We start from the raw sequence: 54,918 nt of genomic DNA on the forward strand, positions 1-54,918 counted from the left end.
CTTGATCAGGCCCTCGTTCGAGATGAACGTGTCCGACCCGTCGGTCATGCAGCCGAGCATGAAGTTCCAGACGATGAACCCGACCGTCAGGTACGGCAGGAACGTGCCGATCGGCGTCTCGAACAGCTGCGAGTACAGCAGGCCGAGGCCCGCCGCGGTGACGGCCATGCTCAGGGTGATCCACAGCGGGCCGATGACCGAGCGGCGGTACCGCTGCTTGATGTCCTGCCAGCCCAGATAGGCCCACAGTTCGCGCTGGCCGAAGCCGCGGCGGATGTCGGAGATGGCCGCCGGGAAGTTGCGTCCGGCGTGGACGACGGTCACCGGCGGCTCCTCCACCACGCTGGTTGCTTGCACGGGATACGAGCGTACCGGCGGGAAGTCACCCGGTTGTGCGCGCGGTCCGTGTCACCCGTTCGTGATCTGACGGGGGGTAGTAACTTCCGCCGTGTGGTCCCCGTCACCGCCGAGTCCAGCCTGCTCAGGAACCTCATCGACGTCTACGCCGAGCACCCCGGCCCGCGCTCGGTCGCCGTGGTCGGCAACATGCCGATGCCCCCCGACGACGACCGCGCCAAGGCCATCGACGCCTGCGACCTGGTCGTCCGGGTCAACGGCTTCGTGCTGGACGACCCGGGCGACGCGCCGACCGTCGGCAGCGAGTGCCACGTGGTGGTGTTCAACCGCGCGGTGCGGGCGACCAAGTGGCTGTTCCGGGACTACCGCCGCAGGCTCTACCTCATGGTGGAGCCGGGCAGGCTGCACTGGGAGCCCGACGCCCTGCCCGACTGGTGGCCGCCGGACCTCGGCCTGGTCCCGGTCGCCAACCGGGAGGTGACGCTGCCGCTGTCGGACGCGGTGGGCATCCCCACCCGCACGGAGGCGGCATGGGCGACCACCGGCACCATGGCCGCCTGGATCGCCAGGACTTGCTACCCCGACGCCGACCTGCTGCTCACCGGCTTCTCGTTCATCGACGACCCGCACCAGACCGCGTGGGAGCACGCGGCGGGGGACTCCTGCGTCGTCGGGCCGGAACACCGGATCGCGGCCGAGGGCAGGCTGCTCGACTCGTGGACCAAGACCAGCCGGACCCGGCTGCTGCGCTGAGGGATGAGACCCATGCGGGAAACCGTCGCCGCCGTCCGCGGCCGCCTCGCCGAGCGTGTCGCCCGGCTGATCGACTTCCGGATCGACCTCGCCGTCGGCCACCGGCTCGCCGAGCACGAGCGGCGCTTCGCCGAGGAGCGCGCCCACCACGACCGCCGCATCGACGAGCACGAGCGCAGGCTGGCCGAGGTCGAGCGCGTGCACGGCTGGACGGCCAACGAGCTGGAGCGGGTCATCCCGCAGGTCGCGGCCCTGGAGGCCCGGCTGGCCGAGCTCGACGACCTGATCGCGGCGGGCCCGGCGTGGCGCGACACCGAGGCCGCGCCCGCCCGCTCGCTCATCGATGAGATCCGCCGCGAGCACGCCCGGATCCGGGTGCGGCTGACCGGCGTGGCCCAGTACGAGGAACGGCTCGGCAGGCTGGAGGAGCGGCTCGCGTGAGCGTGCGCATCGGCGGCCACCGGGTCGGGCCCGGCCACCGGCCGTTCGTCGTGGCCGAGATGTCGGGCAACCACAACGGCTCGCTGGAGCGCGCGCTGGCGATCGTCGACGCCGTGGCCGACTCCGGGGCCCAGGCGCTCAAGCTGCAGACCTACACCGCCGACACGATCACCATCGACGTCGACCGGCCGGAGTTCCGCGTCTCCGACGGGCACGCGCTCTGGGGCGGGGAGACGCTGTACTCGCTCTACCGCCGCGCGCACACCCCGTGGGAGTGGCACGGGCCGCTGTTCGCGCGGGCGCGGTCGCGCGGGCTGACGGTGTTCTCCAGCCCGTTCGACCCCACCGCCGTGGAACTGCTGGAGTCGCTGGACGCCCCGGCGTACAAGATCGCCTCGTCCGAGCTGGTGGACCTGCCGCTGATCGAGCTGTGCGCGCGCACGGGCAAGCCGCTGATCATCTCCACCGGCATGGGGACGCTCGCCGAGGTGTCCGCGGCCGTGGAGACGGCCAGGGCGGCGGGCAACGACCAGATCGTCGTCCTGGGATGCACGGCGGCCTACCCCGCCGACCCGAGCGAGACCGACCTGCGCGGGCTGCCGCTGCTGGCCGCGACCGGCGCGCTGGTGGGGCTGTCCGACCACACGCCCGGGATCGGCGTGCCGCTGGCGGCCGTGGCGCTGGGCGCGTGCCTGATCGAGAAGCACGTGACGCTCTCGCGCGCCGACGGCGGCGTGGACAGCGCGTTCTCGCTGGAGCCCGCCGAGCTGGCCGCGCTGGTCGTGGAGAGCGAGCGGGCGTGGTCGGCGCTGGGGGAGGGCCGCGTGGGGCCGCGGCCGAGCGAGCGGGAGGGGCTGCGGTTCCGCCGGTCGCTGTACGTCGTGGCCGACGTGCGGGCCGGGGAGGCGGTGTCCCGCGACAACGTGCGGTCCATCCGCCCGGCCGGGGGTCTGCCACCCGCCGCGCTGGAGACCGTGCTCGGCCGCGCGTTCCGCGCCGACGTCGCCCGGGGCACGCCGCTGAGCTGGGACCTGGTCTAGGCCCCGAAGAAGGCGCGGACGGCCGCGATGACGCGGTCCACGTCGGCGTCGGCGAGGTCGGGGAACAGCGGCAGGGACAGCTGCTCGGCGTAGAACCGCTCGGCGACCGGGCACAGGCCGCGCCGGTAGCCCAGGTCGGCGAAGACGGGGTGCCAGTACGCCGGGACGTAGTTCACCTGCACCCCGATGCCCGCGGCCCGCAGATGGTCGTACAGGGCCCTGCGGCGGCCCTCCAGGACGCGCACGGCGTACAGGTGCCACACGGGGTCGGCCTCCGGCCGCCGGGTCGGCAGGCGCAGCCCGGGCAGGTCGGCCAATCCGTCGCGGTAGCGCTCGGCGACGGCGGCGCGGCGGGCCTTGAAGGCGGGCAGGCGGCGGAGCTGGCTGCTGCCGAGCGCGCAGAGCACGTCCGGCAGGCGGTAGTTGAGGCCGAACTCGTGCACTTCCTGGTGCCAGCCGCCCTCGTCGGGGAAGCGCTGCTCGGCGCGGTCGCGGACCAGGCCGTGGTTGCGGAAGCGGCGGGCCCGCGCCAGCAGGGCGGGATCGGCCGACACCACCGCGCCACCCTCGCCGGTGGTGAGGTTCTTGGTGGGGAAGAAGGAGAACGTGGTCAGGTCGGCCAGCGAGCCGACCGGGCGGCCCCGCCACGTCCCGCCGACGGAGTGCGCGGCGTCGGCCAGCAGCAGGGCGTCGCCCTGCACGCGGCGCAGGGCGTCGTAGTCGGCGGGGTGGCCCGCGTAGTCCACGGCGGCGACGACCCGCGTGCGGGCGGTGGTGGCCACCGCGGCGGGGTCCAGGGTCAGCGTCTCGTCCTCGACGTCGGCGAACACCACTCGCGCGCCGCGCAGAGCGGCGCAGGCGGCGGTGGCCACGAACGTCATCGGCGAGCACACCACCTCGTCGCCCTGGCCGACGCCCGCCGCCGCGTAGGCGACGTGCAGCGCGGCCGTGCCGGAGGTGACGGCGACGGCGGGCGCGCCGGTCCACGCGGCCAGGTCGGCCTCGAACCGGTCGACCGCGGGGCCGGTGGTGAGCCAGTCGCCGCGCAGCACGGCGGCGACGGCGGCGACGTCGGACTCGTCGACGGACTGGCGGCCGTAGGGGAGCACCTCAGCCATGCGCGTCGACCAGCGTGCGCAGCGAGTCCTCGTCAAGCCAGAGGTCGTTGGTGTCGGAGCGGTAGGCGAACCCGTCGGGCACCGGCACGCCCGCGGCGGGCGGCTCGTAGCCCCAGCCCGCGATGTGCGGCACGACGATGTAGCGGTCGCCGTGCAGCAGGGTCCGGCGGGACTCGTCGGGCGCGATCATCTCCTCGTGCAGCTTCTCGCCCGGCCGCACGCCGATCTCGCGCGTCGGGCAGTGCGGGGCGATCGCGCGGGCGAGGTCGACCAGTCGCATGCTCGGGATGCGCGGCACGTACAGCTCGCCGCCGCGCATCAGCGCGAAGGTGTCCACGACGAACCGGACGGCCTGCGGCAGCGTGATCCAGAAGCGGGTCATCCGCTTGTCGGTGATCGGCAGCGTCTCCCCGCGCTCGGCCAGGCCCCGGAAGTACGGGATGACGCTGCCCCGCGAGCCCATCACGTTGCCGTAGCGCACGACCGCGAACCGGGTGGGGTGCCCGGCGGCGTAGTGGTTGGCGCTGATGAACATCCGGTCCGCGCACAGCTTGGTGGCGCCGTAGAGGTTGATCGGGCTCGACGCCTTGTCCGTCGACAGCGCCACGACCCGCTTCACGCCGCAGTCGATGGCGGCCTCGATGACGTTCTGGGAGCCGTGCACGTTGGTGCGCACGAACTCGAAGGCGTTGTACTCGCCGGTGTCGACCTGCTTGAGGGCGGCGGCGTGGACGACGTAGTCGACGCCGCGCATGGCCCGTTCGAGTCTGCGTCTGTCGCGGATGTCGCCGATGAACCAGCGCAGCCGGGGATCGTCGCCGAACTGCCTGCGCGCCTCGTACTGCTTGAGCTCGTCACGGCTGAGCACGATCACCTTCGCCGGGTCCAGCTCGGCGAGGGCGTGGGCGATGAACGCGCGGCCGAACGAGCCGGTGCCGCCCGTCAGCAGGATGCTGGCGCCGTCGAGCATGTTCACCCTCCGCGTCGGTTTGACTACCGGGTGCGCCATCATGGCATCCGTGCGCGTGAACGCGGTCATCCAGGCCCGCATGTCCTCCACCCGGCTGCCCGGCAAGGTCCTGCGCGACCTCGGCGGCCGCCCGGTGCTGGACTGGGTCGCCCGCGCGGCCCACCGCGCCGCCGTCGACCGCGTCATCGTCGCGACCTCGGACGACCCCTCGGACGACCCGATCGCCCTCGCCGCCGACGCCGAGGTGGTCCGCGGCCCGCTCGACGACGTCCTCGCCCGCTTCCTCATGGCCGCCGACCGGTTCCCGTGCGACGCCGTGCTGCGCCTGACCGCCGACTGCCCGCTGCTCGACCCCGGCGTGCTCGACCAGGTGGTGGGGCTCTGGCGGGCCGACCCGTCGGTGGACTACGTCAGCAACACCCTGGTCCGCACGATGCCCCGCGGCTACGACGCCGAGGTCGTCCGCACCGATGTCCTCTTCGCCCAGGCCGCCGTGCCCGACGGACCCCACCGCGAACACGTGACCAGCGGCGTCTACACCGATCCGCGGTACCGCTGCGCGGGCGTGGTCGCCAGCCCCGACGCGTCCGACCTGCGCGTCACCCTCGACACCCCGGAGGACGCGGCGGTCATCGAGACGGTGGTCGCGGCCCTGGGCGAACCCCGCATGCGGGACGTGGTGGCGTACCTGCGGGCCCACCCGTCGGTCGCGGCCAGGAACGCGCACGTCGAGCAGGCAAGCCCGTGAGACTCCTCCTCCGCGCCGACGCGAACCCCACCATCGGCGCAGGCCACCTGGCCAGGTGCGTGGCGATCGCGGAGGAGGCGGTGGCCCGAGGCTGGACGGTGACCCTCACCGGCACCCTCACCGGCGTCGACTGGCTCACCACCCACCTGGCCGCCCTAGGCGTGGAGATCCGCCCGGACTGGACCGACGCCGACATCGTCCTGATCGACCACTACGGCGCCATCACCCCGCCGGAAGCCCGCCTGGTCTCCCTCGAAGACGGCCCCCACGGCCGCCGCAAAGCCGACGTGGCCGTCGACTGCAACCTCGCCCCCACCCCCCGCCCGGCCGACGGCACCCCCTTGATCCTCCGCGGCCCCACCTACGCCCCCATCCGCACCGCCGTCCGCACCCGACGCGCCCACCCCACCCCGTCCTCCCACCTCCGCGTCGTGGTCTCAATGGGCGGCGGCACAACACCTCACGCGGTATCGGCAGCCGTGGCAGCACTCCACGCCACCAACCTCCCCCTACACATCACCGCCGTCTCCACCACACCCCTGAACCCCACCGCCACCAGATTCCCCCGCTTCCCCGCACCCACCACCGTGGAGCCTGGCGACCCACCCGACCGCCTTGCCCCCGCCGAGGCTGGCGGCCTGCCCGCTGATCGCCTCGCCCTCACCGAGGCTGGCGGCCTGCCCGCCGACCGCCTCGCCCCCGCCGACACCGGCGGCCTGCCCGCTGGCCGCCTTGCCCCCATCGAGACCGGCGGCCTGCCCGCCGACCGCCTCGCCTCCGCCGAGGGCGGCGGACTGCCCACTGACCGCCTTGCCCCCATCGAGACCGGCGGCCTACCCGCAGGGCACCGCCCTACCCCCGCCGCCGAGGCGATCGCCCCGCCCTCCGCGCGCTCGGCTCCCGTCGAGATCGAGGTCGTCCGCCCGCACCCCGACCTGCCCGCCCTGCTCGCCTCCGCCGACCTCGTCATCAGCGCCGCGGGCGTCACCCTGCTCGAGCTGTGCTGCCTAGGCGTCCCCACCGCGGTGGCCGTCATTGCCGACAACCAGATCCCCAACTACACCGCCGCCGTCGCCCAGGGCCTCGCCGCGGGGCTCGGCGACCTCACCAGCCCAGCCGCCGTCGACACCCTCCACCACCTGCTCACCACCCCCACCGCCCGCCACGACCTCGCGCGGGCCGCCAGCCGAGCGGTCGACGGGCACGGCGCCCGCCGCATCCTCGACGCCGCCGCTCAGCTCACCGTCCGCCGGGCCACCCCAGCCGACGCCGACCGGCTTCTCGCCTGGCGCAACGACCCCGGCACCCGGCGCTGGTCCGTCAACCCCGACCCGGTCTCGCCCGAGACCCACCGCCGCTGGCTCGCCCAGGACCGGCGCCTGCTCATCGCCGAGGAGGCGGGCGTCCCCGTCGGCGTGGTCCGGTTCGACCCCGTCCCGGGCGGTGTCGAGGTCAGCATCACGATCGCGCCGGAAGCGCGCGGTCGCGGCCTCGCGCGGCCGATCCTCCAAGCCGCCCAGGACACGGTCCCCGGCACCCGGCTGCTGGCCCGCGTGCACGCTGACAACACGGCGTCCCGGCGGCTGTTCGCCAGCGCGGGCTACCGCCTGGTGACCGAGGACCGGCCCTTCCTCACCTACAGGTACTGACCTGTTCCGCGGAGGTTCGGACCCTCCGGCGTCGCGCCCTGACCGGCGGGCAGGCCGCGGCGCATCTGCTCCAGCTGGACGCGCGCCGCCATCTGCTGGGCGAACAGCGCCGTCTGGATGCCGTGGAACAGCCCCTCGAGCCAGCCGACCAGCTGCGCCTGGGCGATCCGCAGCTCCGCGTCCGACGGCGTGCCGCCCTCGGTGAACGGCAGCGACAGCCGCTCCAGCTCCTCCACCAGCTCCGGCGCCAGCCCGTCCTCGAGCTCCTTGATGGAGCGCGTGTGGATCTCGCGGAGGCGGTTGCGGCTGGCCTCGTCCAGCGGCGCGGCGCGCACTTCCTCCAGCAGCTGCTTGATCATGGTGCCGATCCGCATGACCTTGGCGGGCTGCTCGACCATGTCGCCGACCGACTCGCCGGAGCCGTCCTCGTTGATGCGGGCGGCGCCGAGCGGGGAGCCGTCCGGGCCCACGACCATCACGTGGTGGGCCTGCTCGTTGGTCTCGTCGCGCTGTCCGGGCTCGCTCATGGGTGCGAGGGTAGCCGCCCCGCGGACCCGGGAAACGACCGATGGCGGACCTGCGTACGGTGTGGCGCATGGCCTTCGACGTCGCTCGAATTCGCGGGCTGTTCCCCGCGCTGGGTGACGGCTGGGTGCACCTGGACTCGCCCGCCGGAATGCAAGTGCCCGAACAGGTAGCGACCGCGGTGTCGACCGCGCTGCGCGCCCCGGTGTCCGGCCCGGGCGGGCTGTTCCCGGCCTCGCAGCGCGCCGAGGCCATCGAGGACGCCGCCCGCCGCGCCGTGGCCGACCTGGTCAACGGCGACGCCAACGGGGTCGTGCTCGGCCCCAACCCGGCCGTGCTGCTCGACCGGCTGGCCGAGGCGCTGGGCGAGCGCTGGCTGATCGGCGACGAGGTCGCCCTCTCCCGGCTGGACCACCAGGCCAACACCGTCCCGTGGCTGCGCGTGGCCCAGCGGGCGGGCGCGACCGTGCGCTGGGCCGAGATCGACATCGAGACCTGCGAGCTGCCCGCCTGGCAGTACGAGAACCTCATCTCGCACCGCACCAGGGTCGTCGCCGTGACCGCGGCGTCCGGGGCGGTCGGCACCCGGCCCGACCTGCCCAGGATCATCGCCCAGGCCAAGGAGCAGGGCGCCTTCGTCGTCGTCGACGCCTCGTCGGCCGCCCCCTTCGTCCCGATGGACATCGCCGCGCTCGGCGCCGACGTGATCGCGGTGTCGGCGAGCGCGTGGGGCGGACCGGCGGTGGCCGCGCTCGTCTTCGCCGACCCGGCCGCCATCGACCGGCTGCCCGCCAGCTCGCTCGACCCGCGCGCCACCGGCCCGCGCAGGCTCGAACTCGGCGGCCACGCCTACCCGATGCTGGCGGGCCTGGTCGCCTCCGTCGACTACCTCGCCGAGCTCGACGACGCCGCCACCGGCACCCGCCGCGAGCGCATCGCCACCTCGATCAGCTCGGCCAAGAGCTACCAGGCGGGCCTGCTGTCGCGGCTGATCGGCGACCTGCGCCAGCTGCGGCACGTCATGGTCATCGGCGACGCCATGCGCCGCATCCCCGCGCTGGCCTTCACCGTGGCCGACCGCAAGGCCGCCGAGGTGGTCGAGGACCTCGCCGAGCACGGGATCTGCGCCTTCGCCGACGACACCCCGACCGGCGTGTTCGCCACCCTCGGCGTCGGCGAGGTCGGCGGCGCGATCCGGGTGGGGCTGGCCCACTACACGACCGCGGTCGAGGTGGACCAGCTCGTCTCAGCCCTCAGCCGCTAGCACCAGCTTCCCGAACACGCCGCCCGCCTCCAGCATCCGGTGGGCGTCGGCGGCCCGGGGCAGGGGCAGCACCTCGTGGACCACCGGCCGCACCGCGCCCGACGCGATCAGCGGCCAGACGTGCTCCGCCACCGCCGCGCAGATGGCGCCCTTCTCCGCGATCGGCCGGTAGCGCAGGCTCGTCGCGGTCACCACGGCGTTCTTCGCCAGCACCGCGCCGATGTCGAACTCGGCCTTGGTGCCGCCCTGCATCCCGATCACGACCAGGCGCCCGCCCCGCTTCAGCGCGGCGATATTGCGGGAGAGGTATTTCGCGCCCATGTTGTCGAGGATGACATCGGCGGCGACTTCGTCCTCGAAAGCGGTGGACCGGTAATCCAGCGTTATGTCCGCCCCCAATTCGGCGCACCGGGTGAGCCGTTCGGCAGAACCGGCGGTCACCGCGACCGTCGCGCCGAGCGCTTTCCCGACCTGGATGGCGTGCGTGCCGATCCCGCCAGCGCCGCCGTGCACCAGCAGCGTCTCGCCGACGCCCAGCCGGGCGGTCTGGACCACGTTGGACCACACCGTGCACGCGACCTCCGGCAGCGCCGCCGCGCTCACCAGGTCCACACCGGACGGCACCGGCATGAGCTGCGCGGCGGGGACCGCGACCAGTTCGGCGTAGCCGCCGCCCGCGAGCAGCGCGCACACCTCGTCGCCGATGGACCAGCCGGTGACGTCGGGGGCCACTTCGACCACCGTTCCCGAGCATTCCAACCCGACAATCTCCGACGATCCCGGAGGGGGCGGGTAGAAACCCTTGCGCTGCAAGAGGTCGGCCCGGTTCACCGCCGTCGCCGCGACGCGCACCAGCACCTCGCCGGGGCCGGGTGTCGGATCCGGTGCCGCCGTCCAGACCAGCGCTTCCGGTCCGCCGGGGGCGGAAATCGTGATCGCCTGCATGCCGACAACGGTAATCGCACCCCGGTCGGGTCACAGTCGCAGATGAACTCTTGACCACGAGCGGATCACAGGTAAGAGTCACGCACGCCGGAAATGTCGGGGATCTTGGCCGGCACGTTCCACCCCCACGAAGGGAAGATCACCTATGTCCACTCGGACACCGGTCAAGGCGGGCGCGCTTCTGCTCGCGGCCTGCGCCGGCCTCGCGTTCACCTCGGTGCCCGCGAGCGCGCAGACGCAGTTGCCCGACGGCCCCGCGCTCGCCAGGAACCTGGTCAAGAAGGTCACCGTCAGCGGCATCAACCGCCACCTCATCGCCTTCCAGCGCCTCGCCGACCGCAACGGCGGCTCGCGCGCGGCGGGCACCCCCGGCTACGACGCGAGCGTCGACTACATCGCCGACAAGCTGCGCGACGCGGGCTACGACGTCACCACCCCGGAGTTCACCTACCCGGTGCAGGTCCTCGACGCGGCCTTCGCCCAGGTAGGCGACACTCGGGTCGAGGCGATCCCGATGGAGGAGTCGCCGCAGACCCCCGAGGGCGGTGTGACCGGCCCGCTGGTCGCCGTCCCGCAGGACGCCACCCCCGGCTGCGAGGCCTCGGACTTCGCGGGCCTGCCGATGACCGGCGCGGTCGCGCTGATCCGCCGCGGCGCCTGCACCTTCGAGTCCAAGGCGAAGAACGCCCACGCCGCGGGTGCGGTCGCGGTGCTGGTCGCCAACAACGTCGACGGTCCGCTGAGCGGCGTCACCGTCGTCGACGGCGTGGTCCCGACCGGCGGCGTGAGCAAGGCCGACGGCGACACCCTGTTCGGCCTCGGCGGCACCTCCGCCACGGTCGACATGCGCTTCCACATCGAGGAGCGCCCGTCGCGCAACGTCGTCGCCCAGACCAGGACCGGACGCACGGACAACGTGGTCATGGCGGGCGCGCACCTCGACAGCGTCGAGGTCGGCCCCGGCATCAACGACAACGGCACCGGCAGCGCCGCGCTGCTGGAGACCGCGATCCGCCTCGGCGGCTCGCCCAAGGTCAACAACGCGGTCCGCTTCGCCTGGTGGGGCGCGGAGGAGCTGGGCCTGATCGGCTCGACCAAGTACGTGCAGTCGCTGACCTTCGAGCAGCAGCTGGACATCGCGCTGTACCTGAACTTCGACATGATCGGCTCGCCGAACGCGGCGTACTTCGTCTACGACGGCGACGACTCCGACGCCGTCGGCGCGGGCGAGGGCCCGTACGGCTCGGCGCAGATCGAGGCGGCGTTCGTCGACTTCCTCGGCGCCACCGGCGTCGAGACCGAGGGCACCGACTTCTCCGGCCGCTCGGACTACGGCGAGTTCATCGCCCAGGGCATCCCGGCCGGTGGCCTGTTCACCGGGGCCGAGGGCGTCAAGACCGAGGCGCAGGCCGCCCGCTGGGGCGGCGAGGCGGGCGTTGCCTACGACCCGTGCTACCACCAGGCGTGCGACAACCTGGGCAACGTCGACCGCGTGGCGCTGGACCGCAACGCCGACGCCATGGCGTGGGTGACCGCGTCCTACGGCATCAGCACCGAGGACATCAACGGCGCCCCGCCGCGCATGGCCACCGCGGGCAAGACCACCACCATGGCCGCCGTGTCCGACCGCGACGCCCGGGCTGCCTACCGGCTCTCGGTGATCGAGAGCCAGGCGCACGAGCACCACGGCGGGCACTCGCACGCCGCGACCTCCTGAATCACCCAACCGGAAGAACTCCGTGCCGCCACCTGGCGGCACGGAGTTCTTTTTGTCTGAGGTGACAGGTGACGGAATATCGGCATGTGACGTTGGTAAGGGACACCCCTTGACCGGTAGCCGGGAGCACGTGAGGGTGGCTCTCGCCGGAGCACGGACCGCGTCGGGGCGGTCACCGGCTGGCACTCATCCGAGTAAGGGGACCTGCATGCCCAAACCTCACACGCTCCGCGTCAGCGCCGCCGTCATGGTGGCGGCGGGCGCGCTCGCGTTCTCCACGATCCCGTCGGTGGCCGCGCCGACCGCGTCCGCGCTGCCGGACGGCCCCGCGCTGGCCAGGAACCTCGTCACGAAGGTGACCGGGGCCGCCGTGAACCGGCACCTCATCGCCTTCCAGCGCCTCGCCGACCGCAACGGCGGCACCCGCGCCTCCGGCACGCCGGGCTACGACGCCTCGGTGGGCTACCTCCAGGAGAAGCTGACCGAGGCCGGGTTCGAGGTGACCAGGGAGGCCTTCCCGTTCACCTTCACCCAGACCCTGGCGCAGACGCTCAAGGCCGGTGACCGGACCATCCCGATCACGATCATGACCTACAGCCTGTCGACCCCGGTCGGCGGCGTGACCGCCCCGCTGGCCGTCGCCGCCGTCGACGACACCCCCGGCTGCGAGGCGAGCGACTACACCGACGCCGCTGGCAAGATCGCGCTGGTCCAGCGCGGCGCCTGCACCTTCGCCCAGAAGAACCAGGCCGCCTTCGACGCGGGCGCCGTGGCCGCGATCGTCTACAACAACGCCGACGGCCCGGTGAACGGCACCCTCGGCTCGGTCGAGGCCGCCAAGCTGCCCGTCGGCGGCATCACCAGGGCTGACGGCGAGGCGCTGGCCGCCGCGGGCGGCACCGTCACCTTGGAACTGCGCGCGCTGCGCGAGGAGCGCACGACCTACAACCTGCTCGCCGAGACCACGACCGGCCGCAAGGACAACGTCGTGATGGCGGGCGCCCACCTCGACAGCGTCGTCGCCGGTCCCGGCATCAACGACAACGGCACCGGCAGCGCCGCGCTGCTGGAGACCGCCCTGCGCCTGGGCGGCTCCCCTCGGGTCAACAACGCCGTGCGCTTCGCGTGGTGGGGCGCCGAGGAGCTGGGCCTGGTCGGGTCCACGCGCTACGTGCGGTCGCTGAGCTTCGAGGAACAGTTGGACATCGCGCTGTACCTCAACTTCGACATGATCGGCTCGCCGAACGCCGCGCACTTCGTCTATGACGGCGACAACTCCGATGCCGTCGGCGCGGGTCCCGGCCCGTACGGCTCGGCGCAGATCGAGGCGGCGTTCGTCGACTTCCTGGAGGCCACCGGCACGCCCACCGAGGGCTCGGACTTCACCGGCCGCTCGGACTACGGCGAGTTCATCGCCCAGGGCATCCCGGCGGGCGGGCTGTTCACCGGGGCCGAGGGGATCAAGACCGAGGCGCAGGCGGCGAAGTGGGGCGGCGAGGCCGGTGTCGCCTACGACCCGTGCTACCACCTGAAGTGCGACAACCTCGGCAACATCGACCGGGTCGCGCTGGACCGCAACGCCGACGCCATGGCGTGGGTCGTCGCCTCCTACGGCATCAGCACCGAGGACATCAACGGCGTCCCGCCGCGGGCCACGGCCAAGCAGGTCGCCGCGGCCAAGGCCGAGCGTGCCGACGTCCGGCTGGCGCAGAAGTCGGTGATGCGCACGCAGATGGCCCAGGACGACGCGCGGATGACGGCGGCGAGCGGCAACGCCGGTCCCGGCTGCATCCACGTCGACCAGGCCATCGCCTGACCGAGTGCGGCGAACGCCCCCGCCACCGAGGGCGGGGGCGTTCGCGCTATCCGAGGTCCCGGGCGCCGAAGGTGTCGCACTGGGTCGGCTGGCCGCCGTTGACCCCTGCCAGGAACCACTTCTCGCGCTGGGCCGACGTCCCGTGGCTGAACTGCGACTCGTCGACCTGGCCGCCGCCGAGGTTCTCCTGGATGAAGTCGTCGCCGATGCGCTCGGCCACGTCCACCGCCCGGTTGATGTCGTCCTGGGTGATGCTGGTGATCAGCGGCTTGCCGCTCGCGCTGGGCGTCGTGGTCGCGTGGTTGGCCCAGACGCCCGCGTAGCAGTCGGCCTGCAGCTCCAGCCGGACGCTGCCCGAGGTCGGGCCGGTTCCCCTGCCGACCCGGTCCGACGTGCCGAGCAGGTTCTGCACGTGGTGGCCGTACTCGTGGGCGAGCACGTAGGCCTCGGCGAACGTGCCGCCCTGGGCGCCGAAGCGGGTCTTGAGCTCGTCGAAGAACGTCAGGTCGACGTAGACGCCCTGGTCGGCGGGGCAGTAGAACGGGCCGACGTCGGCGGTCGCGCTCCCGCAGCCGGTGTTCACCGCGCCGCGGAAGAAGGTGGTGTCCGCCTCCCGGTAGGTGCTCCCGGCGCGGGCGAACTCGTCGGCCCAGTAGGCCTGGATCGAGTTGATGATCGCGACGCGCGCGCAGTCGGGCTTGGTGTTGGCGTCGCGGCCGGTCCGGCACTCCGAGGCCAGGTCGCTGCTGCTGACCGGCTGGCCAGGGGCCGCGTCCCCGGTGCTCAGCGGCACGCCCGCGGGCAGGCCGCCGAGCTGGTTGAGCACGAAGTAGATGAGGAACCCGACGATGCCGAGTCCACCGCCGCCCAGCGCGACCCGGCCGCCGATCCCACCGCCCCGCGCGTCCTGGACCTGCGAGGTGTCCAGCGCGACATCGTCATCGAACTGCACGGTTGTCTCCCGTCGGCTCTCGTGGGTCCGAGCCTAGGACACATGCCTGGGCGCGGCCCGCCGTCGGGGGCCGCGCCCAGGTTTCCCACGGTGACGTAGCGGCGGTGTTCCGGTCCGGCGCGGAGCCTGGCCGGAGGGCGCAGAGGCCGCATCCGAATGTCAGGCTCAACGGCGTCGGGAGACCGGGCCTCGCGCAGCCACACACGGGGCGTCGGTCTGACGACCGGTCCGGTCACTGCTCACAATCACGGTCGGACCGATGCGGTTCGTTCCGCCCGCGGGGTCGCAGCAGCCGAATGCCGCTACTGATGGTGTGTCTCTCGTTCCGGCACGGCACCACCTGACCTCTCTCGGCCGGTCGCGGCGGCGGGCGCACTGCTGGGCTGGTGCGTCCGTGTCCACTCGGGCCAGCCATCACCCATCTTGCGCCTGTGTGCCTGATCACACAACCCTTTCCGGCGTCCTGAACCGGTGAACCTCGCCGCTACTGTCCGAATCGGACGATCTTGCGTTCGGCCGGGACGGTCGCTGGCCGACGACGACCGCGCCGAGCACCAGCGCGGCCCCGGCGAGCTGCCATCCGGTGAGCGTCTGGTCGAGCGCCGCCCAGCCCAGCACCGTCGCGGTGAGCGGGCTGGCAAGGCCGAGCAGCGACACCTGGCCCGCGGAAAGCCTGCGGAGACCGGAGAAGAACAGCACGTACGCCAGGGCCGTGCTGATCAGCGTGAGCCACACGAACCCGCCGACGGCCACCCAGTCGAGCGACGGCGGCGCACCCTCGGTGGCGATGGCCAGCGGCACAAGGAGAATCGACCCGCCGAGTAGCTGCCATCCGGTGGCGGTGAGCGCGGTCATGCCGGGCGGCGCGCCCCACTTGCGGGTCAGGACGAGTCCGGCGCCGAGCGAGACCGCGGTGCCCAGCCCGGCCAGCACCCCGATCGGGTCGAGCGCCTGGCTGCCCCGCAGGACCAGCAGGCTCACGCCCGCGATGCCTGCGACGGCGACGGCCGCCTTGCGCAGGGTCACCGGCTCCTTCAGCCACAGCGCGGCGAGTCCGAGCACCACAACCACCTGCGCCGCGCCCAGCGTCGCCGCCACCCCGCCGGGCAGCCGCGTGGCGGAGACGAACAGCAGCGCGAAGAACACGCCGATGTTCAGCCCGCCGAGCGCGAAGAGGCGGCCCAGCCACGGCCCGCTCGGCATCCCGGGTCTGATCGCGAGCAGGAGCAGGCCTGCGGGCAGGGCCCGCAGCACGGCGATCCACATGGGCGACGGCGGCAGGAACTCGGTCGTCACCAGGTACGTGGACCCCCAGAGCACCGGCGCGATTGCCGTCCGCAGCACCATGGTGTATCCCCTCGACGTCAAGTATCTCGATTTGAAGATACCTCTCCGTCAAGCCAGCCGGCACACTGATCCGATGCGCGACCAGGTGGACGACATCCTCGAACAATGGCGCCGCGAGCGCCCGGACCTCGACGTGGCCCCGATGGGCCTGTTCGGGCGCCTCACCCGCCTGGCCGCCGTGGTGAGCCGGGAGCTGGAGGCCAACTTCGCCCGCCACGGCCTCACCGGTGCCGACTTCGACGTCCTCGCCACCCTCCGCCGCGCGGGCGCGCCGCACACGCTGACCGTGGGCAGGCTCCAGGCCACCATGATGATCAGCTCGGGCGCCACCACCCACCGCATCGACCGCCTGGAGCGCCGCGGCCTCGTCGCCCGCGACCCCGACCCCCAGGACCGCAGAGGAGTCCGCGTCCGCCTCACCGACGAGGGCCGGGCCCTGGTGGACGAGGCCGTGGCCACCCACCTCGCCCTCGAACACGCCCTGGTCGCCGACATCCCCCCGGCCCGCCGCGACGCCCTGACCGACCTGCTGCGTGAACTGCTCGTTTCCCTGTCCGCACCCCGTAACCTGGTCCGGTGACCTCCGTGAGCACCGAACCACGCTGGCTGAGCCCGGCGGAGATGCGGGCGTGGCGGGCCTACGTCATCGGCAGCGAACTGCTGCGCCAGCAGCTCAACCGCGAGCTCCAGGAGCGTCACCAGATCGCCCTGGCCGACTACGAGGTCCTCGTCCGCCTCTCCGAGCAGCCGGAGGGCCGGATGCGCATGAGCCACCTGGCGGGCCAGGTGGCGTCATCGAAGAGCAGGCTGTCCCACCAGATCGCCCGCATGGAGAAGTCCGGCCTGGTCACCCGCCTCAACTGCCCCGACGACGCCCGCGGCGTCATCGCCGAGATCACCCCCCGCGGCCTGGAGATCCTCCGCACCGCAGCCCCCACCCACGTCGAGGGCGTCCGCGAACACCTCGTCGATCTCATGACCGAAGACGAACAGACCGTCGTCGCCGCCCTCTTCGAGCGCGTGATCGCCCACCTCGACCTGTCCTGACCCCGCCCTCTAGGCTGAACCCACACCGGGAGGCGTGGCAGAGCGGCCGAATGCATCCGCCTTGAAAGCGGAAGACGGGCAACCGTCCGGGGGTTCAAATCCCTCCGCCTCCGCATTGCCTGATCAGGGCGACTATGACGGGGCGCGCCAGGTGACGCGCCCCGTCCGTATGGCTGAACGCTTGACCTGCACGATCAAATCAACTGATGACACCCGCGACCGAAGCGCGGTTGGCCGGGTTCAGCAACTCGAACACGGCAAGCAGCCCATCGGCGTGCTCCATGAACCGGCAGACCGCGAGCACCGCGAACGCGGAAACGGCCAGAAGTACGGTTATCCGCGCTGTCGCCGCCCACGAGCTGGCGGCCATGGCGACCGCCTCAAGCAGTTGAGACCTCTTGGCGCATCCACAAGGCCGCTTGGGGCGCGGTTCTGGCGGGTGAGGGTCCTCGGACCCTATGGTCATGACTGAACTCCTTTACCGATGGTTCCTGGTGCGGACGGCTTGTGGTTTGACCGCTTCAGGATGCGGGTGGGAGTGCGGTCACCGCCGGTCCCTTGATGACTCGCGGGGCGGACGGCCCCCTGGCCGGGGCCGTCCGCGCACTCCCAGGAACATCTAACCTTCCGGGATGGTTGTACAAGTTGATGGTGGCCCGGAAGCGCCACCCAATGCTTATTTGCGTCAAACGGCACATGCTGACTAGTTGGGCCGAATCGACGAATGGTTAGCCGTCAAACTAGTGATGCGACTGAACTGCGGTTCCGGATTCTTCCTCAGTTTCCACCTACCGCTCGGCGCGCGAAATGAGGTTCGTCTTTCGAGTTCACGTGTTGACATTATGATTTACGTGTTGACGAAAGACTTTGGTGGTGAGCGGCATGACCGGCAGGGATCGCCCCGTGTCCACGACTTGTGCGGGGTGCGGACGTGAGGTCGTCTACGGCGGCAAGGGCAGGCCACGAAGGCACTGCTCGTCCTCGTGTCGGACCAAGGCTTGGGCCATGCGCAAGGCGGAACAAGCGGTGGGGCTGGGAGCGACACCTCGGATCGTTGAGGTCCGGGAGGCTTGAGTGACGTCGTTTCCCACAACTGTCGACAATTGGATAGGCATGCGGAATGCTTTGGAGCGACAACTCGAAGACGTTGATGCCAGCACTGATCTCGTTATGGACGAGGACGCGCACGTCAAGCTGTACCGAGCTATCCGTTCCGTGCTACAAGCGCTCGAGGCCCTGCATCCTGTGAGCTTGGATGTGCTGCGACGACGTCTTCATGAACTTGAAATGCTGGAGGCGGGGAGAAACGTGACGATAGGTTCGTCACCGCCTGAGGCGTTGTAGAAGGACGGCGATCGTGTCCATCCTTTGTGGATAGATCGATGTGGCCAGCTGGCGATGTCGGGTCGAGGCCAAGGAGTACCGTCAGCTGCTCGGCTTTCGCTTGCGCCTTGTGACCGAGATGCCCGCCTGTCGTCGCAGCTCGTCCAGTCGGACGTCGTCCGAAGCGCGCCGCCATTCCTCCCATCCGTCCGCGCTGGTATTGGTCAGTTCGGAGCAGGCGCCGGACGGCGTCTTGGCGACGGTCCCGTTCTCCAAACGGATGCAGCCATTGGCCATCACCGTGGCGCGATGGAGGTGGCCTAGCTGGGGGCGGCGCCACACCAGTTCGTCGTTCGGGTTGAGCAGGCCGGCGGCCAGCAGGGCGGAGAGACCCCCCGGCTTGGACGCCGCGGGCTCAGGTTGCAGACCCAGGAGCCTGCGCAGGACTGTGTCAACGGTGTCGACCAACGGTTCCGCGCGGCTCTGTATCGCCTTGAACACCTCATCGGAGATGGGGACGTTCGGCATCGACGCACTTCCTTACTTCCTTGAGACCGTAAGGAAGTAAGGTAGACGACGGTGAGCGCCTTCGCAAGACCGCTCACCTGAGACCCTGTTCGTGGTGCTCATGCGAGCCGTAGGCTTGAGGCGGTGACCGGTTTCACCGGGGCTGGGTGCCCGCCTCGGGATAAGGTCGGCCGATGATGGGACGAAACCGGTGACCGTCTGGGAAGCGCTGGGTGTGGTGCTGGCCGGGGTGTTCGCTGGCGGCATCAACACCGTCGTCGGCTCCGGCACGCTGGTCACCTTCCCGGTGTTGTTGGCGGTCGGGTATCCGCCGGTGGTGGCGAACGTGTCGAACTCGTTGGGGCTCGTGCCCGGCTCGGTGACCGGGGCGATCGGGTATCGGCATGAGCTCGCCGGGCAGCGCGGGCGGCTGCTGCGCATGGGGACGGCATCCCTGATCGGCGGGCTCGTCGGTGCGGTGTTGCTGCTCGTGCTGCCGCCGTCGGCGTTCGAGGCGATCGTGCCCGTGTTGATCGTGGTGGCGCTGGTGCTCGTCGTCGCGCAGCCGTGGTTGGCGCGCAAGCTCGGCGAGCGGCAGTCCGAAGTGCACGTCCACGGCGGGGTCGGGCTGTTGTTCGCCGTCTTCGCCACGGGCATCTACGGCGGCTATTTCGGGGCGGCGCAAGGGGTTCTGCTGCTGGCCATCATGGGCATCCTGATGGACGAGAGCCTGCAGCGGATCAACGGCATCAAGAACGTGCTCGCCGCGATCGTGAACCTGGCCTCGGGCATCGTGTTCATCTTCGTCGCCGAGGTCGCCTGGCTCGCCGTGGCGCTCATCGCCGTCGGCGCGGTCATCGGCGGGCTCATCGGGGCCAAGGTGGGCCGCAGGCTCTCGCCGACCGTGCTGCGGGGCGTGATCGTCGTCGTCGGCATCGCCGCGATCGTCCAACTGCTGGCGTGAGTGGAGCGTCCACGAAGGACGCTCCACTCCCCGTCAGAACGACTTCGCCGCCGCCAGGAACAGGTCGTTCTCCTCCGGCGTGCCGATGGTGACCCGCGCGCCGTCGCCCGCGAACGCGCGCACCACGACCTTGTTCTCCAGGCAGTGCTCGTTGAACGCCGCCGTGCGCTCGCCCAGCGGCAGCCACACGAAGTTGGCCTGCGACACCGGGACGGTGTAGCCCAGCTCCAGCAGCGCCGCGCGCACCCGGGCGCGCTCGGCGACGATGTCGCGGCAGCGGGCCAGCAGCTCGTCCTCGGCGTCCAGCGACGCCAGGGCCGCCACCTGCGCCAGCGCGTTCACCCCGAACGGCACGAACACCTTGCGCACCGCGTCGGTCACCGCGTCCGGGGCCACCAGGTAGCCCACCCGCAGCCCGGCGAGGCCGTACGCCTTGGAGAACGTGCGCAGCACCGCGACGTTGTCCCGCCCGCGCGCCCACTGCCCCTTGGCCACCTCGACGCCGTCGGGCACGGACGGGTCGTCCACGAACTCCCGGTACGCCTCGTCGATGACCACGAGGACGTCCTCGGGCACCGCGTCGAAGAAGCGGTCCAGCTCCGGCTTGGTCAGCGCCGTCCCGGTGGGGTTGTTCGGCGTGCAGACGAACGCCAGCCGCGTCTTGCCGGTGACGGCCGCCGCCATCGCGTCGATGTCGAGCGCCTGGTCGGCGGTCAGCGGGACCCGGGTCTGACCGGCGCCGACGACCTGGGTGATGATCGGGTACGCCTCGAACGACCGCCAGCCGAACAGCACGTCGTCGTCGGCGGTGCAGGTCGCCTGCACCAGCTGCTGGCACAGGGTCACCGAGCCGCAGCCCACCGAGACCTGGGCCTCGGTCACGCCCAGCTTGGCCGCCAGCCGCGCCACCAGCTCGCCCGCCCCGCTGTCCGGGTAGCGGTTGATCCGGCCCGCGGCCTCGGCCACCGCCGCCACGACACTGGGCAGCGGCCCGAGCGAGACCTCGTTGCTGGCCAGTTTCACCGCCCCGGGGATGCTGCGGCCGGGCACGTAGCCGGGCAGTGCGGCCAGGTCGGCGCGGGTTCGCACGCTCATACACAGCTCCTCGTCCGTCGCGTGGTGACGCTACCCGCAAACTAGTACGCCACAATGAGTGAGCGGGTGATCACGTTGACTGGTGTTCACCCCAGCATGGTTGGGTGGGGTATGGCTCAGACCCACACAGCGGACTTCCGGCTCGACGACGGCCGCGCCCTGCGGCTGACGTACGCCGAACCGGACGGGGTGGTGCGCGGCGGGCTGGTCGTGCTGCACGAGTCCCGCGGCATCACCGACACCGTCATCGGCATGGTCGCGGGCCTGGCGAGCGAGGGCTGGCTGGTGGTCGTCCCGCACCTGTACCCGTCGGGGTCGCACGAGGTCGCCGAGGAGGAGGCCCGCGACAAGGTCAGCGCCCTGTCGGGGGACTCGGTGCTGGCCGCGACCGACATCGGCTTCGCGTGGCTGGCCGCGCGCGAGGTGGCGCTCGACCGCATCGGCGTCATCGGCTTCGAGCTCGGCGGCGCCGTCGCGCTGGTCGTGGCCGCCCGGCGGGACATCGGCGCGGCCGTCACGGTCGCGGGCGGCGGCATCCTGGAGCCGCTGTCGGACGGCCTGCCCGCCCTCGTCGAGGTCGCGGGGGAGCTGCGCGTGCCGTGGCTGGGGCTCTACCGCTCCGACGTCGAGAGCCCCAGCGCCGAGGAGGTCGAGAAGCTCCGCGACGCGGCGGGCTCGGCCCAGGTGGCCACCGACGTCGTGCGCTTCCCGTTCGAGACCGGCGCGGCCGAGGCCTGGCACCGGGCGCTGAACTGGTTCGACGCCCACCTGCGCTGAGGAGGGGGCGGGCGGACCCGCCCGCCCCACTCGCTCACACCATCGACTTGAGCGGGCCCTCGACGATCAGCTCGGGCTCGGTCTTCTCCCGCACCTCGTCCTCGGTGACGCCGGGCGCGAGCTCGCGCAGAATCAGCCCGCGGTCGGTGATGTCGATGACCGCCAGATCGGTGATGATCTTGTGCGCCACCCGCTTGCCGGTGTAGGGCAGCGAGCACTCGTTCACGATCTTGTACGTGCCGTCCTTGGCCACGTGCTCCATCAGCACGATGAGCAGCTTGGCGCCGTGGACCAGGTCCATCGCGCCGCCCATGCCCTTGATCATCTTGCCCGGGATCATCCAGTTGGCCATGTCGCCGTGCTTGGAGACCTGCATCGAGCCCAGGATCGCCGCGTCCACCTTGCCGCCGCGGATCATCGCGAAGGACAGGGCGGAGTCGAAGTAGGAGGCGCCCTTGCGCAGGGTCACCGTCTCCTTGCCCGCGTTGATGACGTCGGGGTCCTCCTCGCCCTCGTACGGGTACGCGCCGACGCCGAGGATGCCGTTCTCGGACTGCAGGACGATCTCGACGTCGTCGGGCACGTAGTTCGGCACCAGGGTCGGCAGGCCGATGCCCAGGTTGACGTAGGAGCCGTCGGTCAGCTCCGCGGCGGCGCGGGCCGCCATCTGCTCACGGGTCAGCGGCATGTCATGCCCCCTTCTGGCGGACGGTCCGGCGCTCGACGCGCTTGTCGGCGGCCTGCTCGGGCGTCAGCGGGACCACCCGCTGCACGAAGATCCCCGGCAGGTGCACCTGGTCCGGCTCGATCTCGCCCGGCTCGACCAGGTGCTCGACCTCGGCGATGCTGATCCGCCCCGCCATCGCGCACAGCGGGTTGAAGTTCCGCGCGGACGCGTGGAACACCAGGTTGCCGTGCCGGTCGCCCTTCCACGCCCGGACCAGGGCGAAGTCGGTGACGATCGCCCGCTCCATGACGTACTCCAGGCCGTCGAACTCCCGCACCTCCTTGGGCGGGGAGGCCACGGCGACGCCGCCGTCGCCGTCGTACTTCCACGGCACCCCGCCGTCGGCGACCTGCGTGCCGACGCCGGTGCGGGTGAAGAAGGCGGGGATGCCGGTGCCGCCCGCCCGCAGCCGCTCGGCCAGCGTGCCCTGCGGCGTCAGCTCCACCTCCAGCTCCCCGGAGAGGTACTGCCGGGCGAACTCCTTGTTCTCCCCGACGTAGGAACTGGTCATCCGCGCGATCCGCCGCTCGCGCAGGAGCAGTCCGAGCCCCCACTCGTCGACGCCGCAGTTGTTGGACGTCACGTCCAGCCCCGTGACGCCCTTGTCGAGCAGCGCTTTGATCAGCTCGCTGGGTATCCCGCACAACCCGAACCCGCCCACCGCCAAGCTCGCGTTGTCCGCGATGTCGGCGACCGCCTCAGCAGCGCTGCGGACGACTTTGTCCATCTCGTTGCCCCTCCTTCTGGGTGTGGCAGTCGCGACTCTAGTGCCGAGGAGCCGGTTCCCGGAGTGTCCGCGACCCCCATATCCCCCACCCGGCCCATGGTGCCCGCCACCTGGCCCCTGACCTGCGCACAATCGAAGAGGAGGGGGGCGTTTTGCCCTGGCGGACACCCCCTGTGTAGTCTTACCGCCAGCGGCCTGGGGCCCCGGGAGGCTTCGCCTAGTCTGGTCTATGGCGCCGCACTGCTAATGCGGTTGGGGTTTATCACCCCTCCCGGGTTCAAATCCCGGAGCCTCCGCTGACACCCGGCTCGCCGGGTGACAACTGAACATGCGCCCGTAGCTCAACGGATAGAGCATCTGACTACGGATCAGAAGGTTAGGGGTTCGAATCCCTTCGGGCGCGCAACAGCAAGTCCAGGTCAGGGCCCGGTTCCGGAAACGGAACGGGCCCTGGTCCCGTCTTGGGGGTGTGACGGGGATCCCTTCGGGCGGGAGGACAGTGGTGGCTGGCGATTCGCGGGTTGTGGTGTTCGGGCTTGGCGGGACCATCGCGATGACGGCGGATGGGCCGGGTGGGGTGGTGCCCGCGTTGTCGGCCGGGCAGTTGGTGGCGGCCGTGCCTGGGTTGGCGGAGACGGGGATCTCGGTCGAGGTGCGGGACTTCCGGCGGGTGCCGGGGGCGGCGGTGTCGCTCGCCGACGTCTACGCGGTGGCGGCCGAGATCGAGAAGTGCTCCGCGGGTGTCGTGGTGACGCAGGGGACGGACACCATCGAGGAGACCGCGTTCCTGCTCGACCTCCTGCTCTCGCGCGATGAGCCCGTCGTGGTCACGGGGGCTATGCGCAATCCGACGTTGGCGGGGGCCGACGGGCCCGCGAATCTGCTGGCCGCCATCCAGACCGCCGCCAGTGAGGAGGCCCGGGGGTTGGGGGCGGTGGTGGTGTTCGCCGACGAGATCCACGCGGCGCGGCGGGTTCGGAAGACGCACACGTCGAGTTGTGCGACGTTCCAGTCCGTCAACGGCGGGCCGTTGGGGTATGTCGTGGAAGGCCGGGTGCGGGTGGTGAACCGGCCCGTGAGGCGGACGTCGGTGCCGCGGTCGGCCGAGTCGCGGGACGTCACGGTGGCTGTGGTTCCCATGGTGTTGGGCGACACGGGCGTGGTGTTGGAGGCGATCGCCGACCGCGTCGACGGGATCGTGGTGGCGGCGTTCGGCGCGGGGCATGTTCCCGAGGGCGTGGTCGAGGTGGTGAGCGGGCTCGCGGCGCGGATGCCGGTGGTGCTGGCGTCGCGCACCGGGGGTGGCTCGGTGCTCGCGACCACGTACGGGTTCCGCGGCTCGGAGTCCGATCTGCTGGGGCGCGGGCTGATCTCCGCCGGGTTCCTCGACGCCTACAAGGCCCGGATCCTGCTGCACCACCTGCTCTCCTGCGGGTTTGACACCGACGCCGTCCGGGCGGTCTTCGCCGAGAACGCGTGACGGGCCGTGCCGTGGTCGCCCACGGCACGGCCCCGGCGGTCAGCCGAGTCCGGCGAAGAACCCGCGGATGTCCTGGACCAGCAGGTCCGGGGCGTCCTGGGCGGACCAGTGGCCGCCGCGGTCGTACTCGTTCCACGACACGATGGCCGCGTGGTCGCGTTCGGCGAAGCGCCGCAGCGGGGTGAAGTCGTGGGCGAAGCTGGCCAGGCCGGTCGGGGTGGTCGTCGGCTCGGTGGGGTGCGTGGTGTGCCGGTCCTCGTAGTAGAAGCGGGCCGATGACGCGGCGGTGTTGGTCAGCCAGTAGATCGTCGCGTTGGTCAGGACGTGGTCGTCGCTGGTGCCCGCGAGCAGTTGCGCGGTCCAGGCGAGCTGGCCGGTGGGGGAGTCGGCGAGGGCGTGCGCGAGGTTCTGCGGCTTGGTCGCCTGCAGTTGGGCGAAGGCGGACATCTCGTCGTTGAAGCTCTGCAGGAACTGCAGGTGCGCCAGATCGTCTGCGGTCATGCCCTCGAACTCGGCGGGGTCGCCGGACGGGAACGAGAACAGCTGGGTGACGTGGACCCCGATCACCTGGTCCGGCGCGATCCGGCCGAGTTCCGGGGCGACGAGGGCGCCTGCGTCGTTGCCGTGCGCGCCGTAGCGGTCGTAGCCGAGGCGCCGCATCAGCTCGGCCCACGCGCGGGCGGTGCGGTGGCGGTTCCAGCCCTTCTCCCGCGTCGGGACGCTGAAGGCGAAGCCGGGCAGGGACGGGATGACGACGTGGAACGCCTGCGCGGGGTCGCCGCCGTGGGCGCGCGGGTCGGTCAGCGGGCCGATGACGTCCAGGAACTCGGCGATCGTGTTGGGCCAGCCGTGGGTGAGGATCAGCGGCGTCGCGTCCGGCTCGGGCGAGCGCACGTGCAGGAAGTGGATGTTCTGGCCGTCGATCTCGGTCGTGAACTGCGGGTAGGCGTTCAGCGCCGCCTCCCACTCCCGCCAGTCGTAGCCGGTGCGCCAGCGGTCGACGAGGCGCTTGACGTACGACAGCGGCACGCCGTACTCCCATCCGGGCTCGACCGGGCCGCGCCGCACGCCGTCGGTGACCTGGTCGGCGGGCAGTTCCTCGGTCCAGCGGACGCGGGCGAGCCGGTCGGCGAGGTCGTCGAGGTCGGCCTGGGGGACGTCGATCCGGAAGGGCTTGATCTCGGTGCTCATGGGATCAATCTAGGAGGCGATTAGGAACAGTTGGTTCCTATATGTCTGGCAGAGTTCGAGGAATGTTGGAGACCTCGGCTCGGCTGCTCCGCCTGCTCTCCCTGCTGCAGACCCCGCGCGAGTGGACCGGAGCGGAACTGGCGGACCGGCTCGCGGTGAGCACCCGGACCGTCCGCAACGACGTCGAGCGGCTGCGTGCCCTCGGCTATCCCGTCAACGCCAACCGCGGGGCGACGGGCGGGTATCGCCTCGGCGCTGGCGCGGCGCTGCCGCCGTTGCTGCTCGACGACGAGGAGGCCGTCGCGGTCGCGATCGGGCTGCGCACGGCAGCGGCGGGGTCGATCACGGGGGTGGAGGAGACGTCGTTGCGGGCGCTGGCGAAGCTGGAGCAGGTGCTGCCGTCCCGCCTGCGGCGGCGGGTGAACACGTTGCACACCTATGCCGTGCGGGTGCCCGCTGACGACGCTGGACCACGGGTGTCGGCTGAGGTCTTGACCGTCATCGCGGCCGCTTGTCGGGACCGGGAGCAGTTGCGGTTCGACTACCGCGCCCACGACGACACGGAGAGCCGCCGGGTCGTCGAGCCGTACCGGCTGGTCAACTGGGGCAGGCGGTGGTACCTCGTCGCGTGGGACGTCCAGCGCGGCGACTGGCGCACGTTCCGGGTCGACCGGGTGACGCCGAAGACCCCGACCGGGCCGCGGTTCGCCGCGCGGGACGTGCCCGAGGACCTGACCGCCCGGGTCCGGCACGGCGTGTCCTCCGCCGCTTGGCGGTATCGGGCGAGCGTGACGGTGCGGGCGCCCGCCGAGGTGGTGGCGGAGCGGATCAACCCGGCCGTGGGGACGGTCGAGGCGGTGGACGACGAGACCTGTGTGCTGCACACGGGTGCGGACACGGTGGCGAGCCTTGCCGTCCACATCGGACTGCTCGACGCGGACTTCACCGTCGACGGCCCGCCTGAGCTCGTCGACCACCTGCGCGTGCTCGCCGACCGGTATCGGCGGGCCGGTAACACCGGCGGCCCTTCCGCTGACCCTGTCGGTGACTCGGATGGAAGGGGTGCCAGGTGAAGATCGATGTGTTCAACGAGATCCAGAACCGCGGGCGGGGATCGGAGGGGGAGCGGTTCCGGCAGGCGATCGAGCAGGCCCGGTTGGCCGACGAGCTGGGGTACGGCTGCTGGTGGCAGGTGGAGCACCACGGCGCGGGGGAGTTCAGCCTCTCGTCGGCGCCGGAGGTGTTCCTCGCGGCGTTGTCGCAGGTGACCTCGCGGATCCGGTTGGGGCACGCCGCGGTGTTGGCGCCGTCGCGGTTCAACCACGCGGTGCGGGTGGCCGAGCGGGCGGCGACGCTGGACCACCTGAGCGGCGGGCGGGTGGAGCTGGGGATGACGCGGTCGACGGTGCCGGAGTGGCGGCTGTTCAACATCGACCCGGACGACGTGCGCGGGCAGACGCGCGAGGCGTTCGAGCTGGTGCCGCGGCTGTGGACCGAGGACGCGGTGAGCCACGACAGCGACACCTACCGGCTGCGGGACGTCTCGATCACGCCGAAGCCGGTGCAGAGCCCGCACCCGCCGCTGTGGCAGGCGGCGGCGAGCCCGGCGTCGTTCGAGGAGGCCGGTCGCCGGGGCGTCGGCGTGCTCGGGACGACGTTCTGGGAGTCGATCGAGCGCGTCGAGCGCATGGTCCGCCTCTACCGCGACGCCGCCGCCGCGTGCACCGACCCGGTGGGTGCGTTCGTGAACAACCAGATCGGCTTCTTCACCTTCGTCCACTGCGCCGAGACGGACGAACAGGCCATGCGCAACGGCGCCGCCGCGGCGGCCGCGTGGTACACCGTGACCGCGCTGAACTTCTTCGAGGCCAGCAAGGACTTCGTCCGGCTGCTGGCCCACCAGCAGCAGCTCATGGCCGACCCGTCGGGCGGCGGCCTGGCAGGCGAGTTCCTCCGCGCCGAGGCCACCACCGGCCCGACCCCCGGCCAGTCCCTGATCGGCCGCATCATCCAGGGCGAACCGGTGCCGGACGAGGAGATCTTCGACGTCCTCAGCGCCCAGCAGTCCCTGATCGTCGGCTCCCCCGACACCTGCCGGAAGAAACTCCGCGCCTACGCCGACCTCGGCATCGACCGCCTCATGTGCCTCCACCAGATCGGCGGCCTGACCCACGAGCAGGTGATGACGAGCATCCGCCTGACCGGCGAACTGATCCCGGAGTTCGACCGCCCCTGACCCACACGCCAGCCCCAGCCGCACCTCACGCGAAGCCACCGAGGGTGCGGTTGGGGATGGGCAGAACGTGAGGGTGCAGTTGGGTTGGTCGGGGAGGCGGGGGTGGGGTCGGGGAGCGGGTGGGTTGGTCGGGGAGGCAGGGTGCGGTCGGGGAGTCGGGGAGCGGATGGGTTGGTCGGGAGGAGGAGAGGCGGGGTGCGGTTCCGGTTCGGCGGGGAGGCTGGACGCGGCTCCGGCTGAGTCGGCGCGGGGCATGGCTGAGCTTCGCTTGGTATCGGCCGGGCGCGGCGGATCAGCGCGGTGGGGCCTCCGCGGTCCGGTTGGGCGAGCTCCTGGGTTGGGTGCGGGTGGACAGAGTGGGCAGGTTGAGAGCTGGCTCTCTCAGCCGGCGCTGGCTGGGCTGGAGGACTGGGACGAGGGGTGGTAGCTGGGAAAGGGATGGCTGCTCAGCGGCAAGGTCCGGTCGCGGATGGTCGGGGAGGCAGTCCTTCAGGCGTTGTGAGTGGGGTGGGGCCGGAGTTGGCGGGGCTTGGAGGTCGGCTAGCAGGGTGAAGGAAGAGGCCAGGTGCGGAGTGCTGTCGGTGCGGTGGCCGGGGGCGCGGTAGGTGCGGGGGTGAGTTAGGTGCGATGGCCCGCTGTGGGGTGTCTGGAGGTGGAGGCAGGTGGGGGATGCGGTTGGGCAGCGGGTGTTTCTTGGTGCGGCGCGTTGGCGCGGGTGAGGTTGGTGGGATGGCCTGCTGTGGGGGGATGTCTGGAGGGGGAGGCAGATGCGAGGTGCGGCTGGGCAGCGGGCGATCTCGGTCCGGCGTGGTTGGTGAGGTGAGGTGCTGCCGGTGGGCGAGTGGGTGTGTGTGGCCCATTCGTGGTGCGGGGATTGAGGGTCGTCATCGGTTATTGCTTCTGTGGAGGCTCCCTTCCCTCGGGGCGGGGGTTGGCCCAGGCGATCCACAGGGGCTGTGGATCGCCTGGGGATGGTTACCGGGCGGGTGTCGTTCGGCCGATCAGTTCTGCGGTTTCGGGGGTGAGGAGGCGGCCGGGGACGTCGGGGTCGCAGCCGATTCGGGAGAGGCGGGCTCGGATGGAGCCGGGGGAGCGTTGGCGGGCGGTGGCGAGTTCGCGGATGGCTGTGGTGGCCGGGGTGGTCTCCTGGTAGGTCTGCCAGTCGGCGCGGAGGGCCGTGTCCTGGTCTTGGGTCCAGGGGGCGTGGGAGTTCGGGGCTGTGCCTCGTTTTCGGGTGCTGTCGAACGCGCCCGCCGCCGTGAGGGCTCGGGTGAGGAGGCGGGCTGTCTCGGCTGTGCCGGACACCGGGAGGCGGATGGTGCCGTCGGCGACGACGCCCTCCGTCTCCGAGCTGCCGTGGAGGTCGAGGGTGAGCTGGCCTTCGTCGGCGGTGACGGTCAGGCGGTAGGTCGTGGTCCGGTGGGTCGCTGTGTGCTCAAGAGTGAATGCCATACCCCAACGCTAAGCCGATCCCCGAAACCGCCGCGGAAGTTATCCACAGGCCCTCACCAGCGCTCGCGGTCCCGGTGACTCACCGGCTCATCCCCCTGCGCGGGCTCCACGCGGTCGCGTTCCTCGCGCAGGATCGTCTGCAGGGTGTGGTTGGCGCGTCGCAGGCGCCAAGCGGCGTACAGGACGACCAGGGCGGCCGCCACTATCCAGAAGGTCGTCATCACCCGCCTCCGTCCCAGACAGGTACCCCGAAGGGTCCCACCACAATCGGCGGGGCGCAGCGCGATTGACCCGATCATGCCGCCGAATGCGCTCCAACGGAGTAGCGGGTTGCGCCGTCAGGGGCGGGGCAGGGTCTCGCGGGCCGGGAGCCACACCAGCGCGGCCGCGAGCAGCAGGGCGCCGGTGACGCCGAAGGCGGCGACGAACGACAGCCGGTCGGCCAGCACGCCCGCCACGATCGGCCCGAGGATGGCGCCCACGTCCGCGCTCATCTGGAACACCGCCAGCACCTGCCCGCCGCGCGCCTTGCCCAGCACGTCGCCCACCGCGGCCTGCTGGGACGGCGCGTACACGCCCGTTCCGAGCCCCGCGACGATGGTCGCCACCACGAACTCGAACACCGAGTCGGTGAAGCCCACCCACACCGTCGACGCGCCCGCCACCAGCAGGCCGGTGATGAGCATCGGCTTGCGGCCGATGCGGTCCGACAGCCGTCCGGACACCAGCAGCATGGCCACGTTGCCCGCGGCGAACAGCGCCAGCGCCGTCCCCGCGAACGACTCGTCGCGCCGCAGGACCTCGGTGATGAACAGCGGGATCAGCGCGGTGCGCACGCCGAACACCGCCCACCCGTTGGCGAAGCTGGACGCCAGCGACGCCCGGTAGCCGCTGTCGCGCAGCGCCGCCCGCAGCGGCAGCGTCGGCACGTCCGAGTCGCCCGCGGGCGCCATCAGGGTCGACTTGCGCAGCGCGAACCAGACGATGAACACCGCGAGGAACAGCGATCCGGCGTACACCAGGAACGGCGTGCGCAGCGAGATCGCGATCAGCCCGCCGCCCATGATCGGACCGGCGACGTTGCCCAGCAGGAAGCTCGTGCCCCAGTGCCCGGACGCGCGCCCGCGCAGCAGCGGCGGCGTCAGCCGCAGCATCAGCGCGACGCCGGAGACGGTGAACATCGTCGACCCGGTGCCCGCCAGGCAGCGCAGCACGAGCAGGTGCCAGTACTCCGTGGCGAACGCGCACGCGCCCGTGGTGACCGCGACGACCGACAGCCCGACCAGGTACACCCAGCGCTCGCCGAGGACCGTGACCAGCCTGCCCGCCGCGGGCGCGAACACCAGCCGGGCCACGGCGAAGGCGCTGATGACGACGGATGCGGCGGTGACGCTGACGTCGAAGCCGCGGGCGAAGGTCGGCAGCGCGGGCGCGACCAGGCCGAAGCCGATCGCGATCACGAAGTTGGCCGAGATGATCACCCACACCTCGCGGGGCAGTGTCGCCGGTCTGGACGACGTCGACACGCTCACGCGAGAAACCCCCAGGAGAAGAGATTGTTAGCCACGCGAACTATAAGCCGTGACCACCCGATCGGGTCAACCTCCGCCCCGGACGCGGCATTCCCGCGGAGCCCCCAGGACCCCGCGGGAAGGCTCCCTGACCTCAGCCGATGTCGCGCCGCCGGAAGCCGGTGAGCGCCGCGGCCAGCAGCACGGCCGCCACCGCCGTCAGCCCCAGCAGCGGCCCGGCCTCCCAGCTCTGGGGCACGTGGCTGAACGGTGAGATGTCCATCACCCACTGGTCGACCTGCAGCACCGGCCCGAACATCGTCACCAGCACCACGACCGCCAGCACCGCCCACGCGCCCGGCACCGAGACCGAGGGCGCCACGCCGAACAGCAGCGCCGCCGCCCCCGCGACGATCCACACCGCGGGCAGCTGCGCCAGGCTGATCTCCAGCGCGTGCCCCACCTGGGTGCCGAGGTCGTCGGTGCGCAGCCCGTGCCCGACGCCCATGCCGAGCCCGGCCAGCACCAGCAGCAGCGCGGGCCCGCCCAGGGCGAACACCAGGTGCGCGCCGCTCCACCCGAGCCTGCTCGCGCCCGCGGCCAGCACCGGCTCGGCCCGCACGGTCGTCTCCTCCGCGCGCATCCGCAGCACCGCCTGCACGCCGTAGACGGCGGCGAGGATGCCGAACATGCCCGCCATGGACGCCAGGAACGAGTCGACCAGCGCCTGCGCGCCGCCCATCCTGGTCAGGATCTCGGTCATCTGGCCGCTGGACCCGAACAGGTCGGTGATGCCGTTGGCGATCGAGCCGAAGATCGCGCTGGTCGCGGCGAAGCCGATCGCCCAGCCGATGAGCCCGCCGCGCTGCAGCCGCGCGGCCAGGCCGAGCGGGCCGCCCAGCGACGCCGCCGCGCTCGGCGGGCCGAGCCGCTGCGGCAGCAGGCCCGCCCCGAGGTCGCGGCGCGGCGTCAGGGCGTAGGCGATGGCGCCGATCATCAGCGCCGTGGCCACCGGCAGCACGAGCACCCACCAGCGGTCCTCGACGTACGGCTTGGCCAGCTGCGGCCACGCCAGCGGCGAGAGCCAGGACAGCCAGGTCAGCGAGACCGTCGAGTCGCCGACGCCGCGCAGCAGGAACGCCAGCCCGAGCACGGCCGTGGCCATGCCGTTGGCCGAGCGCGCGTACTCGGTGAACTGCGCGGTCACCGCCGAGACCGCCGCGAACGCGATCCCCGTGCCCGCGATGCTCATGCCGAACAGGAACGACGGGCCCGCGGCCACCCCGGCCCCGGTCAAGCCAGCGCCGATCAGCATGCCGATCACCAGGGCGGCGCCGGAGGTCACGGCGAGCGCGGCGGTCAGCGCCGCGTGCCGTCCGACGACCGCCGAGCCCAGCAGCTCAAGCCGCCCGCTGTCCTCCTCGGCGCGGGTGTGCCGGGTGACCGTGAAGATCGCCATGAGCGCGATGAACAGCGCGGTGAACATGCCGAAGCGCCACGCGGTGAAGCCGCCAGCGGTGGTCAGGTCGTAGGCGGGTCCGAAGAGGACGGCGATGGCCGGGTTGCTGCCCGCGCCCGCCGACAGCGCCGCGCGCGACGCCTCGTCGGGGAACAACTCCTCGTAGGCGGTGATGCCGGACATGGGGATCAGCCCGAGCAGCACGATCCAGATCGGCAGGATGACGCGGTCGCGGCGCAGCGCGAGCCGGATGAGGCTCCAGGTTCCGGTCACTGTCCCGCCTCCCCGGATTTTCCCCTGTTGGTCGCCTCGGGGCGGAACAGCTCGGTTGGCTGCGCGCCGGTGGCTGGCTTGCGTCCCGTTCCCCTTGGGTGCGGCTGGCGGCCGCGCGCGGAGATCCTCATCGAGTCTCCTGGTAGTGCCGCAGGAACAGTTCCTCGAGGGTGGGCGGTTGGCTGGTCAGCGCGCGCACGCCGGTGTGGGTCAGCGCGCGGAGGGCCTCGTCGAGGGCGGCGGTGTCGACGTCGAAGGAGACGTGGTTGCCGCGGACCTGCAGGTCGTGCACGCCTGCGAGGCCAGCGAGGCCGTTGGGCGGGCCGGTCAGCTCGGCGCTGATCGTCGTGCGGGTCAGGTGGCGCAGCTCGGCCAGCGTGCCGGTCTCCACCGTGCGGCCCTGCCGGATGATGCTCACCCGGTCGCACAGGGTCTCTACCTCGGCGAGGATGTGGCTGGACAGCAGCACGGTGCGGCCGCGGTCGCGCTCCTCGCCGACGCATTCCTGGAACACCGCCTCCATCAGCGGGTCCAGGCCGGAGGTCGGCTCGTCCAGCACCAGCAGCTCGACGTCGGAGGCGAGCGCGGCGACCAGCGCGACCTTCTGCCGGTTGCCCTTGGAGTAGGTGCGGCCCTTCTTGCGCGGATCGAGGTCGAAGCGCTCCAGCAGCTCGTCGCGGCGGCGCTTGTCCAGCCCGCCGCGCAGCCTGCCGAGCAGGTCGATGACCTCGCCGCCGGAGAGGTTCGGCCACAGCGAGACGTCGCCGGGCACGTAGGCGAGGCGGCGGTGCAGCGCCGTGGCGTCGCGCCACGGGTCGCCGCCGAGGACGCTCGCCCGGCCGGAGTCGGCGCGCAGCAGGCCCAGCAGCACCCGGATGGTCGTGGACTTCCCGGAGCCGTTCGGGCCGAGGAAGCCGTGCACCTCCCCGGCCCGCACCGTCAGGTCGAGGCCGTCCAGCGCGCGGGTCCGCCCGAACGTCTTGACCAGGCCGGACACGGAGATTGCGGTGTTCATGGTTCACAACCTACAGTGGATTCACGAATTTGTGAACGTTAGGAATCCGCTAATATCACCGCCGGAGGTGGGCAGTGACCGAGAAGGACCCGCAGGCGGTGGCCCGGTTCGTGGAGCGGTTCGCGCTCCTGCTGGCCGAGGGCGGCATGGCGCGGATGCCCGCGCGCGTGTTCGCCTGCCTGATGACCACCGACTCCGGCCGGATGACGGCCGCGGAGCTGGGGACGGCGCTGGGGGTGAGTCCGGCCGCGGTCTCGGGTGCCGTGCGCTACCTCGACCAGGTCGGCCTGGTGGCGAAGGGCCGCGAGCCGGGGGAGCGGCGCGACCACTACATGGTCAGCGAGAACAGCTGGATGGAGGCGTTCACCAACCGCGACAAGCTGCTCGACAACTGGACCACCGCGCTGCGCGAGGGCGTGGAGACGCTCGGCTCCGGCCCGGCCGCCGAGCGGCTGGACACCAGCCGCCGCTTCTTCGAGTTCCTGCAGCGCGAGATCGAGGCCATGCTGGACCGCTGGCGGGCGCAGGAGCGGCGCGACCGGGCCGGGTGAGGCTGTCGTACTGTCGGGCCATGACCACCCCTGGCGACACGGCCGCCACCCTGGCCGACGAGCTGACCACCCTGAAGTTCGGCGCCGAGCCGGTGTTCGCCACACTGCTCGGCGTTCCCGGCTACGACGAGCGGCTGGCCGATCCCAGCGCCGAGTCCGAGGCCCGCGTCCGCGCCGCCGCCGTCGACATCGCCAAGCGCGCCGCCGCCGTGACCGACGTCGACGGCCAGGACGCCGTCACCGTCAAGGTCGTCGCGCAGCAGGCCGAGGCTGTCGTCGACGCCATCGACGCGCGGCTCGCCGAGCACACCGTCACCGACCTGTTCGTCGGCCCGGCCGCCCGGCTGCTGTCGTTCCTGCCGATGGTCGTGCTCCCCGACGCCGAGCGCGCCACGTCGTACCTGGCCCGGCTCCGCGCCATCCCGGCCCACCTCGACGCGCACGCCCAGCGCCACCGCGAGGGCGTCGCCGCAGGCCGGGTCCCCGTGCGGCGGCTGGTGGACAACGCGGTCGCGCACCTGGACCGGTACCTGGCCGACGGGCCCGACCCGCTGCTGACCCAGGCCATGCCCGGCGAGGACCGCGGCTTCGAGGCCGAGCGCGAGCGCGTCGTCGCCGAGGTCGTGCGCCCGGCGTTCGCCCGCTACCGGCAGACGCTCGTCGACGAGATCGCCGCCCACGGCCGCCCGGACGACCGGCCCGGCCTGTGCGCGCTGCCCGACGGCGACGCCGCGTACGCGCGCATGGTCCGCGTGCACACCACCACCGACCGCACGCCGGACGAGCTGCACCAGACCGGCCTCGACATCATCGCGGGCCTGCGCGAGGAGTACGCCGAGCTGGGCGCGAAGGTCTTCGGCACGCGCGACCAGGCCGAGATCTTCCGCAGGCTCATCGAGGACCCCGCCCTGCGGTGGAGCAGCGCGGAGGAACTCCTCAACCACGCCCGCGCCTGCATCGAGCGCGCCGAGGCCGTGGCGCCGCAGTGGTTCGGCAGGCTGCCCAGCCAGCGCTGCCAGGTCGAGGCGGTCCCCGCCAACGAGGCCGCGGGCGCGCCCGCCGCGTACTACATGCAGCCCTCGATGGACGGGCTGCGGCCGGGCGTCTACTACGCCAACACCCACGAGGCCGAGAAGCGCGACCGGTTCCTGTCCGAGGTGACCGCCTTCCACGAGGCCGTGCCGGGGCACCACTTCCAGCTGACCATCGCGCTGGAGTTGGACCTGCCGCTGCTGCGGCGCATCGCCGACGTCAACGCCTACACCGAGGGCTGGGGCCTCTACACCGAGCGCCTCGCCGAGGAGATGGGCCTGTACTCCGACGACGTGGCGCGCATCGGCATGCTCGCCATGGACTCCATGCGCGCGGGCAGGCTCGTGGTCGACACCGGCTTGCACGCCAAGGGCTGGAGCCGCGAGCAGGCGGTGGCCTACCTGCGGGAGAACACCCCGCTCTCGGCGGTGGACATCAACGCCGAGGTCGACCGCTACATCGCCTACCCGGGCCAGGCGCTGTCGTACATGGTCGGCAGGCTGGAGATCCAGCGCATCCGGCGGGAGGCGGAGGCGCGGCTGGGCGAGCGGTTCGACATCCGCGGCTTCCACGACGTCGTGCTGGGCAACGGGATGCTGCCGCTGTCCGTGCTGGACGAGGTCGTGCGGGGCTGGCAGGGCTAGTCGACGGCGAGGCTGTCGATGATCGCCTGGACATCGGCGGCGGGCGGCGGGGCGGGCTCGTCCGGCCCGCCCGCCGTGTCCTGGACGTGGACCAGCAGCGCGATGCCGCGCTTGGTGGTCGCCGTGGCGTTGTCCAGGTCGACCGCCAGGACGGTCACCGTTCCCTCGGTGGCCTCGCAGTCGGGGTCGGCCGAGGGGATGGTGACCGGGAGCGTCATCACCAGTCCTGTGTGGCCGTCGTATTCGGTGATCTCGCCGTCGGTGGGCGCGGTGTCGGGGGCGGCGAGGAACCGCGCGGCGATCTCGGCGGCGAAGCGGTGTCCGGTCTCGCGCAGGTCCAGCCGCTTGTCCGATCTGCTCTGGACGGCCGCGCTGAAGACGACGGCGCGGCTGTACGCCTTCCCGCCGCAGTCGTAGCCGCCGTACGCGGCCGCTCCGGTGAACCGCACGCCCAGGATCTCCGGCGCCGAATCCGGCTCGGCGACCCAGCCCGACGGCAGCCGATAGGACAGCCGGGCGTCCGGATTGTCGATCACCACCGAATCGCCCGCCGGGCCTGCGCTGGTAGCCGTCGTCGAGGGCGTCGGAACCGCGACACCGGGTTCGCCACCGCCGTGCACGATCACAATTGCCACAACCGCGGCGACAATTGCGATGATCGCCAGGACGCCGAGTGTCGCGGGCAGCCGCGACGGCGGCTCCGTCACGGTTCGGTCTCGATCCGCCGCGCCCGGATCCTGGTGCCAGGCGGGCGGTTCCGGCTCCTGCGGCACCGTGTGCACGCCGTGACCCTAGCCCTTGCGACGCTGGTCGAGAGTCCCTTTCCTGAAGTTGCCCTCAGTGCCTCGTGGTCTGTTCGAGTGACCGTCTTGTGTGAATTCACCCCCCGATGTCCGGACCAATTCGGCTGATCAGTAGAGTGCGCCATCGCCGGATCGGCTGATCATTCCCCAGTTCGGGTGAGTTGATCATTTGGGCGGGCCAGTCGGGGCACTCAGACCGAGAGGACAGTCATGGGCAAGCTGGGTCGTGTTGGCGCCGCTGTCGCGGCGACCGCGCTTCTCATGGGTTTCGCCGCGCTCCCCGCGGCCGCTGAGGCCGCGAGCGGGCGGCTGGACAACAGCGAGGGCAAGAAGATCGAGGGCGAAGGCCTCAACATCAAGGGCAGCGACAAGAACCCGCACCAGGCGTCGCTGCTGCACCTCGACCTGAACGGTGGCGGCCACCTCAAGGTCTACTGCGTGGAGTTCCACGTCGGCGCTACCCAGCAGCGGGACATGATCGAGACCCCGTGGGACGCCTACCCCAACCCGGGCTCGCCCTTCCACGCGAACCGCGGCAAGATCAAGTGGATCCTGCACCACGGCTTCCCGGCGAAGTCGCTGCAGGAGCTGAACGCGCTCGACCTGGAGTGGGGCGAGGCGGGCCTGGAGCAGACCGAGGCCATCTCGGCCACCCAGGCGGCCATCTGGCACTTCAGCGACGGCGTCGAGCTCGACCGCGACGACGCGTCCGCCCGCGACGACGCCGAGCAGGACATCCTGGCGCTCTACGACTACCTGATCGCCAACGCCGAGGACCTGGGCGAGCAGCCGACCCCGGTGCTGGAGATCAACCCCGACGCGGTCGAGGGCAAGGCGGGCGAGGCGGTCGGCCCGTTCAAGGTGACCACCAACGGCGAGATCGCCGAGGTCCTCACCGACCTGCCCGAGGGCGTCGTGCTGACCACCAAGGACGGCACCGAGGTCACCGACGCGGCCCAGGTCGCCGACGGCGCCGAGCTGTTCGTCAAGGTCCCGGCGGACGCGGCGCCGGGCGAGGGCGGCTTCGCGCTGTCCACGCTGTCCAAGGTGGACATCGGTCGGCTGTTCGTGGTGGACGGCTACCACGAGAACGGCGAGGGCAGGGGCCCGGCGCAGTCGCTGATCGTGGCCGAGTCCGAGGAGACCGAGCTCGTGGCCGAGGCCGCCGTCAAGTGGGCGGAGGCGCCGGTCACCACGACCACGCCGACCACCACCACCGAGCCCGCGCCGTCCACGACGACCGAGGCCCCGGCGCCGAGCACCACCCCCGCGCCGCCGGTCCCCGGTGACGACCTGCCCGACACCGGCGCCAACATCCTGGTCCCGGTCCTGGTGGGCGTCGGCCTGCTGGGCGCGGGCGCGGGCGCGCTGATCTGGCAGCGCCGCCGCAAGACCGCCTGACCCGCACTCCACGCCGAGTCCCCCGTCCGGTTCCCCGGGCGGGGGACTCGGCCGTTTACGGTCTAGACCGTGACCGACCTGGCCGCCCCGCACTGGCTCCGTGGACTGCTCAGCCAGAACCCGGTCCCGATCCCGTGGAAGCGCGCGGCGCGCGCGGCCGTCGGGCTCGCCGGGCCCATCGCCGTGGGCCTGGCGCTCGGACACGGCGAGATCGGCGTGCTGGTGTCGATCGGCGCCCTGTGCGTCACCTTCGCCGACACCGACGGCCCCTACGCCCACCGCGCCCAGCGGATGGTCGCCGCCGCCGTGCTGGGCGCGATCGGCTATCTGATCGGCACCCACGTCCATCCGGCCTGGCTGGTGCTCGTGGCGGCCGCGTCGGCGTTCATCAGCGCGTCGGGCAGCACGGCGTCGGTGGCCGGGCTGCAGCTGCTCGTCTTCGCCACCGTGGGCACCGGCCAGCAGGCGGACCCGTGGCTGGCCACGGGCTGCTTCGCCGCGGGAGCGCTGTTCGCGGTGCTGCTGGCGCTGGCGGCGTGGCCGGTGCGCGGGGCGGCGGTGGAGCGCGAGGCCGTCGCCGAGGTGTACGAGGACCTGGCGGCGATGCTGGCGGCCAGCGGCACCGAACAGGCCAGGGTGGCCCGCCGCAGGCTCACCGCCGCCCTGGACCGCGCCTACGACGCGCTCCTGGAGGCGCGGTCGCGGCTCGCGGGCCGGGACTGGTCCTACCGCAGGCTGTTCGTCCTGCTGACGGAGACGACGCCGGTCATCGAGGCGGCTGTCGCCCTGGTCAACGCGGGCAGGCCCGCGCCGCCCACCGTGGTCGCGTACCTGTTCGACACCGCGCTGCGCATCCGCGTGCGCACGCCGCTGGCCGAGCCGCCCGACCCGCCGGAGGACGCCGGGCCCGCACTGCGGCAGCTGCACGCGGGCCTGTGCGCGGTCGCCGAGTTCCGGCGCAGCGGCGACGACACCGACCGGCGGGAGCGGGAGCGGCCGCTCGGCGAGCGCGCCCGCGAGTGGTGGGACACCGTCGCGCTCGGCGCGGTCACCTGGTCGCACGTGGCGCGGCTGGCCCTGTGCGTCGGGCTGGCCGTCGTCGCGGGCGAGGCGCTGCCGCTGGAGCACTCGTTCTGGGTGCCGCTGACCGTGGCCATCGTGCTCAAGCCCGACTTCGGCTCGGTGTTCGGCCGGGCGGTGCTGCGCGGCCTGGGCACCGCGGCCGGGGTGCTGCTCGGTGCGGCGCTGCTGGCCGCGGACCCGCCTGCCTGGCTGCTGGTGCCCATCGTGGCCGCGGTGGCGCTGTGCCTGCCGATCGGGCAGGTGCGCAACTACGGCATGTTCAGCACGTTCGTCACGCCGCTGGTGATCGTGCAGCTCGACCTGGCCAACGCGGGCGAGTGGAGCCTGGTCGGCGCGCGGCTGCTGGACACCGCGCTGGGCTGCGCGATCGTGCTCGTCTTCGGCTACCTGCTCTGGCCGGGCGCGCGCAAGCCCAGGGTCGGCTCCGACCTGGCCGACGCGCTCGACCTGCTCGCCGACTACCTCGCCGACGCCCTGGGCCCGCGGCCGACGCACCGCTCCGACCTGCGCCGCTCCGCCTACCGCGCGCTGGCCGACCTGCGGACGACGTTCCAGCAGGCGCTGGTCGAGCCGTTCCACGCGGGCAGGCAGGCCGCCGCCTGGTGGCCGGTGATCATGACGATGGAGCGGCTGACCGACGCCGTCACCGGCGCCGTGCTCGCCGCCGCCCGCGTCGGTCCCGCGGCCCCCGCGGACGTCGCCGCCCTGGCCGACGCGGTGCGCGACGCCGCGGCCGCCGTCCGCGAGCAGCGGGTGACCACGGCCCGCGACCTGCCTGCCGAGCCGCCGCTCGATCGGGTGTCCGCCGAGGTCCGCGCCGTGCGCGGGGTCCTGCGGGGCCCCGGTCTCGCCGAGTCGCGGGATCGGCCGGACTGAGTAGGTTCGGCCATTACGGCAGTGGGCTGTGCGGGACCCTTTGGGTACTCTGCCCAAGGGCTCGCCGAAGTGGAGGAGGATGCAGTGGGCATCGACTTCAACGAGCTGAAGAAGCGGGCCGAGGACCTCGCGGAGCAGCACGGCGACAAGATCGACAGCGCGGCCGAGAAGGCGGGCGAGTTCGCCAAGCGCAAGTTCGGCCACGACGAGCAGATCGACCAGGCCGTCGACCGGATCCAGCAGTGGACGCCGGAGAACCCCCGGCCCGACAACCCCGACACTCCCCAGCCAGGTAACGAGGCGTGACTCCAGAACAGATCCCCGCGGAGCGGGCGGCCGAGGCCGCCCGCTCCGGCAAACCCGTCGTCCACACCTGGCAGGGCGCCGACCCGGCCCGCCTGGAGTCCGTGCGCGTGCTCATGGGCGAGAACCGGCTGCGCGTCTACGGCCGCCTGGTCGCCGCCGCCGACCCGCACATCGGGACCGAGCCCTACAGCGCCTCCTTCGAGGCCTCCGTCGACAAGAGCGACGCCGCGGGCCGGGTGCTGCTGCGCACCACGACCGCCGAGCACGAGCGCCAGCTGTCCATCAGCCGCACCGAGGACGGCCTCTGGCTGGTCGACCACGACGGCACGTCCCAGCGCGCCGACTTCGACGGCTCGGTCACCGTGGACGTCGTCGGCGCGGTCACCTTCACCACCCTGCCGGTGCGCCACCTGCGCCTGCACCGCGAAGAGGGGGAGTTCGAGATCCCCGTGGTGTCGGTGTCCCTGCCCGACCTGGCGGTGTCGGTGGTCCGCCACGTCTACCGCACGGTCTCGCTGGACGACGACTCCGCCACGATCGACCTGACCCGCGGCGGCGCGACCTCCCGCATCCGCGTCGACCGCGACGGGATCGTCGTCGACTACCCGGGCGTCGCGTCCCGAATCTAGGCCAGCTCGAACGGCGTGTACGCCACGGCGAACGCCGAGCGGGCGTCCACGCCGACCGCGCGCACCTCGATGGAGTGCCTGCCCGCGGGCAGGGCCGTGGTGTCGATGGCGATCCGCCACGTGCCGCCGATGCCCGGGCCGTCGACCACCGTCGGGATGCCCGCGAGGCGGGTGCGGTCCAGCCGGACCTCCACGCCCGCGAGGCCCGCGAGCTCGCCGCCGATCTGCTGGCCGCCGACCGCGTCCAGGGTCATCTCGACCACCAGCCTGCCGCGCGGGGCGACCGCGCCCTCGGGCAGCGCCTCGCCCGCCGCGTCCAGCAGGACCGCGCCCGGGCGGGCCAGCGCGGGACGGGTGCGCTCCTGCGGCTCGACGTCCAGCGCGACCAGCGGCGGCGGGTCGCCGGGGCGCGGGGTCAGCTCCAGGTGCGCGGCGATGACCCGGGTGGCCGCGCGGCCGGGGTGGGCCGGGCCGCGCACCCGCAGCGGCAGCGTCTCGCCGTCGGCGCGCAGGATCAGCGCGTCGGCGGGCAGGTCGGCCACGACCGGGTAGCGCACGCCGCGGATCAGCGGCTGGCCGGGCACCGCGGGCCGGGCCGGGAACTCCTTCCCGCCGATCTCCACCGTGAACACGTCGTCGGCGCGCTCGTCCGGGGCGTTCTGCGGGACCAGGGTGAGCAGCAGCCTGCCGCCGGAGACGCCCTTGACGAGCGCGCCGCCGGACGGGGTCTGCGGCGAGCGGCTGGTCGAGACGACCTGGCCGGGGTCGAGCACGGGCGCGGGCACCAGCGCCGGGGTCGTGGTGGGGGCGCCGCGGAAGCCGACGAAGTCGACCGCCGCCCGCACCCCTGTGCGCCCGCCGGTGAGGCTGACCAGCGCCGTGGCCTCGCGCCAGGCCGGCACGACGTCGCCAGCGCCCACGACCAGGCCGTCGCGCAGCACGCGCACGCCGTCGGTGTGCAGGACAACCTCCCAGCGGGCGGTGACCCCGATCCCGGCGCGCGGCACCGTCGAGATGCGCACCGGCTCCCCCTTCCGGGGGGTTCCGGGCGCGACGAGCACCTGCGCGGTCGTGGCCTCGTCCGCGTGGGTCGCGATGCGCACCCGGATGGCCCCCGGCGGCAGCGCCTTGTCGTCCTGCGCCTTGCCGGGCCGCCCCGGGCGGCTGGTGGTGGGGCCGATCTGGTCGACCGGGCCGGGGACCAGGTCGAGCACCAGCTCGCCCGCGAGTCCCGGCTGGTCGGTGTCGACGACGAACCGGCCCAGCTCGCCGGGGCCGTCGCTGAGCCGAAGCGGCGTGCGCGCCGCCAGCGAGACCGGCTCGCTGCCGCACTGGGCGGTGATGACCAGCCTGCGCGCGTCGTCCCCGGTCCCGGGCACGGCGCTCCCGCAGCGGGAGACGCTGGTGAACCGCCAGCGGCCCGGGTGCGGCGCGGACTCGTCGAAGTCGTCGGAGAACGTCCAGCCCGTCTCGTCGGCGGCCGCCGGGGCGCCCTGGGCGATGGTGGCCAGGGACCGCTCGCCGTGCTTGCCGACGCTGCGCACCTCGACGGTGTACGGCAGGCCGTTCTCCAGCCCGTCGAGCTGGGTCGTCGGCTGGCCCACCAGCCGCGTCCGGTCCGCCCAGCGGACCTCGTAGCCGACGGCGTCCTCGACCGGCGCCCAGGCCAGCTTGAGCCGCTCCGGCCCGGGCGTCACCTCGACGCGCTCGGGCTGGACCGGCGCGCCCTCCGGCGCGGGCAGGAGCACGCCGTCGCCGGCGTAGGAGGCGACCGTGGTCTGCGGCGGCGGCACGGGCCGCGGCCCGCCGTCGGCGGCCTCCGGCTCCCGCAGCACGACCACCGCCACGCCGATGACCACCAGCGACGCGGCGACCGCCGCGACCCGGCGGACCCGACTCGGCGGGGACGGCTGGTGATCCACGGGGTCAAGGTAAGACCCGTGCGGCGTGTGTCACGGTTTCGTTGCCGACCCGCAATCTCCGGTTCTTTTCGGAGTATTGCCTCCGAGGTTATTCGCCGTCCGGGAGCTCTCCGACGGCGTGGTGGCCGTCCAGGCGGATGACGCGGCCGCCCGCCGCGCCGAGGTCGCGGAGGTCGGCGAGGGCGTCGGGCGCGTCCAGGTCGATGGTGACCGGGCTCGTGGGCTGGGCGCGGTGGGCCTCCAGGGCCGTGCGGCCCGAGTGGCCCGCGGTGATGGTGGCGCGGAGGCCGCCGGTCGAGGCGAGGGCGCCGCGGGCGGCGCCGAGGCGGCCGAGGGCGTCGTCGACGGCGTCGAGGAGGGCGGCGCGGTTGCCCTCGCACATGGCCACGACCAGCTCGGGCCGGGTGCCCGCGACCCGGGTGCCGTCGGTGAAGCTGCCCGCGGCCAGGGCCAGCGCCAGCGGGCCGCCGTCGGCGCCGCACGCGGCGAGCACGGCGGCGAGGATGTGCGGCAGGTGCGAGATCCGCCCGACGGCGTCGTCGTGCGCGGCCGCCGTCGCCGGGACGACGTGGGCGCCGCAGGACAGGGCCAGCCCGGCCACCTCGCGCCAGACCGAGGGGTCGGTGCCGTCGTCGACGGTGACGACCCAGGCGGCGCCGTGGAACAGGTCGGCGGCCCCCGCCGACCAGCCCGACTCCGAGCTGCCCGCCATGGGGTGTCCGCCGACGAACGGGTTGGGCGCGCGCCGGGAGAGCAGGTCGGCGACCGGGGCCTTCACGCTGGTGACGTCCGTGAGCGGGCAGTGCGGCGCCAGCTCGGCCACCCGGCGCGCCACCGACTCGACCGCGGGCAGCGGCACCGCGAGCACGATCAGCGCGTTCTCCTCGCCCGCGCGGCGCAGAGCCGTGTCGACGTCGCTGACCTCGAACCCGGCCGCGGCCGCATCGGCCGCGTCGGCCTCGGACGCGGTGGCCCCCCAGGCCCGCCGCCCGGTGGCGGCGACCGCCCGCAGCAGCGACCCGCCGATGAGGCCCAACCCGATCACACACACCGCGCGCATGTCTGAGGATCTTCCAGCATCGGGAAGACCCGGGCGCGTCCGGGCGTTGTCCACAGGCGTGTCTGGTATCTCCGTGCCGCTGTCCGTGCTCGACCTCGCCCCCGTCCCCAGCGGGTCCACCGAGACCGCCGCACTGCGCGACAGCCTCGAACTCGCCCGGGTGACCGAGGACCTCGGCTACCACCGGTTCTGGGTGGCCGAGCACCACAACATGCCGGGGATCGCCAGCTCGGCCCCCGCCGTGCTGCTCGCCCACGTCGCCATGGTGACCACGACCATGCGGATCGGCTCGGGCGGCGTGATGCTTCCCAACCACGCCCCGCTTGTCGTCGCGGAGCAGTTCGGGATGCTGGAGGCGCTGCACCCCGGCCGCGTCGACCTCGGTATCGGCCGCGCGCCCGGCACCGACCAGGCGACCGCCCGCGCCCTGCGCCGCACGACCGGGCCGCTGTCCGCCGACGACTTCCCGGAGCAGCTCGCCGAGCTCGTCGGGTACTTCACCGGCACCGGGCCGATCACCGCCGTGCCCGCCAAGGGCAACCAGCCCGCCGTGTGGCTGCTCGGCTCCAGCGGCTACAGCGCCCAGGTCGCGGGCGTGCTCGGCCTGCCGTTCGCCTTCGCCCACCACTTCAGCGCGGAGAACACGCTGCCCGCGCTCGCCCTCTACCGCGAGCGCTTCCGCCCGTCGGCCGTCCTCAGCGAGCCGTACGCGATGGTGGCCGCGTCCGTGGTCTGCGCCGACGACGACGCCACCGCCCGGGAACTGGCCCGCCCGGCCGCCCTGCAGTTCCTGCAGCTGCGCAAGGGCACGCCGGGCCGCGTGCCGACCCCGGAGGAGACCGCCGCCTACCCGTACACCGACCTGGACCTGGCGTTCATCGACGACCGCATGTCCACCCAGATCATCGGCGGGCCGGAGACCGTGCGGGCCGGGATCGCCGACCTGCTGGAGCGCACGGCCGCCGACGAGCTGATGATCACCACGAACGTCTTCGACCACGCCGACCGGCTGCGCAGCTACGAGCACGTCGCCAAGCTGCGTTAGAGGCAAAAGGGACCCCGCGCACCTGCCAGAGCCCACTTATCCTTGCTGCCTTCCGGCCCTGGGGAGGTTCATGGGATGCGCACCGCGCGGGGTCCGCCATCAGTGTACCGGGAGCCTCATGCGGCACTGCACGTGGCGGTCGGCGTGCCCGGGGTGCCGGAGCCGACGAAGCCGAACGTGGTGGACGCGCCCGCGCCCAGATTGCCGTTGTAGCTGACGTTGCGGGCGGTGATCGCGCCGCTGGTGCCGCTGGCCGTGGCGTTCCAGATCTGGGAGATCCGCTCGCCGCCGGTGAACGTCCAGCTCACGGCCCAGCCGCTGATCGGTCCGTCCGCGGTGACCCGCACCTCGGCCTGGAAGCCGCCGCCCCACTGGTTCACGATCCGGTAGGTCGCGGTGCAGCCGTCGCCGGGCGGCGGGCCGTCGTCGGTCGTGGTGGTCGTAGTCGTGGTGGTCGGCGTGGTGCCGCCCATGCCCGCGACCGCGCCGTCGTAGGCGGGCTTCTTCTGGTAGCTCTCGTTCCACACCAGGGCGGCGCCCTGGCCGGGGAAGACGTCCGGGATCCAGGAGAACTTGTCGGTGATGCCCCAGATCGTCACGCCCTTGCAGCGGGTGACGGCCCAGCAGGCCGCGAACGACTTCTGGTAGTCGGCCTTCTGGGTGGCCAGCTTCTGGGCGTCCGACGGCGTCTGCATGCGGATGTCCAGCTCGGTGATCGCCACGTCGACGCCGAGGTCGGCGAAGCGCTGCAGGTTCTGCCGGAAGTCGCCGGGCACCTGATTGATGATCAGGTGCGCCTGGAAGCCCACGCCGTCGATCGGCACGCCCTGCTGCTTGAACTGGCGCACCAGGTTGTAGATCGCGGTGCTCTTGGCGTTGATCGCGTCGGTGCTGTAGTCGTTGATGTAGAGCTTGGCGCTCGGGTCCGCCGCGCGGGCGGCGCGGAAGGCGTCGGCGATGTAGGAGTCGCCCAGCTTCTGCTGCCAGAACGACTGGCGTCGGCTGCCGTCGTCGTTGAACGCCTCGTTCACCACGTCCCAGTGCGCGATGCGGCCCTTGTAGCGGGTCATCACCGTGGTGATGTGGTCGACCATCACCTGGCGCAGCTCGGTCGCGGACAGGTTCTGCACCCAGGACGGGGTCTGGCTGTGCCAGACCAGCGTGTGCCCGCGCACCATTTGGCCGGTGGCCTCGGCGCGCTGCATGATCCGGTCGGCCTGCGCCCAGTTGTACTGCCCGCGCGAGGGCTGCAGCGCGTCCCACTTCATGGCGTTTTCCGCGGTCACCGAATTGAATTCGGTGTCGAGGATCGTGCCGTAACTGCCGTCGGTGTACCTATTCGGGTCGACGGCCGTCCCCACATAGCGGCCCGATGACTCGGCGACGCCGCCGAGGCCTGCCGCCGCGGCACTGGTACCCGGCGCGGCCAGGGTGAGCAGGGCGGCCGCGGTGGCCGCGACGCTGGCGACACCGGTGGCGGCCGCCCAGCGCTTGTCGACGAACTTCCGGAAAGACACGAGTTTCTCCTAGTTCCGCACGAACAACATTGTCAAGCGGAGCGTGGAGCCGCCCATCGCCCTGGCCGGCTGGTCCCATCCCACAGTTTCGAAAATTCGCGATTAATTGTCGAAACCAAGGGGATAATATCGGACTGGGAGCGCTTCCGGAAGATTACTCGGGCTTGCGGCGGTCGAGTTCGGCCGCCTGCTCGGGCGTGGGCGCGGTGCCGCCGAGGTGGGCGGGCAGCCACCAGCGGTCGTCCTCGCCGGACGGCTGGTCGGGGTAGTCGCGCTGGATCGTGTCCAGGAGGGCGGTCAGCCGGGACCGCAGGTCCTTCGTGAGGATGTCCATGTCGTCGTCCACAGTGGGGCGCGTCGGCTCGCCCGTCAGGATCGTGATGGGCACGTGCCGCTTGGTCAGCTCGCGCTTGCGGCCCTTGGTCCACATGCGCTGCGTGCCCCAGAGCGCCATCGGGATCAGCGGGACGCCCGCCTCCGCGGCCATCCGCACCGCGCCGGACTTGATGTCCTTGACGGTGAACGAGCGGCTGATCGTCGCCTCGGGGAACACCCCGACGACCTCGCCCGCGCGCAGCGCGTCAACGGCGGCCTGATAGGACTGCGCGCCCGCCGCCCGGTCGACGGAGATGTGGTGCATCCCGCGCATGAGCGGACCGGCCACCCGGTTCGCGAAGATCTCCCGCTTGGCCATGAACCGCACCAGGCGGCGGGCAGGCTGCGCGCCCAGCCCGCAGAACAGGAAGTCCAGGTAGCTGACGTGGTTGCAGGCGATGACCGCCCCGCCCGAGGTCGGGATGTGCTCCGCCCCGCGCACGTCGAGCCGCAGGTCCAGCAGGCGGAAGGCGGTCTTGGCGGCGAGGACGACGGGCGGGTAGACCAGCTCGGCCACAGGCACTCCACGGTTGTCGGCAAGTGCCCGAACTGTCCATCACCCGCCGTCCCCGCGCAACGTGATGCGCGTCCGGGTCAGCCGATGACGCGGATCTGGTCGGCCTGCGGGCCCTTGGGGCCCTGCACGACCTCGAACTCCACTCGCTGGTTCTCCTCGAGGCTGCGGTACCCGGTCGCCTGGATGGCGGAGAAGTGCGCGAACACGTCCGGGCCGTTGTCCTGTTGGATGAAGCCGAAGCCCTTTTCGGCGTTGAACCACTTGACCGTTCCAGTTGCCACGTTCTCTTCCTTCGCTTCGGCAGTGACGCCGCCAACACTATGGGAACACTCTGACACTTGTTCTCCGGCCGTGCCGGATTCAGCCTCGGGAGTTGCCCTGGGATCATGCGCGCCGCCACCGTGACGGGGTGGAGCCGACGATCTCGCGCAGCACCGCCGTGGCCGCCGACGCCGCCGCCGTGTGGGCGCTCGTGACCGACCTGCCCAGGATGGACCGCTTCAGCCCGGAGAACGTCGGCGGCCGCTGGCTCGACCCGGGCCCCGCGGTGGGCGCCCGGTTCCGGGGCACCAACCGCAACGGCGCCCGCGAGTGGTGGACCCGCGTGCGGGTCGTGGAGTGCGACCCGCCCCGCAGGTTCACCTTCGACGTGCGGACCCCGTTCGGGATCCGCGTCTCCCGCTGGTCCTACGAGATCACCCCGACCGAGCACGGGTGCGTGCTGACCGAGCACTGGTTCCGCGTGGGCAGCTGGTTCATCCGCCGCGTCATGGGCCCGAAGGTGACCGGGAGGCAGGACCGGCCCGGCTTCAACACCGAGTCGATCGAGCACACCCTGGCCGCGGTGAAGGCCCACGCGGAACTCACGGCGTGAACGCCTGGACGGCCGCGTTCTTCACCGCGTCGGAGACCACCGCGGCGCTGCCGAAGATGTCGATGTTCGCCGTGGCCGGGTCGCCGTCCATGCCGGGCGCCTTGCCCGCGGTCCGCTCCAGGAAGGCGCGGGTCTCCGCGGGCAGCACCGTGTCCTGGGCCAGCAGCAGCGGCTCGCCGTAGACCGCGAGCGTGGGCGTGCCCGCCAGCGCGTCGGGGAAGTTCATCCCGTTGGCGATGCCGACGCCCTCGCCGCGCAGCGCGCCGTCGACGACGTACTGCCCGGCGACCAGCGCGGCGGTCTCGAAGCGGTTCCGGCCGACGAACCGGTCGGTCAGGCTGCCCGCGCCGAAGGCGTTGGCGGCGGCGGTGTCGGCGGCGCGGCCCGCGGTCGCGAGGGTCCATGCGCCGAACTGGGTCCTGCGCTGGCGCATGAAGGTGGCGGTCGTCGCGGGCATCACCGAGTCGTTGGTGAACATGAGCGCCCAGGTCTCCTCGCCCTGGCGGTTGATCGCGGCGGCCAGGCTGCCCGCTGCCAGCGCGTCGGGGAAGTTCATCCCGGTGGTGACGAAGAACCTGCTGGTGTCGGGCAGCTCGTCGGCGATCTTGATCGCGGTCTCGAACCGGTTGGCTCCCGCGAGCCGCTTGGTCGCGTAGCCCAGCTGCTTGATCGCGCTCTCGACCCCGGCGGACAGCGACGCCGTGCTGCCGAGCAGGTAGACGGTGCCGCCGGACGGCAGCACGCGCAGGATCTCCTCGCGCACCTCCGTGCGCAGCGCGGTCGGGGTGGTCAGCAGCAGCGGGGCGCCGAGGTGGCCTGCCAGCGGGCCGCCCGCGAGCGCGTCGGGGAAGTCGTCGCCTCGGGCGAGGACGACCGCCTTGGCCAGGTACGGCTCCTTGGCGTCCGCCGTCGCGGCGTCCGCCCACGTGCCCCGCGAGACGCACACGGCCGTCGTGTACCGGTCCCGGCCCGCGTAGCGCAGCGCCGTGGTCGTGCCGACCTTGTCCGCGGTCCGGCAGGTGTCGTCGACGGCCGCGGCCGCGGTCCCCGCGCCCGCCGCGACCCCGCCCGCGAGCACCGCGGCGGTGGCGGCGCAGGCCGCGAGCGCGCGGAAGTGTCGATAGCGCATGGTGTTCCTGTTTCCCTTCAGAGCAGGAGCGCCGGGCGAGTCGTCCGCGACTCACCCGGCGCCACTGGTCGTGCGTCAGTTGTTTACGAGAAGGCGATCAGCGCTTCGGTCGCGACGGAGCGGGACACGACGGCCTCGCTGCCGAGCACGTCGAGGAACGCGGCGGGCTGGCCGGTCTCCGGGTCGACGACCTCACCGGCGTGGCTCTGCAGGAACACCTTGGTCGCCGAGGGCAGCGCGGTGTCGGTCGACAGCAGCAGCGGCTGCGAGTAGTTCATCAGCATGCTGGTGCCCGCCAGGGCGTCGGGGAAGTTCATCCCGTTGGCCAGGCCGACGCCCGCGCCCCGCAGCCCCTCGGCGTCCTGGAACAGGGACTCGGCGATGACGGCCGCGGTCTCGAAGCGGTTCTTGCCGACGAAGGAGTCCACGACCTGCGGGGGGTAGGCGCTGCGGACCGCCTGGTCGCCGGAGAGGCCTGCGGTCATCAGCAGCAGCTCGTTGCCGTGCTCGGCCGCGCGCGCGTCGATGAAGTTCATCGTGCTCGTGGGCATCCTGCTGTCGACGGTGAACAGCATGGCGATCGGCTTCTGCCCGGCCTGGGTCGCGCCGAGGGTGTAGTTGGCGGCGTAGGTGCCCGCGGCCAGCGCGTCCGGGAAGTTCATGCCGGTGGTGACGAAGAACAGGTTCGTCGAGCGCATCTCCTGGGCGATGCGGATCGCCGTGCCGAAGCGGTCGGAGCCCGCGAGGCGCTTGGTGGCGTAGCCCGCGGCGCGGAGCTCGCTGTTGATGCCGTCGGACAGCGACGCCGTGCTGCCGAGCAGGTACACCGTGCCGCCGGGGGCGAGCACGCGCGAGATCTCGGTCTTGACGTTGGGCAGCAGCCGGGTCGGGACGGTCAGCAGCAGCGGGCCGTCGACGTATCCGGCGAGCGGGCCGCCCGCGAGCGCGTCGGGGAAGGCGTCACCGCGGGCGAGCACCACGGCCTTGGCCTTCAGCACACCCTCGGTGGGGTCGTTGTGGTCCGACCAGGTCCAGTAGGAGGCGCAGGCCGCGGTCTCGTACCGGTTCGCCCCGGCGTAGCGGAGCATGGTCACCCCGTCGCCGTTGGTGCGGGTCCGGCAGTTCTCCGGCGCGACCGCGGCCGCACGGGTGTCGAGGCGGCGCGCGTCGACGCGCGCCGCGCGGTCGGCGGTCTTCCCCAGGACGTCGGCGCGCTCGGCCTTGCTCGGGGCGGTGGGCGCGGTCTCCGCGGCGGCGGTCCCCGCGGCCGTGCCGCCGAAGACCAGGGCGGCCGCCAGGACGGCCATGCCGACACGGGCCACGCGGGGGCGTCGGGTGGGAGTGATGTGCACGGGTTCCTTTCCCCAGAGTCGATTTCACGGGCGGTTCGAGCAGCCCCCGACTGCTCGCCCCGCGAAGCCGGCCACAGTCTGCAAGACAACGCCCGGGATGACCAGAGCTTTGACCATCCGGCGGCCGGATCTCCGCCGTTTCTCCATGATGTGACGACGACGACAGGAACATCGCGCACCGACCACCCGTGGTGAACCGCCCCCCGGACGTCCGGTACCCTCTCCGGCGGAGGATTCGCATAGTGGCCTAGTGCGCACGATTGGAAATCGTGTTGGGTGTTAAAGCCCTCGCGGGTTCAAATCCCGCATCCTCCGCCACCGAGACGCCGGTCAGCAGACCGGCGTCTCGGCGTTTACCCGGCCACCCTCGGCCGGGCGGGCAGCAGGTCGGCGTGGTCGGCCGCGGCTTGGCCCGCGCCCCACCCGGTCGGGCTGCTGACCGCGCTGCGCCGGGTGCGCACGCCGGGGAAGAGCGCGGCGTAGGTCTCCTCGACGACCTGGTGGCGGCGGGCCAGCACGGGCAGGGCGCGCGCGTCGGTCGCCGTGGCGGTGGCCAGGTCGAGCCGGGTGCGGATGCGGTGGGCGTACCCGGCGAGGAAAGCGTTGCGGTAGGCGCGGGTGCGGCCCGGCGCGGTGGACAGCGCGCGGGTGGCCTGCACGCCCAGCGACGCCGACAGCACGGCGACGATCTCCAGGTCGGTCTCGTGGCCGACCAGCACCACGCAGCCCAGTCGGGGGTAGAACACCGAGCGGCAGCGGTTGGCCTCGGCGACGGCGTCGACCAGTTGGGCCTTCGCGGTCACATACGGGCGGGTGAGCCAGATGCGGCTCGCGGCGGCGCGCTGCGGGCGGGCGTCCATCGCCGCCTCCTCGAAGGCGTGCCGCGCCATCAGCTCCTGCGCCTTGGCCGAGAGCGCCTCGGCCTCCTGGGGGTACGCGGTGGACTCGGCCTTGGCCAGCAACGCCCTCACCCTGGCCAGCACGCGCGCGTCCACACCGCCCTCGGCGAGCGGGCCGGGACGGCCGGGCGGGGGCAGCAGGGCGGGCAGCGCGGGCAGGCCCGCGAACTCGGCGAGCACGTCCACCAGCCGGTCGAGCGCGTCGGCCAGGGAGAGGCCCGCGCGCTCGGCCCACTGCGGCAGGTGCGGCTCCCCGCGCCGCCACCACACCTCGGCCGCGGCGCGCGACTCGGCGGCCCAGCGCGGGTGCAGGTGCGCGGCCGGGTGGCGGGCGGTGTCGGCGGCGACGGCGTCGAGCGCGAGGTCGGCGAGATGGCGCGGGACGGCGGCGGCGACGTCGGCGGGCGTCCAGCCGCGCTCCCACAGCTCGGTCAGCGCCTTCGTCAGCGCGGCGGCCGCCGCTGCCCCGACGACGGCCGGGCCGAGGTCGGCGAGCTCGCGCACCCCAGCCGCCCCGCCGCGCGCCCTGACCTGGGCGGACCCGATGAGCCGGGCGGCGACCACCGCAGCCGAGACTCGATCATGTGTTCGCATGCGGACATCATGCCGGGTCGGCACGACAGTTATCGACCATCCGTTCGAACGAGACCGCCCGCCGCCCCGGTCGGGGGCGGCGGGCGGTGCGGACGCCTCAGTCCTCGTCGGCCGCGTGGTCCGGCGTGCCCGGGTTCGGGTCGCGGGACAGGTCGATCAGCGGGTGCACCTCGGCGCCCTCGGGCGCGCGGTGCTTGCCCGGGCGGTCGTCGTCCGACACGTGTTTCCTCCACACACTCCAGCGGGCTCCCCCGAGCCCGGTCAGGCGGAGGCTACCCCCGGTGACCCCGCACCCACCTCTCGATGCCGTCCGCGGTGATGGGGAGTGCGGCGGAGATCACCTCGTGCCCGTCGGCGGTGACCACCAGGTCGTCCTCGATGCGCACGCCGATGCCGCGCAGCTCCGGCGGCACGGTCAGGTCGTTCGGGTGGAAGTAGAGGCCCGGCTCGACGGTCAGCGCCATGCCCGGCTCCAGCTTCGCCTCGTGATAGGCCTCCGCCCGGGACGCGGCGCAGTCGTGGACGTCCAGGCCGAGGTAGTGGCCGACGCCGCAGACGATGTAGCGGCGGTGGTGCTGCCCGTCGGGGTCGAGCGCCTTCTCCACGGAGGCGGGCAGCAGGCCCCAGTCGTGCAGCCCCTCGGCCAGCACGCGCATGGCGGTGTGGTGGAACGCGCGGTAGTCCGCGCCGGGGCGGACCTCCGCCATCGCCTTGACGTGGGCGTCGTGCACGAGGTCGTACACCTGGCGCTGCGCGGCGGAGAATTCGCCGTTGACCGGGAAGGTGCGGGTGACGTCGGCGGTGTAGAGGGTGTCCAGCTCCACGCCCGCGTCGAGCAGCAGCAGGCCGTCCTCGGGCACCGGCCCGTCACAGCGCGTCCAGTGCAGCACGGGCGCGTGCGGCCCCGCGGCGACGATGGAGGCGTAGCCCGGCCCGTTGCCCGCGGTGCGCGCCCGCCGGTCGAAGGTGCCCTGCAGCCACCGCTCCCCACCGCCGCGGACGGCGGTGTCGAGCTCGCGCGCGACATCGGCGAAACCCAGGATGGTGGCGTCGACGGCGGCCTTGAGCTGGCCGATCTCCCAGTCGTCCTTGATCCGGCGCAGCTCGGCCAGGGTGGTCCGCAACTCGGCGCTGTGCGCGTCGACGTGGGCGTCGAGCAGCGGGTCGACACCCTTGGCGGCCAGCACGGCGGGCAGGCGGCCGCGCAGCGAGCGCGCCAGCCCCTCCAGCGGCAGGCAGACCAGGCCCAGCGCGGCCGACCACTCGGCCAGCCCGGGCGCGGCCCCGATCCACAACTCGCCGTCCCGGGCGTTGGCGAAGAAGTCGGGCTCGTCCGGCCCAGCGGGTTCCCGCAGGTGCAACACGGCGTCGTGGCCGTCGCCGACGGGGTGCATGACGAGGATCGCGCCCTCGGCGTAACAGCCGGTCAACCACGCGAAGTCGCTGTCGGCGCGGAAGAGGTAGTCGGTGTCGTTGGACCGCACGGGCGCCCGCCCCGCGGCGATGGCGATCCGCTTCCCCGGAAACGCCCGCGACAACCGCTCCCGATGCGCGGCCGCCGCCTCAGCCGCCCCCGCCACCGCCCGAACCGCCCGATCGGCAGGCCCCCAGTCGTCGCGCACGAAGTCCCTGAATCCCTGTGCTGCCACCAAATTCGACGGATCACGTCGAGCCGGGCGGTCGCTCATGCCCACTCCTCACCTGGTCGGTAGACCCCCAGGGTAGAAGGCCCCCCGATACACGAGCCCCGACGGCCTCGCACGCCTTTCACGAAAGATCGCCAACCCGGGTGGACTTACCGCCCCCCGTGTCTCCACCCGCCCCTTCCCCCCTGAACCCGAAACGTTCAGGGAGGCCCCCATGCTCACCACTCTGCCCACCCCCACCTCACACGCCAACCACCCCGCCCGACCCGCACAGCCCGCCCAACCTGAGCCCGCCCCGCTGCCGGAGCCCGCGCGACCGCAATGCACCGCGCTATCGGAGCAGCCCGCGCGACCCCAGCCCACCCCACTGCCAGCCCCCACCGAATACCCCGAAAGCCCCGCGCTCCCCAACCACACCCCGCCACCGATCGGCCCCACGTCCCCCGCCGCGCGCCGCCCCCATTTCCTGCGCCGCTGCCCGCCCCCACACCATCACCTCACCCGCCTGGTGACGGCCCTCGTCGAGACCATGGCAGGCCGTCGAGGCCCCAACCAACTAGCCCCCCACCTCACCTACCCCGCCCAAACCGCCCTCCGCGTCCTCCCCCGCCAACCCCGAACCCTCCGCCTCCGCTCAGTCCACGTCTGCCAAGTCCACCCCACCGCCGTGGAGGTGGCCGCCACCCTCGACACCCCCACCCGCGCCAAGGCCCTCGCCGCCCGCCTCGAACACACCACCAGGGGCTGGCAAGTCACCGCCCTCCACCTCATCGGCGGCTAATGCCGCACTCCCCGGCTCCGGGCTCGCACGCAGGGAGCACGCGTCCGGCCGGGTGCGGGGACTGGCCCACGTGCGCGCACGACACTCATCGGAACGGATACCCAGGTTGATTCAGCGGCGAGGGCGCGGCGGTCAGGCGGAAGAAGACAGAACGCCGGTTACCTGAGGCAGGCAACCGGCGTTCTGGTCGTTCGAGAGCGGTGGCGGTGGGATTTGAACCCACGGACGGGGGTTGCCCGTCACGCGCTTTCGAGGCGCGCTCCTTCGGCCGCTCGGACACGCCACCGCCGATGAGGGTACCGAACGGGGTTTCGAGGGCCGTGGGTGGGTTACCGGTGGAACCGGTCCTTCATGTCCCGGACCGCGCCGGTGGCTCGGTCGCGCAGGGTGTGGCCTGCTTCCTTGATCTCGCCGCTGGTCTGGTCGGCCTTGCCGGAGGCCTCCATGTCGCGGTTG

General features: G+C 72.4%; 54 protein-coding genes, 5 tRNA genes and 1 other RNA gene (2 of these 60 only partly in view). 28 read left to right on the forward strand and 32 right to left on the reverse strand.

What is annotated here, in order from left to right:
* Positions 1-357 carry the 5' portion of a galactan export ABC transporter permease subunit Wzm/RfbD gene (locus Actkin_RS00855; RefSeq protein ID WP_396122921.1) on the reverse strand. Its footprint begins 558 nt before the window's first position, so only the first 357 of its 915 coding nucleotides appear in the window; its start codon is at positions 355-357; its stop codon lies beyond the left edge, outside the window.
* Between the two features lie 93 nt (positions 358-450).
* On the opposite strand from Actkin_RS00855, the gene Actkin_RS00860 reads away from it, so the two are divergent.
* The 3 genes from Actkin_RS00860 to pseI are packed head-to-tail and all read left to right on the forward strand — an operon-like array spanning position 451 to position 2,591.
* Positions 451-1,110: a glycosyltransferase family 29 protein gene (locus Actkin_RS00860; protein ID WP_189208877.1), complete on the forward strand. Its 660-nt coding sequence runs from the start codon at positions 451-453 to the stop codon at positions 1,108-1,110.
* Between the two features lie 12 nt (positions 1,111-1,122).
* Positions 1,123-1,551 carry a hypothetical protein gene (locus tag Actkin_RS00865; RefSeq protein WP_189208876.1) on the forward strand — a complete coding sequence of 143 codons (429 nt, stop codon included), beginning with the start codon at positions 1,123-1,125 and terminating at the stop codon, positions 1,549-1,551.
* Positions 1,548-2,591 carry a pseudaminic acid synthase gene (pseI, locus tag Actkin_RS00870; RefSeq protein ID WP_229786548.1) on the forward strand — a complete coding sequence of 348 codons (1,044 nt, stop codon included), beginning with the start codon at positions 1,548-1,550 and terminating at the stop codon, positions 2,589-2,591. Before Actkin_RS00865 ends, pseI begins: the two co-directional genes overlap by 4 nt.
* On the opposite strand, the gene Actkin_RS00875 is transcribed toward pseI, so the two are convergent.
* Positions 2,588-3,709, reverse strand: a complete 1,122-nt coding sequence (locus tag Actkin_RS00875) for a DegT/DnrJ/EryC1/StrS family aminotransferase (RefSeq protein ID WP_258905482.1) — start codon at positions 3,707-3,709, stop codon at positions 2,588-2,590. The two genes, pseI and Actkin_RS00875, sit on opposite strands and share 4 nt — an antisense overlap.
* A complete protein-coding gene (gene pseB / locus Actkin_RS00880; protein ID WP_396122922.1) occupies positions 3,702-4,679 on the reverse strand; it encodes a UDP-N-acetylglucosamine 4,6-dehydratase (inverting) in 978 nt (325 codons plus the stop codon). The genes Actkin_RS00875 and pseB overlap by 8 nt, the downstream gene beginning before the upstream one ends.
* Positions 4,680-4,719: 40 nt before the next feature.
* On the opposite strand from pseB, the gene Actkin_RS00885 reads away from it, so the two are divergent.
* Together Actkin_RS00885 and Actkin_RS32515 are read left to right on the forward strand one after the other, a co-directional pair.
* On the forward strand, positions 4,720-5,427 hold the full coding sequence (locus Actkin_RS00885; RefSeq protein WP_258905483.1) for a cytidylyltransferase domain-containing protein: 708 nt from the start codon (positions 4,720-4,722) through the stop codon (positions 5,425-5,427).
* Positions 5,424-7,076, forward strand: a complete 1,653-nt coding sequence (locus tag Actkin_RS32515) for a bifunctional UDP-2,4-diacetamido-2,4,6-trideoxy-beta-L-altropyranose hydrolase/GNAT family N-acetyltransferase (RefSeq protein WP_309569100.1) — start codon at positions 5,424-5,426, stop codon at positions 7,074-7,076. The genes Actkin_RS00885 and Actkin_RS32515 overlap by 4 nt, the downstream gene beginning before the upstream one ends.
* On the opposite strand, the gene Actkin_RS00895 is transcribed toward Actkin_RS32515, so the two are convergent.
* Entirely contained in the window at positions 7,064-7,603 is a 540-nt protein-coding gene (locus Actkin_RS00895; RefSeq protein WP_189208872.1) for a bacterial proteasome activator family protein, read from the reverse strand. The genes Actkin_RS32515 and Actkin_RS00895 overlap by 13 nt on opposite strands.
* Positions 7,604-7,671: 68 nt before the next feature.
* Here Actkin_RS00895 and Actkin_RS00900 point away from each other — a divergent pair, with 68 nt between their 5' ends.
* Positions 7,672-8,865 carry a cysteine desulfurase-like protein gene (locus Actkin_RS00900; RefSeq protein ID WP_189208871.1) on the forward strand — a complete coding sequence of 398 codons (1,194 nt, stop codon included), beginning with the start codon at positions 7,672-7,674 and terminating at the stop codon, positions 8,863-8,865.
* On the opposite strand, the gene Actkin_RS00905 is transcribed toward Actkin_RS00900, so the two are convergent.
* Complete coding sequence (locus Actkin_RS00905) at positions 8,848-9,810, reverse strand: NAD(P)H-quinone oxidoreductase (protein ID WP_258905486.1); 963 nt, start codon at positions 9,808-9,810, stop codon at positions 8,848-8,850. The genes Actkin_RS00900 and Actkin_RS00905 overlap by 18 nt on opposite strands.
* 145 nt (positions 9,811-9,955) lie before the next feature.
* Here Actkin_RS00905 and Actkin_RS00910 point away from each other — a divergent pair, with 145 nt between their 5' ends.
* Positions 9,956-11,527: a M28 family metallopeptidase gene (locus Actkin_RS00910; protein ID WP_258905487.1), complete on the forward strand. Its 1,572-nt coding sequence runs from the start codon at positions 9,956-9,958 to the stop codon at positions 11,525-11,527.
* 208 nt (positions 11,528-11,735) lie between these two features.
* Positions 11,736-13,343 (forward strand): M28 family metallopeptidase, encoded by a 1,608-nt coding sequence (locus tag Actkin_RS00915; protein ID WP_258905490.1) that lies wholly within the window; start codon positions 11,736-11,738, stop codon positions 13,341-13,343.
* A gap of 46 nt (positions 13,344-13,389) precedes the next feature.
* Here the strand turns inward: Actkin_RS00915 and Actkin_RS00920 are convergent, their stop codons facing one another.
* Positions 13,390-14,295 (reverse strand): KPN_02809 family neutral zinc metallopeptidase, encoded by a 906-nt coding sequence (locus Actkin_RS00920; protein ID WP_258905491.1) that lies wholly within the window; start codon positions 14,293-14,295, stop codon positions 13,390-13,392.
* Positions 14,296-14,736: 441 nt separating this feature from the next.
* Positions 14,737-15,642: an EamA family transporter gene (locus tag Actkin_RS00925; protein ID WP_258905492.1), complete on the reverse strand. Its 906-nt coding sequence runs from the start codon at positions 15,640-15,642 to the stop codon at positions 14,737-14,739.
* A gap of 73 nt (positions 15,643-15,715) precedes the next feature.
* On the opposite strand from Actkin_RS00925, the gene Actkin_RS00930 reads away from it, so the two are divergent.
* The 3 genes from Actkin_RS00930 to Actkin_RS00940 all read left to right on the forward strand — a co-directional run bounded on the left by Actkin_RS00930 (position 15,716) and on the right by Actkin_RS00940 (position 16,802).
* Positions 15,716-16,222 (forward strand): MarR family winged helix-turn-helix transcriptional regulator, encoded by a 507-nt coding sequence (locus tag Actkin_RS00930; protein ID WP_189208866.1) that lies wholly within the window; start codon positions 15,716-15,718, stop codon positions 16,220-16,222.
* Positions 16,223-16,263: 41 nt separating this feature from the next.
* Positions 16,264-16,689, forward strand: coding sequence for a MarR family winged helix-turn-helix transcriptional regulator (locus tag Actkin_RS00935; protein ID WP_189210038.1), 426 nt, complete (start codon positions 16,264-16,266; stop codon positions 16,687-16,689).
* A 28-nt stretch (positions 16,690-16,717) separates the two neighbouring features.
* Positions 16,718-16,802 (forward strand) — tRNA-Ser (locus tag Actkin_RS00940).
* An 86-nt stretch (positions 16,803-16,888) separates the two neighbouring features.
* Here Actkin_RS00940 and Actkin_RS00945 read toward each other — a convergent pair.
* Positions 16,889-17,059: a hypothetical protein gene (locus Actkin_RS00945; RefSeq protein ID WP_258905493.1), complete on the reverse strand. Its 171-nt coding sequence runs from the start codon at positions 17,057-17,059 to the stop codon at positions 16,889-16,891.
* A gap of 1,055 nt (positions 17,060-18,114) precedes the next feature.
* Entirely contained in the window at positions 18,115-18,540 is a 426-nt protein-coding gene (locus Actkin_RS00950; protein WP_258905494.1) for a restriction system modified-DNA reader domain-containing protein, read from the reverse strand.
* A gap of 190 nt (positions 18,541-18,730) precedes the next feature.
* Between Actkin_RS00950 and Actkin_RS00955 the strand changes: the two genes are divergently transcribed.
* The gene (locus Actkin_RS00955; RefSeq protein ID WP_189208864.1) at positions 18,731-19,483 is read left to right on the forward strand and encodes a sulfite exporter TauE/SafE family protein; all 753 of its coding nucleotides are present in this window, start codon (positions 18,731-18,733) and stop codon (positions 19,481-19,483) included.
* A gap of 33 nt (positions 19,484-19,516) precedes the next feature.
* Here the strand turns inward: Actkin_RS00955 and hisC are convergent, their stop codons facing one another.
* Positions 19,517-20,578: a histidinol-phosphate transaminase gene (gene hisC / locus Actkin_RS00960; RefSeq protein ID WP_258905495.1), complete on the reverse strand. Its 1,062-nt coding sequence runs from the start codon at positions 20,576-20,578 to the stop codon at positions 19,517-19,519.
* 111 nt (positions 20,579-20,689) lie between these two features.
* On the opposite strand from hisC, the gene Actkin_RS00965 reads away from it, so the two are divergent.
* Entirely contained in the window at positions 20,690-21,355 is a 666-nt protein-coding gene (locus tag Actkin_RS00965) for a dienelactone hydrolase family protein (protein WP_258905496.1), read from the forward strand.
* Positions 21,356-21,389: 34 nt separating this feature from the next.
* Here the strand turns inward: Actkin_RS00965 and Actkin_RS00970 are convergent, their stop codons facing one another.
* Both Actkin_RS00970 and Actkin_RS00975 read right to left on the reverse strand, forming a co-directional pair.
* Positions 21,390-22,043 (reverse strand): CoA transferase subunit B, encoded by a 654-nt coding sequence (locus tag Actkin_RS00970; protein ID WP_258905497.1) that lies wholly within the window; start codon positions 22,041-22,043, stop codon positions 21,390-21,392.
* A 1-nt stretch (position 22,044) separates the two neighbouring features.
* Positions 22,045-22,809 carry a CoA transferase subunit A gene (locus Actkin_RS00975; RefSeq protein ID WP_258905499.1) on the reverse strand — a complete coding sequence of 255 codons (765 nt, stop codon included), beginning with the start codon at positions 22,807-22,809 and terminating at the stop codon, positions 22,045-22,047.
* Between the two features lie 206 nt (positions 22,810-23,015).
* Here Actkin_RS00975 and Actkin_RS00980 point away from each other — a divergent pair.
* The 3 genes from Actkin_RS00980 (at position 23,016) to Actkin_RS00990 (ending at position 24,289) form a co-directional block, all read left to right on the forward strand.
* A tRNA-Ser gene (locus tag Actkin_RS00980) sits at positions 23,016-23,105 on the forward strand.
* Between the two features lie 34 nt (positions 23,106-23,139).
* A tRNA-Arg gene (locus Actkin_RS00985) sits at positions 23,140-23,212 on the forward strand.
* Between the two features lie 123 nt (positions 23,213-23,335).
* Positions 23,336-24,289, forward strand: coding sequence for an asparaginase (locus Actkin_RS00990; protein ID WP_258908092.1), 954 nt, complete (start codon positions 23,336-23,338; stop codon positions 24,287-24,289).
* Between the two features lie 39 nt (positions 24,290-24,328).
* Here Actkin_RS00990 and Actkin_RS00995 read toward each other — a convergent pair whose 3' ends face one another.
* Positions 24,329-25,480 carry an epoxide hydrolase family protein gene (locus tag Actkin_RS00995; RefSeq protein ID WP_258905500.1) on the reverse strand — a complete coding sequence of 384 codons (1,152 nt, stop codon included), beginning with the start codon at positions 25,478-25,480 and terminating at the stop codon, positions 24,329-24,331.
* Positions 25,481-25,542: 62 nt separating this feature from the next.
* Between Actkin_RS00995 and Actkin_RS01000 the strand changes: the two genes are divergently transcribed.
* Together Actkin_RS01000 and Actkin_RS01005 are read left to right on the forward strand one after the other, a co-directional pair.
* Entirely contained in the window at positions 25,543-26,553 is a 1,011-nt protein-coding gene (locus Actkin_RS01000) for a helix-turn-helix transcriptional regulator (protein ID WP_258905501.1), read from the forward strand.
* Positions 26,550-27,716, forward strand: a complete 1,167-nt coding sequence (locus Actkin_RS01005) for an LLM class flavin-dependent oxidoreductase (RefSeq protein WP_258905502.1) — start codon at positions 26,550-26,552, stop codon at positions 27,714-27,716. Before Actkin_RS01000 ends, Actkin_RS01005 begins: the two co-directional genes overlap by 4 nt.
* 975 nt (positions 27,717-28,691) lie before the next feature.
* Here Actkin_RS01005 and Actkin_RS01010 read toward each other — a convergent pair.
* From Actkin_RS01010 to Actkin_RS01030, 5 genes are all read right to left on the reverse strand, one after another.
* A complete protein-coding gene (locus tag Actkin_RS01010; protein WP_258905503.1) occupies positions 28,692-29,168 on the reverse strand; it encodes a hypothetical protein in 477 nt (158 codons plus the stop codon).
* Between the two features lie 53 nt (positions 29,169-29,221).
* Positions 29,222-29,389 carry a hypothetical protein gene (locus Actkin_RS01015; RefSeq protein ID WP_189208854.1) on the reverse strand — a complete coding sequence of 56 codons (168 nt, stop codon included), beginning with the start codon at positions 29,387-29,389 and terminating at the stop codon, positions 29,222-29,224.
* A gap of 117 nt (positions 29,390-29,506) precedes the next feature.
* Positions 29,507-30,700, reverse strand: a complete 1,194-nt coding sequence (locus Actkin_RS01020) for an MFS transporter (protein ID WP_308425831.1) — start codon at positions 30,698-30,700, stop codon at positions 29,507-29,509.
* A gap of 133 nt (positions 30,701-30,833) precedes the next feature.
* Positions 30,834-32,411, reverse strand: coding sequence for an ABC transporter permease (locus Actkin_RS01025; protein WP_258905504.1), 1,578 nt, complete (start codon positions 32,409-32,411; stop codon positions 30,834-30,836).
* Positions 32,412-32,538: 127 nt separating this feature from the next.
* The gene (locus tag Actkin_RS01030; RefSeq protein ID WP_189208853.1) at positions 32,539-33,426 is read right to left on the reverse strand and encodes an ABC transporter ATP-binding protein; all 888 of its coding nucleotides are present in this window, start codon (positions 33,424-33,426) and stop codon (positions 32,539-32,541) included.
* A 74-nt stretch (positions 33,427-33,500) separates the two neighbouring features.
* On the opposite strand from Actkin_RS01030, the gene Actkin_RS01035 reads away from it, so the two are divergent.
* Both Actkin_RS01035 and Actkin_RS01040 read left to right on the forward strand, forming a co-directional pair.
* Entirely contained in the window at positions 33,501-33,977 is a 477-nt protein-coding gene (locus tag Actkin_RS01035; protein ID WP_229786543.1) for a GbsR/MarR family transcriptional regulator, read from the forward strand.
* Positions 33,978-33,997: 20 nt separating this feature from the next.
* Positions 33,998-35,653: a DUF885 domain-containing protein gene (locus tag Actkin_RS01040; protein ID WP_258905509.1), complete on the forward strand. Its 1,656-nt coding sequence runs from the start codon at positions 33,998-34,000 to the stop codon at positions 35,651-35,653.
* Here Actkin_RS01040 and Actkin_RS01045 read toward each other — a convergent pair.
* Complete coding sequence (locus tag Actkin_RS01045; protein ID WP_258905512.1) at positions 35,650-36,360, reverse strand: DUF8017 domain-containing protein; 711 nt, start codon at positions 36,358-36,360, stop codon at positions 35,650-35,652. The genes Actkin_RS01040 and Actkin_RS01045 overlap by 4 nt on opposite strands.
* 306 nt (positions 36,361-36,666) lie before the next feature.
* Between Actkin_RS01045 and Actkin_RS01050 the strand changes: the two genes are divergently transcribed.
* From Actkin_RS01050 to Actkin_RS01065, 4 genes are all read left to right on the forward strand, one after another.
* Positions 36,667-37,857, forward strand: coding sequence for a thioester domain-containing protein (locus tag Actkin_RS01050; protein ID WP_258905513.1), 1,191 nt, complete (start codon positions 36,667-36,669; stop codon positions 37,855-37,857).
* A gap of 69 nt (positions 37,858-37,926) precedes the next feature.
* The gene (locus Actkin_RS01055; RefSeq protein WP_258905514.1) at positions 37,927-39,816 is read left to right on the forward strand and encodes an FUSC family protein; all 1,890 of its coding nucleotides are present in this window, start codon (positions 37,927-37,929) and stop codon (positions 39,814-39,816) included.
* Positions 39,817-39,900: 84 nt separating this feature from the next.
* On the forward strand, positions 39,901-40,122 hold the full coding sequence (locus tag Actkin_RS01060) for an antitoxin (protein WP_258905515.1): 222 nt from the start codon (positions 39,901-39,903) through the stop codon (positions 40,120-40,122).
* Complete coding sequence (locus tag Actkin_RS01065; protein ID WP_258905516.1) at positions 40,119-40,751, forward strand: putative glycolipid-binding domain-containing protein; 633 nt, start codon at positions 40,119-40,121, stop codon at positions 40,749-40,751. Before Actkin_RS01060 ends, Actkin_RS01065 begins: the two co-directional genes overlap by 4 nt.
* Here Actkin_RS01065 and Actkin_RS01070 read toward each other — a convergent pair.
* Both Actkin_RS01070 and Actkin_RS01075 read right to left on the reverse strand, forming a co-directional pair.
* Complete coding sequence (locus tag Actkin_RS01070) at positions 40,748-42,673, reverse strand: fibronectin type III domain-containing protein (RefSeq protein WP_258905517.1); 1,926 nt, start codon at positions 42,671-42,673, stop codon at positions 40,748-40,750. The two genes, Actkin_RS01065 and Actkin_RS01070, sit on opposite strands and share 4 nt — an antisense overlap.
* Positions 42,674-42,761: 88 nt before the next feature.
* Entirely contained in the window at positions 42,762-43,733 is a 972-nt protein-coding gene (locus tag Actkin_RS01075) for a prephenate dehydrogenase (protein WP_258905519.1), read from the reverse strand.
* Positions 43,734-43,791: 58 nt separating this feature from the next.
* Here Actkin_RS01075 and Actkin_RS01080 point away from each other — a divergent pair, with 58 nt between their 5' ends.
* A complete protein-coding gene (locus tag Actkin_RS01080) occupies positions 43,792-44,778 on the forward strand; it encodes an LLM class flavin-dependent oxidoreductase (RefSeq protein WP_229786538.1) in 987 nt (328 codons plus the stop codon).
* A 3-nt stretch (positions 44,779-44,781) separates the two neighbouring features.
* Here Actkin_RS01080 and ffs read toward each other — a convergent pair.
* The 4 genes from ffs to Actkin_RS01100 all read right to left on the reverse strand — a co-directional run bounded on the left by ffs (position 44,782) and on the right by Actkin_RS01100 (position 47,468).
* Positions 44,782-44,876: signal recognition particle sRNA small type (ffs, locus tag Actkin_RS01085), an RNA gene on the reverse strand.
* Positions 44,877-44,894: 18 nt separating this feature from the next.
* The gene (locus Actkin_RS01090; RefSeq protein ID WP_258905523.1) at positions 44,895-46,295 is read right to left on the reverse strand and encodes a glycoside hydrolase family 10 protein; all 1,401 of its coding nucleotides are present in this window, start codon (positions 46,293-46,295) and stop codon (positions 44,895-44,897) included.
* Positions 46,296-46,449: 154 nt separating this feature from the next.
* Entirely contained in the window at positions 46,450-47,187 is a 738-nt protein-coding gene (locus tag Actkin_RS01095; protein WP_189208843.1) for a lysophospholipid acyltransferase family protein, read from the reverse strand.
* A gap of 77 nt (positions 47,188-47,264) precedes the next feature.
* The gene (locus Actkin_RS01100; RefSeq protein ID WP_189208842.1) at positions 47,265-47,468 is read right to left on the reverse strand and encodes a cold-shock protein; all 204 of its coding nucleotides are present in this window, start codon (positions 47,466-47,468) and stop codon (positions 47,265-47,267) included.
* A gap of 128 nt (positions 47,469-47,596) precedes the next feature.
* Between Actkin_RS01100 and Actkin_RS01105 the strand changes: the two genes are divergently transcribed.
* Complete coding sequence (locus Actkin_RS01105) at positions 47,597-48,061, forward strand: SRPBCC family protein (protein WP_189208841.1); 465 nt, start codon at positions 47,597-47,599, stop codon at positions 48,059-48,061.
* Here Actkin_RS01105 and Actkin_RS01110 read toward each other — a convergent pair.
* Both Actkin_RS01110 and Actkin_RS01115 read right to left on the reverse strand, forming a co-directional pair.
* On the reverse strand, positions 48,051-49,190 hold the full coding sequence (locus Actkin_RS01110; protein WP_258905524.1) for a cell wall-binding repeat-containing protein: 1,140 nt from the start codon (positions 49,188-49,190) through the stop codon (positions 48,051-48,053). The two genes, Actkin_RS01105 and Actkin_RS01110, sit on opposite strands and share 11 nt — an antisense overlap.
* An 83-nt stretch (positions 49,191-49,273) precedes the next feature.
* On the reverse strand, positions 49,274-50,497 hold the full coding sequence (locus tag Actkin_RS01115; protein ID WP_258905525.1) for a cell wall-binding repeat-containing protein: 1,224 nt from the start codon (positions 50,495-50,497) through the stop codon (positions 49,274-49,276).
* Positions 50,498-50,770: 273 nt separating this feature from the next.
* On the opposite strand from Actkin_RS01115, the gene Actkin_RS01120 reads away from it, so the two are divergent.
* A tRNA-Ser gene (locus tag Actkin_RS01120) sits at positions 50,771-50,860 on the forward strand.
* 35 nt (positions 50,861-50,895) lie between these two features.
* On the opposite strand, the gene Actkin_RS01125 is transcribed toward Actkin_RS01120, so the two are convergent.
* The 3 genes from Actkin_RS01125 to Actkin_RS01135 form a co-directional block, all read right to left on the reverse strand.
* Positions 50,896-52,035, reverse strand: coding sequence for a DUF2786 domain-containing protein (locus tag Actkin_RS01125; protein WP_189208838.1), 1,140 nt, complete (start codon positions 52,033-52,035; stop codon positions 50,896-50,898).
* A gap of 97 nt (positions 52,036-52,132) precedes the next feature.
* On the reverse strand, positions 52,133-52,255 hold the full coding sequence (locus Actkin_RS01130; protein WP_258905526.1) for a hypothetical protein: 123 nt from the start codon (positions 52,253-52,255) through the stop codon (positions 52,133-52,135).
* A gap of 52 nt (positions 52,256-52,307) precedes the next feature.
* Complete coding sequence (locus Actkin_RS01135; protein WP_396122924.1) at positions 52,308-53,657, reverse strand: aminopeptidase P family protein; 1,350 nt, start codon at positions 53,655-53,657, stop codon at positions 52,308-52,310.
* A 238-nt stretch (positions 53,658-53,895) separates the two neighbouring features.
* On the opposite strand from Actkin_RS01135, the gene Actkin_RS01140 reads away from it, so the two are divergent.
* Entirely contained in the window at positions 53,896-54,462 is a 567-nt protein-coding gene (locus tag Actkin_RS01140) for an Rv3235 family protein (protein WP_258905528.1), read from the forward strand.
* Positions 54,463-54,660: 198 nt separating this feature from the next.
* On the opposite strand, the gene Actkin_RS01145 is transcribed toward Actkin_RS01140, so the two are convergent.
* A tRNA-Ser gene (locus Actkin_RS01145) sits at positions 54,661-54,748 on the reverse strand.
* A 43-nt stretch (positions 54,749-54,791) separates the two neighbouring features.
* A protein-coding gene (locus Actkin_RS01150; protein ID WP_189208836.1) for a CsbD family protein crosses the window boundary here: on the reverse strand, positions 54,792-54,918 show its 3' portion. It continues 80 nt past the right edge of the window; the window shows 127 of its 207 coding nt (coding positions 81-207); its start codon lies off the right edge, out of view; it ends in the stop codon at positions 54,792-54,794.

This window comes from Actinokineospora sp. UTMC 2448, from assembly GCF_024760565.1.
Lineage (GTDB): Bacteria > Actinomycetota > Actinomycetes > Mycobacteriales > Pseudonocardiaceae > Actinokineospora > Actinokineospora fastidiosa.

Bases quoted from the DNA above. Each gene is read 5' to 3' on its own strand.
- Actkin_RS01075 (WP_258905519.1), bottom strand. From the start codon at position 43,733: ATGCGCGCGGTGTGTGTGATCGGGTTGGGCCTCATCGGCGGGTCGCTG.
- Actkin_RS00975 (WP_258905499.1), bottom strand. From the start codon at position 22,809: ATGGACAAAGTCGTCCGCAGCGCTGCTGAGGCGGTCGCCGACATCGCG.
- Actkin_RS01110 (WP_258905524.1), bottom strand. From the start codon at position 49,190: ATGCGCTATCGACACTTCCGCGCGCTCGCGGCCTGCGCCGCCACCGCC.
- Actkin_RS00865 (WP_189208876.1), top strand. From the start codon at position 1,123: ATGCGGGAAACCGTCGCCGCCGTCCGCGGCCGCCTCGCCGAGCGTGTC.
- Actkin_RS00885 (WP_258905483.1), top strand. From the start codon at position 4,720: ATGGCATCCGTGCGCGTGAACGCGGTCATCCAGGCCCGCATGTCCTCC.
- Actkin_RS00965 (WP_258905496.1), top strand. From the start codon at position 20,690: ATGGCTCAGACCCACACAGCGGACTTCCGGCTCGACGACGGCCGCGCC.
- Actkin_RS01125 (WP_189208838.1), bottom strand. From the start codon at position 52,035: ATGCGAACACATGATCGAGTCTCGGCTGCGGTGGTCGCCGCCCGGCTC.
- Actkin_RS01115 (WP_258905525.1), bottom strand. From the start codon at position 50,497: ATGGCCGTCCTGGCGGCCGCCCTGGTCTTCGGCGGCACGGCCGCGGGG.
- Actkin_RS01010 (WP_258905503.1), bottom strand. From the start codon at position 29,168: ATGGCATTCACTCTTGAGCACACAGCGACCCACCGGACCACGACCTAC.
- Actkin_RS00900 (WP_189208871.1), top strand. From the start codon at position 7,672: ATGGCCTTCGACGTCGCTCGAATTCGCGGGCTGTTCCCCGCGCTGGGT.
- Actkin_RS01140 (WP_258905528.1), top strand. From the start codon at position 53,896: ATGCTCACCACTCTGCCCACCCCCACCTCACACGCCAACCACCCCGCC.
- Actkin_RS00910 (WP_258905487.1), top strand. From the start codon at position 9,956: ATGTCCACTCGGACACCGGTCAAGGCGGGCGCGCTTCTGCTCGCGGCC.
- Actkin_RS00970 (WP_258905497.1), bottom strand. From the start codon at position 22,043: ATGCCGCTGACCCGTGAGCAGATGGCGGCCCGCGCCGCCGCGGAGCTG.
- Actkin_RS00935 (WP_189210038.1), top strand. From the start codon at position 16,264: ATGCGGGCGTGGCGGGCCTACGTCATCGGCAGCGAACTGCTGCGCCAG.
- Actkin_RS00930 (WP_189208866.1), top strand. From the start codon at position 15,716: ATGCGCGACCAGGTGGACGACATCCTCGAACAATGGCGCCGCGAGCGC.
- Actkin_RS01000 (WP_258905501.1), top strand. From the start codon at position 25,543: ATGTTGGAGACCTCGGCTCGGCTGCTCCGCCTGCTCTCCCTGCTGCAG.
- Actkin_RS01050 (WP_258905513.1), top strand. From the start codon at position 36,667: ATGGGCAAGCTGGGTCGTGTTGGCGCCGCTGTCGCGGCGACCGCGCTT.
- Actkin_RS00925 (WP_258905492.1), bottom strand. From the start codon at position 15,642: ATGGTGCTGCGGACGGCAATCGCGCCGGTGCTCTGGGGGTCCACGTAC.
- pseB (WP_396122922.1), bottom strand. From the start codon at position 4,679: ATGCTCGACGGCGCCAGCATCCTGCTGACGGGCGGCACCGGCTCGTTC.
- Actkin_RS00950 (WP_258905494.1), bottom strand. From the start codon at position 18,540: ATGCCGAACGTCCCCATCTCCGATGAGGTGTTCAAGGCGATACAGAGC.
- hisC (WP_258905495.1), bottom strand. From the start codon at position 20,578: ATGAGCGTGCGAACCCGCGCCGACCTGGCCGCACTGCCCGGCTACGTG.
- Actkin_RS01040 (WP_258905509.1), top strand. From the start codon at position 33,998: ATGACCACCCCTGGCGACACGGCCGCCACCCTGGCCGACGAGCTGACC.
- Actkin_RS00905 (WP_258905486.1), bottom strand. From the start codon at position 9,810: ATGCAGGCGATCACGATTTCCGCCCCCGGCGGACCGGAAGCGCTGGTC.
- Actkin_RS00875 (WP_258905482.1), bottom strand. From the start codon at position 3,709: ATGGCTGAGGTGCTCCCCTACGGCCGCCAGTCCGTCGACGAGTCCGAC.
- Actkin_RS00945 (WP_258905493.1), bottom strand. From the start codon at position 17,059: ATGGCCGCCAGCTCGTGGGCGGCGACAGCGCGGATAACCGTACTTCTG.
- Actkin_RS00995 (WP_258905500.1), bottom strand. From the start codon at position 25,480: ATGAGCACCGAGATCAAGCCCTTCCGGATCGACGTCCCCCAGGCCGAC.
- Actkin_RS00915 (WP_258905490.1), top strand. From the start codon at position 11,736: ATGCCCAAACCTCACACGCTCCGCGTCAGCGCCGCCGTCATGGTGGCG.
- Actkin_RS01030 (WP_189208853.1), bottom strand. From the start codon at position 33,426: ATGAACACCGCAATCTCCGTGTCCGGCCTGGTCAAGACGTTCGGGCGG.
- Actkin_RS00895 (WP_189208872.1), bottom strand. From the start codon at position 7,603: ATGAGCGAGCCCGGACAGCGCGACGAGACCAACGAGCAGGCCCACCAC.
- Actkin_RS01015 (WP_189208854.1), bottom strand. From the start codon at position 29,389: ATGACGACCTTCTGGATAGTGGCGGCCGCCCTGGTCGTCCTGTACGCC.